This window comes from Pseudomonas sp. L7, from assembly GCF_046605565.1.
Taxonomy (GTDB): Bacteria; Pseudomonadota; Gammaproteobacteria; order Pseudomonadales; family Pseudomonadaceae; genus Aquipseudomonas; species Aquipseudomonas wayambapalatensis.
The window spans coordinates 169,050-224,460 of the sequence record NZ_CP176784.1 but is presented as its reverse complement, the minus strand read 5'-3'; the positions used below and the strand labels follow the sequence as shown (position 1 = coordinate 224,460).

The 55,411-nt window shown below is 64.0% G+C and carries 54 protein-coding genes (2 of these 54 only partly in view); 30 read left to right on the top strand and 24 right to left on the bottom strand.

Annotated elements, in window-relative coordinates; all coding sequences use genetic code 11:
• The 5 genes from ACK3BK_RS01095 to ACK3BK_RS01075 form a co-directional block, all read right to left on the bottom strand.
• On the bottom strand, nt 1–506 hold the start of the coding sequence (locus tag ACK3BK_RS01095; protein ID WP_186667381.1) for a heme biosynthesis protein HemY. The gene continues 736 nt to the left of window position 1, outside the view; 506 of the gene's 1,242 nt are visible here — the first part of the coding sequence; its start codon is at nt 504–506; its stop codon lies off the left edge, out of view.
• The gene (locus tag ACK3BK_RS01090; RefSeq protein ID WP_186667380.1) at nt 503–1,603 is read right to left on the bottom strand and encodes a uroporphyrinogen-III C-methyltransferase; all 1,101 of its coding nucleotides are present in this window, start codon (nt 1,601–1,603) and stop codon (nt 503–505) included. Before ACK3BK_RS01090 ends, ACK3BK_RS01095 begins: the two co-directional genes overlap by 4 nt.
• Nucleotides 1,604–1,649: 46 nt before the next feature.
• The gene (locus tag ACK3BK_RS01085; RefSeq protein ID WP_186711065.1) at nt 1,650–2,417 is read right to left on the bottom strand and encodes a uroporphyrinogen-III synthase; all 768 of its coding nucleotides are present in this window, start codon (nt 2,415–2,417) and stop codon (nt 1,650–1,652) included.
• Nucleotides 2,414–3,355: a hydroxymethylbilane synthase gene (hemC, locus tag ACK3BK_RS01080; protein ID WP_288375910.1), complete on the bottom strand. Its 942-nt coding sequence runs from the start codon at nt 3,353–3,355 to the stop codon at nt 2,414–2,416. Before hemC ends, ACK3BK_RS01085 begins: the two co-directional genes overlap by 4 nt.
• A 116-nt stretch (nt 3,356–3,471) precedes the next feature.
• On the bottom strand, nt 3,472–4,212 hold the full coding sequence (locus tag ACK3BK_RS01075; RefSeq protein WP_186667377.1) for a LytR/AlgR family response regulator transcription factor: 741 nt from the start codon (nt 4,210–4,212) through the stop codon (nt 3,472–3,474).
• A gap of 311 nt (nt 4,213–4,523) precedes the next feature.
• Between ACK3BK_RS01075 and argH the strand changes: the two genes are divergently transcribed.
• Entirely contained in the window at nt 4,524–5,918 is a 1,395-nt protein-coding gene (gene argH, locus ACK3BK_RS01070) for an argininosuccinate lyase (protein ID WP_186667376.1), read from the top strand.
• An 85-nt stretch (nt 5,919–6,003) separates the two neighbouring features.
• Here the strand turns inward: argH and ACK3BK_RS01065 are convergent, their stop codons facing one another.
• Nucleotides 6,004–6,663, bottom strand: coding sequence for a glutathione S-transferase family protein (locus ACK3BK_RS01065; protein WP_186667375.1), 660 nt, complete (start codon nt 6,661–6,663; stop codon nt 6,004–6,006).
• Between the two features lie 146 nt (nt 6,664–6,809).
• Between ACK3BK_RS01065 and ACK3BK_RS01060 the strand changes: the two genes are divergently transcribed.
• The 3 genes from ACK3BK_RS01060 to ACK3BK_RS01050 all read left to right on the top strand — a co-directional run bounded on the left by ACK3BK_RS01060 (nt 6,810) and on the right by ACK3BK_RS01050 (nt 10,475).
• Nucleotides 6,810–7,115 carry a hypothetical protein gene (locus ACK3BK_RS01060; protein WP_054891610.1) on the top strand — a complete coding sequence of 102 codons (306 nt, stop codon included), beginning with the start codon at nt 6,810–6,812 and terminating at the stop codon, nt 7,113–7,115.
• Nucleotides 7,116–7,160: 45 nt separating this feature from the next.
• A complete protein-coding gene (locus ACK3BK_RS01055) occupies nt 7,161–7,406 on the top strand; it encodes a TIGR02647 family protein (RefSeq protein ID WP_186667374.1) in 246 nt (81 codons plus the stop codon).
• Between the two features lie 210 nt (nt 7,407–7,616).
• On the top strand, nt 7,617–10,475 hold the full coding sequence (locus ACK3BK_RS01050; RefSeq protein WP_411383583.1) for a class I adenylate cyclase: 2,859 nt from the start codon (nt 7,617–7,619) through the stop codon (nt 10,473–10,475).
• A gap of 10 nt (nt 10,476–10,485) precedes the next feature.
• On the opposite strand, the gene rnk is transcribed toward ACK3BK_RS01050, so the two are convergent.
• From rnk to cyaY, 3 genes are all read right to left on the bottom strand, one after another.
• Nucleotides 10,486–10,896 carry a nucleoside diphosphate kinase regulator gene (gene rnk / locus ACK3BK_RS01045; RefSeq protein ID WP_186667372.1) on the bottom strand — a complete coding sequence of 137 codons (411 nt, stop codon included), beginning with the start codon at nt 10,894–10,896 and terminating at the stop codon, nt 10,486–10,488.
• 131 nt (nt 10,897–11,027) lie between these two features.
• Nucleotides 11,028–11,249, bottom strand: coding sequence for a DUF1289 domain-containing protein (locus tag ACK3BK_RS01040; protein WP_054891606.1), 222 nt, complete (start codon nt 11,247–11,249; stop codon nt 11,028–11,030).
• Between the two features lies 1 nt (nt 11,250).
• Nucleotides 11,251–11,583: an iron donor protein CyaY gene (gene cyaY / locus ACK3BK_RS01035; RefSeq protein ID WP_054891605.1), complete on the bottom strand. Its 333-nt coding sequence runs from the start codon at nt 11,581–11,583 to the stop codon at nt 11,251–11,253.
• Between the two features lie 211 nt (nt 11,584–11,794).
• Between cyaY and lptM the strand changes: the two genes are divergently transcribed.
• From lptM to ACK3BK_RS01005, 6 genes are read left to right on the top strand one after another with little or no spacing between them, the layout of a single operon-like run.
• On the top strand, nt 11,795–11,998 hold the full coding sequence (gene lptM / locus ACK3BK_RS01030) for an LPS translocon maturation chaperone LptM (RefSeq protein ID WP_186667371.1): 204 nt from the start codon (nt 11,795–11,797) through the stop codon (nt 11,996–11,998).
• Nucleotides 11,999–12,007: 9 nt separating this feature from the next.
• Nucleotides 12,008–13,255, top strand: coding sequence for a diaminopimelate decarboxylase (lysA, locus tag ACK3BK_RS01025; protein WP_186710920.1), 1,248 nt, complete (start codon nt 12,008–12,010; stop codon nt 13,253–13,255).
• Between the two features lie 4 nt (nt 13,256–13,259).
• Entirely contained in the window at nt 13,260–14,090 is an 831-nt protein-coding gene (gene dapF / locus ACK3BK_RS01020) for a diaminopimelate epimerase (RefSeq protein ID WP_186720265.1), read from the top strand.
• A 13-nt stretch (nt 14,091–14,103) separates the two neighbouring features.
• Entirely contained in the window at nt 14,104–14,814 is a 711-nt protein-coding gene (locus ACK3BK_RS01015; protein ID WP_186667370.1) for a DUF484 family protein, read from the top strand.
• The gene (gene xerC / locus ACK3BK_RS01010) at nt 14,814–15,713 is read left to right on the top strand and encodes a tyrosine recombinase XerC (protein WP_186667369.1); all 900 of its coding nucleotides are present in this window, start codon (nt 14,814–14,816) and stop codon (nt 15,711–15,713) included. The genes ACK3BK_RS01015 and xerC overlap by 1 nt, the downstream gene beginning before the upstream one ends.
• Entirely contained in the window at nt 15,710–16,405 is a 696-nt protein-coding gene (locus ACK3BK_RS01005) for an HAD family hydrolase (protein WP_186710914.1), read from the top strand. Before xerC ends, ACK3BK_RS01005 begins: the two co-directional genes overlap by 4 nt.
• 78 nt (nt 16,406–16,483) lie before the next feature.
• On the opposite strand, the gene sutA is transcribed toward ACK3BK_RS01005, so the two are convergent.
• The 3 genes from sutA to glnK form a co-directional block, all read right to left on the bottom strand.
• Complete coding sequence (gene sutA, locus ACK3BK_RS01000) at nt 16,484–16,813, bottom strand: transcriptional regulator SutA (protein ID WP_186667367.1); 330 nt, start codon at nt 16,811–16,813, stop codon at nt 16,484–16,486.
• A gap of 438 nt (nt 16,814–17,251) precedes the next feature.
• The gene (locus ACK3BK_RS00995) at nt 17,252–18,586 is read right to left on the bottom strand and encodes an ammonium transporter (protein ID WP_054891597.1); all 1,335 of its coding nucleotides are present in this window, start codon (nt 18,584–18,586) and stop codon (nt 17,252–17,254) included.
• Between the two features lie 47 nt (nt 18,587–18,633).
• Nucleotides 18,634–18,972 carry a P-II family nitrogen regulator gene (glnK, locus tag ACK3BK_RS00990; RefSeq protein WP_002555808.1) on the bottom strand — a complete coding sequence of 113 codons (339 nt, stop codon included), beginning with the start codon at nt 18,970–18,972 and terminating at the stop codon, nt 18,634–18,636.
• 411 nt (nt 18,973–19,383) lie between these two features.
• Between glnK and ACK3BK_RS00985 the strand changes: the two genes are divergently transcribed.
• The 12 genes from ACK3BK_RS00985 (at nt 19,384) to ACK3BK_RS00930 (ending at nt 31,721) form a co-directional block, all read left to right on the top strand.
• The gene (locus tag ACK3BK_RS00985; protein ID WP_186667366.1) at nt 19,384–19,647 is read left to right on the top strand and encodes an accessory factor UbiK family protein; all 264 of its coding nucleotides are present in this window, start codon (nt 19,384–19,386) and stop codon (nt 19,645–19,647) included.
• A 900-nt stretch (nt 19,648–20,547) separates the two neighbouring features.
• Nucleotides 20,548–23,262, top strand: a complete 2,715-nt coding sequence (gene mgtA, locus ACK3BK_RS00980) for a magnesium-translocating P-type ATPase (protein WP_411383582.1) — start codon at nt 20,548–20,550, stop codon at nt 23,260–23,262.
• 20 nt (nt 23,263–23,282) lie between these two features.
• Nucleotides 23,283–23,669, top strand: coding sequence for a DUF2493 domain-containing protein (locus ACK3BK_RS00975; protein ID WP_063542109.1), 387 nt, complete (start codon nt 23,283–23,285; stop codon nt 23,667–23,669).
• Nucleotides 23,659–23,829, top strand: a complete 171-nt coding sequence (locus ACK3BK_RS00970) for a hypothetical protein (RefSeq protein WP_186667362.1) — start codon at nt 23,659–23,661, stop codon at nt 23,827–23,829. Before ACK3BK_RS00975 ends, ACK3BK_RS00970 begins: the two co-directional genes overlap by 11 nt.
• 1,018 nt (nt 23,830–24,847) lie before the next feature.
• Nucleotides 24,848–25,096 carry a hypothetical protein gene (locus tag ACK3BK_RS00965; protein ID WP_411383581.1) on the top strand — a complete coding sequence of 83 codons (249 nt, stop codon included), beginning with the start codon at nt 24,848–24,850 and terminating at the stop codon, nt 25,094–25,096.
• 27 nt (nt 25,097–25,123) lie between these two features.
• Nucleotides 25,124–25,375: a DUF3077 domain-containing protein gene (locus ACK3BK_RS00960; protein ID WP_153772506.1), complete on the top strand. Its 252-nt coding sequence runs from the start codon at nt 25,124–25,126 to the stop codon at nt 25,373–25,375.
• 313 nt (nt 25,376–25,688) lie between these two features.
• A complete protein-coding gene (locus tag ACK3BK_RS00955; protein WP_054893667.1) occupies nt 25,689–26,153 on the top strand; it encodes a hypothetical protein in 465 nt (154 codons plus the stop codon).
• 93 nt (nt 26,154–26,246) lie between these two features.
• A complete protein-coding gene (locus tag ACK3BK_RS00950; RefSeq protein WP_411383580.1) occupies nt 26,247–27,017 on the top strand; it encodes a hypothetical protein in 771 nt (256 codons plus the stop codon).
• Nucleotides 27,018–27,089: 72 nt separating this feature from the next.
• Nucleotides 27,090–27,791 (top strand): ABC transporter ATP-binding protein, encoded by a 702-nt coding sequence (locus tag ACK3BK_RS00945; RefSeq protein WP_186667357.1) that lies wholly within the window; start codon nt 27,090–27,092, stop codon nt 27,789–27,791.
• Nucleotides 27,784–28,998 (top strand): ABC transporter permease, encoded by a 1,215-nt coding sequence (locus tag ACK3BK_RS00940; protein WP_186710904.1) that lies wholly within the window; start codon nt 27,784–27,786, stop codon nt 28,996–28,998. Before ACK3BK_RS00945 ends, ACK3BK_RS00940 begins: the two co-directional genes overlap by 8 nt.
• Nucleotides 28,999–29,026: 28 nt before the next feature.
• Nucleotides 29,027–30,469, top strand: a complete 1,443-nt coding sequence (locus ACK3BK_RS00935; RefSeq protein WP_411384433.1) for a TolC family protein — start codon at nt 29,027–29,029, stop codon at nt 30,467–30,469.
• Entirely contained in the window at nt 30,462–31,721 is a 1,260-nt protein-coding gene (locus ACK3BK_RS00930; protein ID WP_411383579.1) for an efflux RND transporter periplasmic adaptor subunit, read from the top strand. The genes ACK3BK_RS00935 and ACK3BK_RS00930 overlap by 8 nt, the downstream gene beginning before the upstream one ends.
• A 177-nt stretch (nt 31,722–31,898) precedes the next feature.
• On the opposite strand, the gene leuA is transcribed toward ACK3BK_RS00930, so the two are convergent.
• Nucleotides 31,899–33,596 (bottom strand): 2-isopropylmalate synthase, encoded by a 1,698-nt coding sequence (leuA, locus tag ACK3BK_RS00925; protein ID WP_186667353.1) that lies wholly within the window; start codon nt 33,594–33,596, stop codon nt 31,899–31,901.
• Nucleotides 33,597–33,961: 365 nt separating this feature from the next.
• Between leuA and ACK3BK_RS00920 the strand changes: the two genes are divergently transcribed.
• From ACK3BK_RS00920 to ACK3BK_RS00905, 4 genes are all read left to right on the top strand, one after another.
• The gene (locus ACK3BK_RS00920; protein ID WP_186667352.1) at nt 33,962–35,449 is read left to right on the top strand and encodes a YifB family Mg chelatase-like AAA ATPase; all 1,488 of its coding nucleotides are present in this window, start codon (nt 33,962–33,964) and stop codon (nt 35,447–35,449) included.
• Between the two features lie 142 nt (nt 35,450–35,591).
• The gene (locus tag ACK3BK_RS00915) at nt 35,592–35,846 is read left to right on the top strand and encodes a DUF2790 domain-containing protein (RefSeq protein ID WP_411383578.1); all 255 of its coding nucleotides are present in this window, start codon (nt 35,592–35,594) and stop codon (nt 35,844–35,846) included.
• 33 nt (nt 35,847–35,879) lie between these two features.
• A complete protein-coding gene (locus ACK3BK_RS00910) occupies nt 35,880–36,896 on the top strand; it encodes an alpha/beta hydrolase (RefSeq protein ID WP_186667350.1) in 1,017 nt (338 codons plus the stop codon).
• 221 nt (nt 36,897–37,117) lie between these two features.
• Nucleotides 37,118–38,905 carry a monovalent cation:proton antiporter-2 (CPA2) family protein gene (locus ACK3BK_RS00905; protein WP_411383577.1) on the top strand — a complete coding sequence of 596 codons (1,788 nt, stop codon included), beginning with the start codon at nt 37,118–37,120 and terminating at the stop codon, nt 38,903–38,905.
• A gap of 90 nt (nt 38,906–38,995) precedes the next feature.
• Here the strand turns inward: ACK3BK_RS00905 and ACK3BK_RS00900 are convergent, their stop codons facing one another.
• The 3 genes from ACK3BK_RS00900 to ycaC (ACK3BK_RS00890) form a co-directional block, all read right to left on the bottom strand.
• Entirely contained in the window at nt 38,996–39,280 is a 285-nt protein-coding gene (locus ACK3BK_RS00900) for a HigA family addiction module antitoxin (protein WP_081255182.1), read from the bottom strand.
• A 268-nt stretch (nt 39,281–39,548) separates the two neighbouring features.
• Nucleotides 39,549–40,367 (bottom strand): alpha/beta fold hydrolase, encoded by an 819-nt coding sequence (locus tag ACK3BK_RS00895; protein WP_411383576.1) that lies wholly within the window; start codon nt 40,365–40,367, stop codon nt 39,549–39,551.
• A 114-nt stretch (nt 40,368–40,481) separates the two neighbouring features.
• Entirely contained in the window at nt 40,482–41,111 is a 630-nt protein-coding gene (ycaC, locus tag ACK3BK_RS00890; protein ID WP_054893711.1) for an isochorismate family cysteine hydrolase YcaC, read from the bottom strand.
• Nucleotides 41,112–41,245: 134 nt separating this feature from the next.
• Here ycaC (ACK3BK_RS00890) and ACK3BK_RS00885 point away from each other — a divergent pair, with 134 nt between their 5' ends.
• The gene (locus tag ACK3BK_RS00885) at nt 41,246–42,157 is read left to right on the top strand and encodes a LysR substrate-binding domain-containing protein (RefSeq protein WP_186711876.1); all 912 of its coding nucleotides are present in this window, start codon (nt 41,246–41,248) and stop codon (nt 42,155–42,157) included.
• 3 nt (nt 42,158–42,160) lie between these two features.
• Here the strand turns inward: ACK3BK_RS00885 and ACK3BK_RS00880 are convergent, their stop codons facing one another.
• From ACK3BK_RS00880 to ycaC (ACK3BK_RS00870), 3 genes are all read right to left on the bottom strand, one after another.
• Nucleotides 42,161–43,999: an amidohydrolase gene (locus ACK3BK_RS00880; protein ID WP_186670025.1), complete on the bottom strand. Its 1,839-nt coding sequence runs from the start codon at nt 43,997–43,999 to the stop codon at nt 42,161–42,163.
• Nucleotides 44,000–44,199: 200 nt separating this feature from the next.
• Nucleotides 44,200–44,751: an antibiotic biosynthesis monooxygenase gene (locus ACK3BK_RS00875; RefSeq protein ID WP_186669860.1), complete on the bottom strand. Its 552-nt coding sequence runs from the start codon at nt 44,749–44,751 to the stop codon at nt 44,200–44,202.
• Between the two features lie 58 nt (nt 44,752–44,809).
• Complete coding sequence (ycaC, locus tag ACK3BK_RS00870) at nt 44,810–45,439, bottom strand: isochorismate family cysteine hydrolase YcaC (protein WP_054893711.1); 630 nt, start codon at nt 45,437–45,439, stop codon at nt 44,810–44,812.
• Between the two features lie 234 nt (nt 45,440–45,673).
• On the opposite strand from ycaC (ACK3BK_RS00870), the gene ACK3BK_RS00865 reads away from it, so the two are divergent.
• On the top strand, nt 45,674–47,101 hold the full coding sequence (locus ACK3BK_RS00865; protein WP_411383575.1) for a mechanosensitive ion channel domain-containing protein: 1,428 nt from the start codon (nt 45,674–45,676) through the stop codon (nt 47,099–47,101).
• Between the two features lie 42 nt (nt 47,102–47,143).
• Here ACK3BK_RS00865 and ACK3BK_RS00860 read toward each other — a convergent pair whose 3' ends face one another.
• Together ACK3BK_RS00860 and ACK3BK_RS00855 are read right to left on the bottom strand one after the other, a co-directional pair.
• Nucleotides 47,144–48,430: an NAD(P)/FAD-dependent oxidoreductase gene (locus ACK3BK_RS00860; protein ID WP_411383574.1), complete on the bottom strand. Its 1,287-nt coding sequence runs from the start codon at nt 48,428–48,430 to the stop codon at nt 47,144–47,146.
• Between the two features lie 124 nt (nt 48,431–48,554).
• Nucleotides 48,555–50,045: an aldehyde dehydrogenase family protein gene (locus ACK3BK_RS00855; protein WP_288377586.1), complete on the bottom strand. Its 1,491-nt coding sequence runs from the start codon at nt 50,043–50,045 to the stop codon at nt 48,555–48,557.
• A gap of 137 nt (nt 50,046–50,182) precedes the next feature.
• Here ACK3BK_RS00855 and ACK3BK_RS00850 point away from each other — a divergent pair, with 137 nt between their 5' ends.
• Both ACK3BK_RS00850 and ACK3BK_RS00845 read left to right on the top strand, forming a co-directional pair.
• Entirely contained in the window at nt 50,183–51,073 is an 891-nt protein-coding gene (locus ACK3BK_RS00850; protein ID WP_186669864.1) for a LysR substrate-binding domain-containing protein, read from the top strand.
• A 121-nt stretch (nt 51,074–51,194) separates the two neighbouring features.
• Entirely contained in the window at nt 51,195–52,580 is a 1,386-nt protein-coding gene (locus ACK3BK_RS00845; RefSeq protein WP_186669865.1) for a VOC family protein, read from the top strand.
• A 39-nt stretch (nt 52,581–52,619) separates the two neighbouring features.
• Here the strand turns inward: ACK3BK_RS00845 and gcvH are convergent, their stop codons facing one another.
• The 3 genes from gcvH to ACK3BK_RS00830 form a co-directional block, all read right to left on the bottom strand.
• Nucleotides 52,620–53,003, bottom strand: coding sequence for a glycine cleavage system protein GcvH (gene gcvH / locus ACK3BK_RS00840; protein WP_411383573.1), 384 nt, complete (start codon nt 53,001–53,003; stop codon nt 52,620–52,622).
• Between the two features lie 50 nt (nt 53,004–53,053).
• Nucleotides 53,054–54,136 (bottom strand): glycine cleavage system aminomethyltransferase GcvT, encoded by a 1,083-nt coding sequence (gene gcvT, locus ACK3BK_RS00835; protein ID WP_411383572.1) that lies wholly within the window; start codon nt 54,134–54,136, stop codon nt 53,054–53,056.
• Between the two features lie 124 nt (nt 54,137–54,260).
• Nucleotides 54,261–55,411, bottom strand: the 3' portion of a protein-coding gene (locus ACK3BK_RS00830; RefSeq protein ID WP_411383571.1) for an ABC transporter permease. Its footprint extends 472 nt past the window's final position; the window shows 1,151 of its 1,623 coding nt (coding positions 473–1,623); its start codon lies off the right edge, out of view; the stop codon is at nt 54,261–54,263.

Here is a 55,411-nt window from a genome sequence, read left to right as displayed (position 1 = left end):
TCGCCGCGGTCCATCTGCAACTGCGCATGGGTCAGGGCGATGCCCAGCTCCGCCTGGGGCTGACGCTCCAGGGCACGTTCGAGCAGGTTGTCGCTGTCTTCGGTGCGCCCCTGCTCGTTGGCCGCACGGGCAGCGCCGAGGTAGTAGAGCAAGGGTTGGCGCTCGGCTTCGGCGGCGCGGTGCAGGTGGCGTTGGGCACTGGCCCAGCGACCCTCGGCGAGGTCCAGTTGGCCCTGCTCGATGGCGACACGCACCCGCCGGCTGCGATTGCGCCGTGACCAAGGGTTGACCACCCCGCTGGACGCCAGCACCAGGCCAACCACGTAACGCAGCAACAGCAGCGCCAGCACCAGCACCACCAGTGCCGCGAACGCCGCCCACAGCCCTGATTGGTAACGGAAGCCACCATAGGCGATCAGCACGTAGCCACTGTGCTTGGCGATGGCCACACCCAAGGCCGCGGCGATGACGATCGCCAACACTGCCAGCAGGTAGACACGCTTCATGGCTTGCCCCCTTCGCCTTCGGCCGGCAGATGGCGCCGCTGGATATAGGCCTGCACGGCGGCGAGGCTTTCGCTCAGGTCAGGCACCACCACCGAGACGGGCTGCTCGGCCAGTGCGTTGAGGCTGTCGAGCATGGCCTTGCTCTGCGGGTTGTCCGGGTTGAAGTTGGCCAGCAGCACGCTGCGCGCATCGTCCAGCGCCTGGCTGTAGACCTTGGCCTGGCCATTGAGCGCCGCCCACTGGGCCTGCTCGATGGTGAGGCTCAGCGCGAGGCGCAGCTGGTTGAGCGATTGCCCGGCCAGCAGCGGACGCACGTTCTGGTCGGCGTCGAAATCGATCTGGAAATACTTGGAAATCTCTGCCCACCACCGGGACAGGCGGCTCGCACCATCGCCGTCGGCGGTCAGCGCACCAAGGGCGTCGGCATCGCTGTTGAACTCCGGTGACTGGGCACTCAGTTGCTGTACCTGCTCGCGCTGGGCGGCGAGCTTGAGGAACAACCCGGTACGGTCGGGTTGCTGGGTGCTGTTGAGCGTCGCCAGGCTGCGCGCCAGTTGCTCGCGCGCCGCGAAGGCACCTGGGTCGCTCTGCTCGCGCAGGATCTCGTCGGCACCTTCGACCAGCGCCTTGGCGCTGGCGATGTCCTGCAGTGCCGACAGGCGCAGGGTAGCCAGGCGCAACAGATGCTCGGCCTCAGCCAGACGCCACTCCTTGCGGCTTTCGCCAAGCACGGTTTCCAGGCGCTGGCTGAGCCTTTGCTGGTCACTCTGCAACTGTGCAACCAGCCGACGGCGGTCTTCGAGTTCGCTGGCTGCGGGCAGGGTCGCCAGTTGCGAGCCGAACTGCTGCTGGCGTTGCTGCAGCGCTTCGGCGCGCTGGTTCAGCGCCTCGATATGCTCACCCTGGCCCTGCTCGCTGCCTTGCAGCTGGTGCACCTGCCATGCGCCCCAACCACCGACGGCCACACCGGCTGCGCCGATCAACAGCGCCAGCAGGGCCAGGCCATTGCCGGCGCGCTTGGCCGGCTGCTCGACGGGAGTCTGCGGCGCATCGAGCGCCGAAGGTTGTTCGTTGTTGGACAAGACAGTCTCGCTCACGTATCCATCCTTTGCATGGGGGCGTCGTCGCAATCCGCTCGACGCCTTAGGAGGCAGGTGCAGCGCTGCGCTGCACGGCTGCCAGCAAGGCCGCGGCGCTCGCGCCACGGCAATCCACAACCTGTTGGGCGCCTGCCGCCCTGGCCTGTTCGGCCACGCGCGGGCTTGGCACGAACAGCGCAAGCCCCGCCAGACGCGGCCAATCCGCACCGGCCAGCTGGAGCAGGTGTTCGAAGCCCTGCCCACTGCTGACCACCAGCCCGTTCAAGCGTTCCGCTTGGATCCGGCGCATCAGGCTGCCTGGGGGATAATCCGGCAGGCGACGTTCATACAGTTCCAGATAATCGACACTAGCACCTTGCTCACCAAGACGCTCGGCCAGCCATTCACGACCACCAACACCACGGGCAATCAGGACGCGTGCTGTAGGAAGCGCGATAGCCTCTCGCAGGACAGACAGGCCGAGCAAGGCCTCGCTATCATCACCCTCTGTAGGGAAAGTCACCTGCAGATGGGCGGCCTGGAGAATGCGCGCCGTCGCCTCCCCCACGGTGAACCAGCCCTGGGGCGGCGGCTTGATGCCCTTGTCGGCGAGCCGCTCAAGCAGCAGACGCGCCGCTGGCTTGCTCACGACGATGATCGCCTGGTACTGATCGATGCCACCCAGTCTCGCCTGGGCCGTTCGATCCAGGGCCAGCGGGTCGATCGCCAGCAAGGGCAAGCGGCTGCTGGCGATTCCAGCAGCCGCCAGGCTCTGCGCCAAAGCCGCGCACTCCTCTTCGGGGCGGGTCAGCAGCAGGCGCCAGTCGCTCACGGATGGCCCGCCTCGCCGTAGACATCCTTGAGGATCGCCTCGGCGCCCTGCCCCAGCAGGTCCTCGGCCACCTGCACGCCCAGGGTTTCGGCGTCGGCACGCGAGGCGCGGGCATCCGCCATCAGTAACGTCCCGCCGCTGGGCTGGCCGACCAGGCCACGCAGCCACAACTGATCGCCTTCGAGCACGGCATAGCAGGCGATCGGCACTTGGCAGCCGCCGTTGAGGTGCTTGTTCATCGCCCGCTCGGCCTTCACGCGGTCAGCGGTATCGGGATGGTTGAGCGGCGCCAGCAGGGCGTGGATCTCGTGGTCAGCGCTGCGACACTCGATGCCGACAGCGCCCTGGCCGCCGGCCGGCAGGCTGTCATCGACACTGATGCTGGAGGTGATGCGGTCTTCGAAGCCCAGGCGGATCAGGCCCGCTGCAGCGAGGATGATGGCGTCGTACTCCCCCGCATCGAGCTTGGCCAGGCGCGTGTTGACGTTGCCGCGCAGGAACTGGATCTTCAGATCAGGGCGACGCGCCAGCAACTGGGCCTGGCGGCGCAGGCTGGAGGTGCCGACGACGCTGCCGGCCGGCAGCGCCTCGAGGCTGTCGAAGGTGTTGGAAACGAAAGCGTCGCGCGGGTCTTCACGCTCGCAGATGCAATACAGGCCCAGACCTTCGGGGAAGTCCATGGGCACGTCCTTCATCGAATGCACGGCGATATCGGCTTCGTTGTCGAGCAGGGCGGTTTCCAGCTCCTTGACGAACAGCCCCTTGCCGCCGATTTTCGCCAGGGGCGAGTCGAGCAGCTTGTCGCCGCGGCTGACCATTGGCACCAGGGTCACGACCAGGCCCGGATGGGCCTGCTCAAGGCGAGCTTTGACATAGTCGGCCTGCCACAGGGCCAGGGCACTTTTACGGGTGGCAATGCGGATTTCGCGAGTGGACATTTAACGCCCCGAAGCAGAGAAATGCCGCCGATGATAACAGTTCCCCCAGCCTCGCTAGCAGATCCAGGTCATCACCTGGCCCGGCCATCCCTGGCAGCAGCCGTCATTCGCCTCGGTCAGAGCGTCTGCATCATCTTGCGTACGCCGGCCACATGTCGACGGCTGACGGTCAGGGCATCACCGTCAAGGCCTTTGAGAAACAGCTGGAAATGCCCCAACGGCGTGCGCTGCAGGCGCTCGATACGTTCACGGGCCACCAGGGCGTTGCGATGGATACGCACGAAACGCTCGCCGAATTCGTCTTCCAGCGATTTCAGCGGCTCGTCCAGCAGCACTTCGCCTGACTCGTGACGCAGGGTCACGTACTTGTGGTCGGCAATGAAGTAGATCACCTGGGGCAGGGGAATCAGCTCGATACCCTTGCGCGTTCGCGCACTGATATGGCTGCGCGGGCCGCCTCCGCCTTCGTTGGCCGGACGGGTCAGGGCGGCGAGCTGGGTGCGGTTGGGCTTTTCCGCCTTGCGCAGGGCATCGCGCAGGGCCTGGGGCTGGGTCGTGCGGCCGACATGGCTGAGGGCACTGTGGCTGAACGCCTCCTGCTCGTCGTCATCGAGGCAGAACACCAGCGCCGGTGGCGCCTCGCGTTCGCACAGGCGTGCTGCCACCTGCAAGCCATCGAGGCCCGGCATGCGGGTGTCCAGCAGGACGACATCGGGTTTGAGGCTGTCGATCAGCGCCAGGGCCTCCTCGCCATTGGTGGCGCTGGGCTCAAGCACCGTATAGCCCTCGAGTTCACCGAGCAGTCGGCTCAGGCGCTCGCGGGCCTGGGGTTCATCATCAACGATCAGGACATTCATAATTGCGCTGGATTCCTGAGTGAGTCTCGCAGTGGGTACAAGCGTAGACAGGAGTCGGTGACCGTTGTAACGGTCACGCTACAGACCCATGCGAAGGCCAAAGATTCACTGGTCTGGCAGAATCGCTGCCAGTCCTCTGTCCAACTGTAGACGGTCCGTGGAACACTGCCGTTCAATCGTTGAATATCCTGTGGCGCCCGCCCACCCTGCGTACACTGGCAATTTTCTCGCGACCGGCGCCCTGCTTAGCGAAGCCCAACCCTGCTATGATCGGCGCCACTTTTTCATTCACGCCTTCTATGAGTGGATCCATGAGCACCGACAAGACCAACCAGTCCTGGGGCGGCCGCTTCAGTGAGCCCGTCGACGCCTTCGTCGCCCGTTTCACCGCCTCGGTCGATTTCGACAAGCGCCTGTACCGTCACGACATCATGGGTTCGATCGCCCACGCCACCATGCTGGCGCAGGTCGGCGTACTCTCCGACGCCGAGCGCGACACCATCATCGATGGCCTGAAGACCATCCAGGGTGAAATCGAAGCGGGCCAGTTCGACTGGCGTGTCGACCTCGAAGACGTGCACATGAACATCGAGGCCCGCCTGACCGACCGCATCGGCATCACTGGCAAGAAGCTGCACACCGGCCGCAGCCGCAACGACCAGGTCGCCACCGACATCCGCCTGTGGCTGCGTGACGAAATCGACCTGATCCTGGGCGAGATCACCCGCCTGCAGCAGGGTCTGCTGGAACAGGCCGAGCGCGAAGCCGAAACCGTCATGCCCGGCTTCACCCACCTGCAGACCGCCCAGCCGGTGACCTTCGGCCACCATCTGCTGGCCTGGTTCGAAATGCTCAGCCGCGACTACGAGCGCCTGGTCGACTGCCGCAAGCGCGCCAACCGCATGCCACTGGGCAGCGCGGCGCTGGCCGGCACCACCTACCCGATCGACCGTGAGCTGACCTGCAAGCTGCTGGGCTTCGAAGCCGTGGCCGGCAACTCGCTGGACGGCGTCTCGGACCGTGACTTCGCCATCGAATTCTGTGCGGCCGCCAGCGTGGCGATGATGCACCTGTCGCGCTTCTCCGAAGAGCTGGTGCTGTGGACGAGCGCGCAGTTCCAGTTCATCGACCTGCCTGATCGTTTCTGCACCGGCAGTTCGATCATGCCGCAGAAGAAGAACCCGGATGTCCCGGAGCTGGTGCGTGGCAAGACCGGCCGCGTGTTCGGCGCCCTGACCGGCCTGCTCACGCTGATGAAAGGCCAGCCGCTGGCCTACAACAAGGATAACCAGGAAGACAAGGAACCGCTGTTCGACGCCGCCGACACCCTGCGCGACTCGCTGCGTGCCTTTGCCGACATGATCCCGGCGATCAAGCCCAAGCACGCCATCATGCGTGAAGCGGCGCTGCGTGGTTTCTCCACCGCCACCGACCTTGCCGACTACCTGGTGCGCCGTGGCCTGCCCTTCCGTGACTGCCACGAGATTGTCGGTCACGCCGTGAAGTATGGCGTCGACACCGGCAAGGATCTGGCCGAGATGAGCCTGGAGGAACTGCGTCAGTTCAGCGACCAGATCGAACAGGACGTGTTTGCCGTACTCACCCTGGAAGGCTCGGTGAACGCGCGCAACCACATCGGCGGCACCGCGCCGGCGCAGGTGCGTGCAGCGGTGGCACGCGGCAAGGCGCTGCTGGCTTCGCGCTAAGCACAAGGCCGCTCCCACAGGACACCTCGCCCCCTGTGGGAGCGGCCTTGCGCCGCGATGGGCCGCGCAGCGGCCCCTCTTCCAATCACCGCTTGTTCCGCACCATCTCCATGAACTTCGGCATCGCCGCCTCCTTGTCCGCCACGATCCGCGCCATGTGCGGATGCTCGCGCAGCTTCCCCAACAGCGCCGCTGCCTGGGGGAAGTCCGCCAGGAAATCGATCCCCAGCACCTTCTTGCCTACCGCACACGCCAGGTCGACCGAGAAGCAGAACATCAGGTCAGCCAGGGTCAGCTTTTCGCCAGCGACATAAGGCGCGAACTTGCCGTTGCGCTTGAGCGTGGCAAAACCTGCCAGCAGCTCGCTGCGCGCTCGCTCCTTGACCAGCGGCTCCACCGCCGTACCGAAGAACGCTTCGGCGTAGCAGGTACGTGCCGGCAGTTCGATGTACAGCTCGATCTCTTTGAGCAGCTCACGCACCTTGGCCTGCCCGAATGCATCACTGGGCAGCAGCGGATGCTCGGGGTGGGTCTGCTCGATGTAATCGAGGATCACGTTTGTCTCGCTGAGAAAGCCGTGTTCGGTTCCCAGCACCGGAACCTTGCCACGCGGGCTGACAGCCAGCACCTCGGGCGTCTGCCCGGAAACGAACGGCACCTCCTCGAAGGGCACGCCTTTTTCCAGCAGGGCCAGCTTGACCATGTTGTAGTAGTTGCTGACCGCGAATCCGTAGAGCTTGAGCATGAACGACAGCCTCCAGGCCGTAAGGGGTTGGCCTGGCTGTTATAGCCGCCTGGCCATCCCCTGACCAGCATCATGGCGCGCGTCGATGACCGGGCATTGCCGACACAGGCATGGCACACTGTCGCTTTCATCACAGGAGTAGCGCCATGAGCGAACCAACCGACATCGAAAACGACGACGAAGAATTCGCCGAGGCGACGCTGACCCAGGCCATCGAGAACCAGATCGAGAGCGGCAATCCGCCTGCCGCCAAGGCTACCTTCAACAAGCTGACCCTGGTCGGCTACGAGCGCGAGGACATCCTCAACCTCATGGCCCACGTGCTGGCCATCGAGATCGACGCGTTGCTCACCGAGGATCGCGCATTCGATACCGAGTGGTACGAAAATGCCCTGCGCGCCCTGCCGGAATTGCCACCTGAGGCAAATCAAGGCGACGACGACGAAGCCTGACTACACTCCTGACTTCCGTCCTTGTCTGGAAGTCAGGAGTCGCTCATGTCCTTCACCCCCGAATTGATCGCCGAACTGGAAGTCCTTGCGCTGTTCAACCTCGACAGCAGCCAGGAAGGGATCAAGATTCACGCCAATGCCTCGCCAGCGCTGGTCGCCGCGGCCAAACGCCTGCATGCCAAGCAACTGACCGACCAGCCAGACGGTGGTTACCTGACCAGCCTGGGCCACGATGCGGTGGAGAGCGTGCAGTTGCTGTTGAATGTTCTGAAAAGCCCACAGCCTGCGTAACTGTAACGGCCTCATCGCGGGACAAGTCGGAGCGCCGTACCCTGTGGGAGCGGCGGTTCGGCGCTCCGACTTGTCCCGCGATGAGGCCCATAAAGACACCACACCCCTAAGGCGCTGGAAAAATGGCGTCAAAATGCCACTCACCCTCTTATCCGACCTCGCCACTCAGGCTAAACTCGCCGATGCTCCCCCGGCCTGCCTGAGTGCGTCATGAACCACCCCCATGAAATCCGCCCCGATCTGCACGAAGGTATCGACCGCAAGGTGCTGTCGACCCTGCGTGGGCGCTTTCTACAGCTGAACGAGGGCCGTCTCGCGCGGGCCAAGGAAGGGCTCTCCAGCCGCCAGCAGCAGGTACTGACGCTGCTGCCGCTGTTCTTCCACGTCAATCATCCGCTGCTGCCGGGCTATGTGTCAGGCAGCACGCCTGCGGGCGTCTCGGGCTTCGAGCCGGACGCCGAGCTGCTGGCCGAAGCCCAGCGTCTGACCCGGTCGTTCACCTACAAGGCCCGCCACGGCAACCCGCCACGGCCGATTCATGGCCTGTTCCTCATGGGCAGCCTCGGCACCCTGGCCCAGGCCGAGCAAAGCGACATGGACCTGTGGGTCTGTCATGCACCGGGCATTGGCGAAGGCGCCCTGGCCGAGCTGCGGCGCAAATGCCAGTTGCTCGAAGCCTGGGCCGCCACCCAGGGCGCCGAGGCGCATTTCTTCCTGATCGAGCCCCAGGGCTTTGTCCAGGGCGAACGCGACAGCCAGCTCAGCTCCGACGACTGCGGCACCACCCAGCATTACCTGCTGCTCGACGAGTTCTATCGCACGGCGATCTGGCTGGCCGGACGCACGCCGCTGTGGTGGCTGGTGCCGGTCTACGAAGAGCACAACTACCACGCCTACACCCAGACGCTGCTGTCCAAGCGCTTCATTCGCGCCCAGGACGACCTTGACCTCGGCCACCTCGCACACATCCCGCCCGGGGAGTTCGTCGGCGCAGGGCTGTGGCAACTGTTCAAGGGCATCGACTCGCCCTACAAGTCGCTGCTCAAGCTGCTGCTGACCGAGGTCTACGCCAGCGAACACCCCGAGGTACGCTGCCTGAGCCTGGACTACAAGCGCGCGGTGTTCGCCAACCGCCTGGACCTCGACGAGCTGGACCCATATGTCATGGTCTACCGCCGCATCGAGCAGTACCTGCAGCGCCGTGGCGAACATGCACGCCTGGAGCTGGTGCGGCGCAGCCTCTACCTGAAGGTCAACAAGAAGCTCAGCGCCCTGCCCCGCACGCGCAGCACCGGCTGGCAGCGCCAGCTCCTGGAGCGCCTGACCGACGAGTGGGGCTGGGACGAGCGCCAACTGGCGCTGCTCGACAGCCGCAGCCAGTGGAAGGTCCGCCAGGTGGCGGTCGAGCGTCGCGAGCTGGTGGCCGAGCTGAACTACAGCTACCGCTTCCTCAGCCAGTTCGCACGCGACCAGAGCGCCAGTAGCCGCGCCGATCAACGCGACCTCAACGTGCTGGGTCGGCGCCTGTACGCGGCCTTCGAGCGCCGCGCCGGCAAGATCGAGGTGATCAACCCGGGCATCGCCCCGGACATCGCCGAAGATACCCTCACCCTCGTCCAGTCGCCCAACCGCAAGGAGCCGGGCACCCACCACTGGGGCCTGTACAACGGCAACCTGGGCGTGCACGAGTGGGAGCATTTCAGCCCGATCAAACGCTGCCGCGAGCTGCTCGAACTGCTGACCTGGGCACACCGCAACGGCGTGATCGACAGCAGCACACGTCTGGCCCTGCACCCCGGTGTCAGCGACCTGAGCGAGTTCGAGCTGTTCAACCTGCTCGGCAGCCTGCAGCAGACCATCGCGCTACCGCTGGAAACCGTCAGCGAAATCCGCCTGCTGCAACCCAGCGTGGCCGACGAGATCCTGCTGCTGGTCAACGTTGGCATCGACCCGCTGCGTCATCACCGCGACCTGAACATCCTGATGACCACCGAGCGCACCGACTCGCTGAGCTATGCCGGGGTGCGCGAAAACCTGGTGCTGACCTTCGACCAGATCACCCTGAACAGCTGGAACGAAGTGCTGGTGCAGCGCTACGACGGCGAGCACGCGCTGATGCGCTGCCTGCGTGACTTCCTCAACAGCCAGGGACCGCGCACGCAGCGTCCACGGCTACGGGTGCGCTGTTTCTGCCACAACCGTGCGCAAGCGATCGCCCAGCGCGTCGAGGACATCTTCGAGACCGTGCAGTTGCTGCTGGATCAGGGCCTGAACCACCGCTACCTGCTGCAAGTGGCGCAGCACACCCATGTGCTGGACCTGGTGCCTGGCCAGGTCAGCCTGACCACCCTGGACGATCAGGATGCCGTGCTCGCCCACCTCGGCGAGGAGCGCAGCCAGTACAGCCCGCTGTACCTGGACGCCAATGCCCTGCAGGACCACGACCTGCCACTGGTGCTGGAACAGGGTCAAGCGGGCTGCATCCAGGTGTTCTATCGCCTGCACGAAGGCTGGGCCGAGCTCTACGTACTCGACGAATACAACGCACTCTGGCAGCAGCGGCTGCCACTGCAGGACGAAAGCCACCTGCTGCTGCCCCTGCAACGCTTCCTGCAGTCGGTGGTGGTGCGCCGCGATGCCCAGTTGCCGCTCGACAGCCTGCAACAGGCCGCGCTGGACATCCTCTACTACCAGCTACTGCCCAACGGCCCAGGCAAATGCCGTGCCCTGGAGCCTCGGCCCGCGCCACAGGTCGCGAGCGGCCAGCCGTACTACGAAGTGCAGGCGATTCTCCAGGCAGGCGCGGGGGATGACGTGCATGTCACGCTGTATTGCGACCAGCAGGAGTTTTCCCAGCTCGATCACGGCGACCAGCTGTATGCCGTGGTCGCCCGGCAGATTCTCCGCCAGCGCCGCAGCGCCGGGAACTACCGCTGCTACATCACCGACCTGGACCTGTCCGAGCTGCTCGAGGACGAACAGGGCTCGACGGTGCTGTTCCTGCGCTACAAGCGCGAACTGGAGCAGTCGCTCAATGATGGGCTGGAGCAGCTACAGGCTTGTTTGTAGCTGATGCCGTTCAGAGATCGAAATCACCTGCCGCTTCAGGCTGGTATTCCACGGCGAGCAGCTTGAGCTTGAGCGTCTTGCCGCCTGGCGCCGGCCAGTCGATCTGGTCGCCCACCGACAGGCCGAGCAGCGCGCAACCGATCGGTGCGAGGATCGAGACGTTGCCTTCCCCGCCTGCATCCTTCGGGTAGACCAAGGTCAGGTGATAATCCTTGCCGGTGGCTTCCTCGCGGCAGTGCACGCGCGAGTTCATGGTCACCACGCCCGCCGGGACCTCCTCGTGGCCGACCACCTGTTCGGCGCGGTCCAGCTCGTCCTGCAGGGCGAGCACACCCGGCGTGCTTTCGTCGAGGCTGTCGAGCAGACGCTCAAGACGCTGCACGTCCAGTCGGGTGAGGATGAGGGAAGGCTTGGTGCTCATGGTCCAGTCAGACTCCTTTCAACGAAGTATTTCAAGCTGTAGATAAAGCAAAACCCCGCCCAAGGGCGGGGTTTGAGAATGCTTCTGGCGCGGCCAGTACCGGACTGACACTACCACAGCCGGGCAAATACTCAAGCCTGTGGCGTCGAAGCCCTCAGTGCGTCGGCCTCGCGGCAGATCTGCCGCCGCCGCTCGTCATCGGCCGAACGCCATTCGCGGATATGCTCCACATGACGCATGCATCCAGTGCAGACACGGCGCTCGTCGAGACGGCAGACGCTGATGCACGGCGAAGGCACGGCCGGGCTGACATTGCTGTAGAGCGGCTTGGGCGGCCGCGGTTGCTCGCTCATCTCAGATCTCGTCGAAGTCCAGCTTCTCGCCGACCCGCTCCCAGACGATGCGCTCGAGCATCTCGCCGAGCAGTTCTTCGCTCTTCTCGCAGACCCACTTGCCGCTCTCTTCGTCATAGTCGAAGTGGAAACCGCCCGAGCGATCGGCCAGCCACAGCTGACGCAGCGGCTCCTGGCGGCTGAAGATCAGTTGGCTGCCGTTGTCGAACTTGATCGTCAGGACACCGGCGGAGTTTTCCATGTCCAGGTCCAGGTCGGTCTCGTCGAACAGATCCTCCAGGGCCTGTTGGGTCGCGTCGACCAGGTCGTGGAAACGCGCTTCGCTCAAACTCATTGCAGGAACCTCGAAAATGGCTGCACACACGCAAGCCGGGCACGATACGACCGCTGGGCGCTGATTGCAAAGACTAGCGACCGGCAGCACCTAGCCCAACCCTCGTAACCAGCAAGCCTGGCCCGCCCGACGGACCGGCCCTTGCATAGGCAATCCGGCGGTCGCTCGGTATACTCGGGCGCAATACTGCTTATTTCAAAGGATTTCACCCATGAAGCGCCTGATTTCCTCCATTGCGGCGCTGGTCGCTGTAGCCTGCCTCGTTTCGGCCTGCGGTCAGAAAGGCCCCCTGTACCTGCCTGAAGACGGCAAGGACGGCAAGAGCGCACGCAAGTCGTCGCACCAGCACGCGCAGCCGGCCAAGGCCGCCCCGCAAGACGAAGAATCGCTGCCCGAGCAGTCGCCAGCGCAGTAAGGAAATCCAATGGACGCATTCAACTACCGCGACGGTGAACTGTTCGCGGAAGGCGTGGCCCTGTCGGCCATTGCCGAACGTTTCGGCACCCCCACCTACGTCTACTCGCGCGCCCACATCGAGGGCCAGTTCCGTAGCTACACCGACGCCCTGCAAGGGGTCGAGCACCTGGTGTGCTTCGCGGTCAAGGCCAACTCCAACCTCGGCGTGCTGAACCTGCTAGCTCGTCTGGGCGCAGGCTTCGACATCGTTTCCGGTGGCGAACTGGAGCGTGTGCTGGCCGCTGGCGGCCGTGCCGACCGCGTGGTGTTCTCCGGCGTCGGCAAGACCCGTGAAGACATGCGCCGCGCCCTGGAAGTCGGCGTGCACTGCTTCAACGTCGAATCCACCGACGAACTCGAGCGCCTGCAAGTGGTGGCCGCCGAGATGGGCAAGGTCGCCCCGGTCTCGCTGCGGGTCAACCCGGACGTCGATGCTGGCACCCACCCGTACATTTCCACCGGCCTCAAAGAGAACAAGTTCGGTATCGCCATCGCCGATGCCGAAGCCATCTACGTGCGCGCCGCGCAGTTGCCCAACCTGGACGTGGTCGGTGTCGACTGCCACATCGGTTCGCAGCTGACCACCGTCGACCCGTTCCTTGACGCCCTCGACCGCCTGCTCGACCTGGTCGACCGCCTTGCCGACTGCGGTATCCACCTGCGTCACCTCGACCTGGGCGGCGGCGTCGGCGTGCGCTATCGCGACGAACAGCCACCGCTGGTCGCCGACTACATCAAGGCCATCCGCGAGCGCGTCGGCGCACGCGACCTGGCCCTGGTGTTCGAGCCCGGCCGCTACATCGTCGCCAACGGCGGCGTGCTGCTGACCCGCGTCGAATACCTCAAGCACACCGAGCACAAGGACTTCGCCATCATCGATGCGGCGATGAACGACCTGATCCGTCCGGCGCTGTACCAGGCCTGGATGGACGTCAGCGCGGTCAAGCCACGCGAAGGCGAAGGCCGTGCCTACGACCTGGTCGGGCCGATCTGCGAAACCGGTGACTTCCTCGCCAAGGACCGCCAGCTGAACCTCGCCGAAGGCGACCTGCTGGCCGTGCAGTCTGCGGGCGCCTATGGTTTCGTCATGAGCTCGAACTACAACACCCGTGGCCGTTGCGCCGAAATCCTGGTCGATGGCGACCAGGCCTTCGAAGTCCGCCGCCGCGAGACCATTGCCGAACTGTTCGCCGGCGAAAGCCTGCTGCCGGAGTGAACCCATGCTGCTGCGTTTCACCAAGATGCACGGGCTGGGCAACGACTTCATGGTCCTGGACCTGGTCAGCCAGCACGCGCACATCCAGCCCAAGCATGCCAAGCAGTGGGGTGACCGCCATACCGGCATCGGCTTCGACCAGTTGCTGATCGTCGAGGCGCCGAGCAATCCGGAAGTGGACTTCCGCTACCGGATCTTCAATGCCGACGGCTCCGAAGTCGAACAGTGCGGCAACGGCGCGCGCTGCTTCGCCCGTTTCGTGCTGGACAAGCGCCTGACCGCGAAGAAGCGCATCCGCGTCGAAACCAAAGGCGGTGTCATCGAGCTGGATGTGCAGAACGATGGCCAGGTCTGTGTCGACATGGGCCCGCCGCGCTTCATCCCGGCCGATATCCCCTTCGTCGCCGACCGGCAGGCGCTGAGTTATCCACTGGAGGTCGATGGCCAGGTCCACTCGATCGCCGCGGTGTCCATGGGCAACCCGCATTCGGTGCTGCGCGTCGATGACGTGCGCAGCGCCCCCGTGCACGAGCTGGGGCCGAAGATCGAGCACCATCCGCGCTTCCCGCAGCGGGTCAACGCCGGCTTCATCCAGGTCGTCGACCGTCACCGTGCCAACCTGCGGGTATGGGAGCGCGGTGCAGGTGAAACCCAGGCCTGCGGCACCGGCGCCTGCGCCGCCGCCGTAGCAGCCATCGCCCAGGGCTGGATGGATTCTCCCGTGTCCATCGACCTGCCGGGCGGGCGTCTGAGCATCGAATGGGCCGGCCCCGGCAAACCGGTGCTGATGACCGGCCCGGCCGTACGCGTCTACGAAGGACAGGTTCGTCTCTAAGCGAGTATCCGCCATGACCGATCAGCCACAGGTTGTACCCGAGCAAGCCGCCGACCTCGACGCCGAGGCGGTGGTCGCCTACCTGCGTGCCCACCCAACCTTCTTCGCCGAGCATGACGAACTGCTCATCGAGCAGCGCATCCCCCACCAGCGCGGCGACAGCGTGTCGCTGGTGGAGCGCCAGCTCAAGCTGCTGCGCGACCGCAACATCGAGATGCGCCATCGCCTGTCGCAATTGATGGATGTGGCCCGCGACAACGACCGGCTGTTCGACAAGACCCGCCGCCTGATCCTCGACCTGCTCGACGCCAGCAGCCTGGAAGAGGTGGTGATGGCGGTCGAAGACAGCCTGCGCCAGGAGTTCCAGGTGCCCTTCGTCAGCCTGATCCTGTTCGGTGAGAACGCCGCGCCGGTCGGGCGCTGGGTCAGCGGTGCCGAGGCGCAACAGGCCATCGGTGGCCTGCTGGGCAGCGGCAAGACGGTCAGCGGCAATCTGCGCGAGCATGAGCTGGCCTTCCTGTTCGGCGAAGACCAGCGCAAGGATGTCGGTTCCAGTGCCGTCGCCTCGCTGGAGCACCAGGGCCTGCACGGCGTGCTGGCCATTGGCAGCCGCGACCCGCAGCACTACAAGAGCAGCGTCGGCACCCTGTTCCTCACCTACATCGCCGAAGTCCTCGGTCGCGTGGTTCCGCGCTTCACCCAGACGCTGCGCTCGGTGCGCTGATGGAACGCCAGCTGGAAGCTTATTGCGCGCACCTGCGCAACGAGCGCCAGGTGTCCGAGCACACCCAGCTGGCCTACCGCCGCGACCTGGAGAAGGTGGTCGAATTCTGCAACACCCAGGGCATCGCCAGTTGGCAGGCCCTGCAGATCCAGCAATTGCGCCAGCTGGTGGCGCGCCTGCACCACCACGGCCAATCATCGCGCAGCCTGGCGCGCCTGCTTTCGGCGGTGCGCGGCCTGTATCGCTACCTCAACCGTGAGGGGCTTTGCCAGCATGACCCGGCCAACGGCCTGACCCCGCCCAAGGGTGAGCGTCGCCTGCCCAAGACCCTCGACACCGACCGCGCCCTGCAACTGCTCGACGGCGGCGTCGACGACGACTTCATCGCCCGTCGTGACCAGGCCATTCTCGAACTGTTCTATTCCTCGGGCCTGCGCCTGTCGGAACTGACCAACCTCGACCTCGAACAACTGGACCTGGCGGGCGGGCTGGTCCAGGTGCAGGGCAAGGGTGGCAAGGCCCGCGTCCTGCCGGTCGGGCGCAAGGCGCGCGAGGCGCTGCAGGCGTGGCTGAAACTGCGCGGGATCAGCGCGCCACGCGACGGGGCGATGTTCGTCACCCGCCAAGGCAAGCGCCTGGGGCCACGGGCCATCCAGTTGCGGGTCAAGGTCGCCGGCGAACGCGAACTGGGCCAGCACCTGCACCCGCACATGCTCCGCCACTCCTTCGCCAGCCACCTGCTCGAATCGTCCCAGGACCTGCGCGCGGTACAGGAGATGCTCGGCCACGCCGACATCAGCACCACGCAGATCTACACCCACCTGGACTTCCAGCACCTGGCCGCCGTCTACGACAGCGCCCATCCACGGGCCAAACGCAGCAAAGGCAGCGACTCATGAGTATCAAGCTGATCACCTTCGACCTGGACGACACCCTGTGGGACACCGCACCGGTGATCGCCAGTGCCGAGACCGTACTGCGCGACTGGCTTGCCGCCAATGCCCCAACCCTGGGCGGTGTGCCGGTCGAGCACCTGTATGCCATCCGCGAACGCCTGGTGCAGGCCGAACCGGGCCTCAAGCACCGCATCAGCGCCCTGCGCCGGCGCGTGCTGTTCCACGCACTGTCCGACGTCGGCTACAGCGAGCAACACGCCCAGGAGCTTGCCAATGAAGCCTTCGAGGTGTTCCTGCATGCCCGGCATCAGGTCGAGGTGTTTCCCGAAGTGCAGCCGGTACTGGAGATCCTGCGCCATCACTATGTGCTGGGCGTCGTGACCAACGGCAATGCCGATGTGCGGCGGTTGGGGATCTCGGACTACTTCCGCTTCGCCCTGTGCGCCGAGGACCTGGGGATCGGCAAGCCGGACCCGGCGCCGTTCCGCGAAGCGCTCAAGCGCGGCGAGGTCGAAGCCAGTGCGGCGGTACACATCGGCGATCACCCGGGAGACGACATCGCAGGGGCCCAACGCGCCGGCCTACGCGCGATCTGGTTCAACCCCCAGGGTAAGGCCTGGGCCGGCGAGCAGGCGCCGGATGCCGAGATCCAGCGCCTGTCGCAACTGCCCGACGTGCTCGCACGCTGGCGCTGACGGCCCTATCGCGGGGCACGTCGGATTCCACCCACAAAAAAGCCCGCAGCGACGGCGGGCTTTCTTGTATCCAGCCACTCAGATAGGGCGGCTGCCGTACTTGTTGTCCGGCTTCTTGGGCGGATCGGCAACCACGTTGGCCTCGACTTCCTGGACCTTGCCACCGCGTGCCAGGAACTCTTCCATGGCGCGCGCCAGCGCGTCGCGCTCCTTCTGCTTGGCTTCCATGCTCGGCATCTCGTCTACCGAGACTGCCGCCTTGGACTTGCCTTTGGCGGCAGGTGCAGGGCTGCTGTCGTCGTCGCCGGCGTCTTCCGCGCCGTCGTCGGATGCCGCGTCAAGGGCCTCATCACCCTCGTCTTCGTCGCCTACTTCGAGGTCATCATTTTCCAGATCGTCGTCGCTCATGTTCTACCTCATGACTTGCGAAAAGCAGGTTAGTTATAGACCAGTGATGCCGTAGACCGGCAGCCACCAGTGAAAATTCAACTGGCCGTGGGTTGGCCACTGCCTTGGATGTACGGCCCCTGGTGAGGGCGTTTCACCCAGCAGATCCCAGCTCCTGGCGGGATCTGACGAAATCCTTGAGCCACCGCTGCTGGCCTTGCGCTATTGGCAAGCCTAGCAAAGCGTGGCGAAGTGTGTGGAAGGCACTGCAAACACCCTTCCGGCGCGCATTCTAGCGCGCCGGGAGAAAAAACAAAGCTCCATCAGTACCCGCTTTTCTGTAAGTTTTCTGCCTGCGTCACGAACGTGCCGGATAAACCGTTTGCCTATCGGCGAAACGGTAAAAATCAGGCAAAAAAATGCCCGGACAAGCCGGGCAAGTTTTTTACTGCAGGGCGGTTACAGGTTGTAGCCGCGCTCGTTGTGCTGAGCCAGGTCGAGGCCGACCGACTCTTCTTCTTCGTTGACCCGCAGGCCCATTACCACGTCCAGCACCTTGAGGATCACGTAGGTGACGATGGCGGTGTAGGCCACGGTGAAGATCACGCCCTTGGCCTGGACCCAGACCTGCGCACCGATATCGGTGACCGCGCCGAAGCCGCCCAGGGCCGGTGCTGCGAACACACCGGTGAGAATCGCGCCGACGATACCGCCAATACCATGCACACCGAAGGCATCCAGCGAGTCGTCGTAGCCCAGCTTGCGCTTGAGGCTGGTGGCGCAGAAGTAGCAGATCACACCCGACGCCAGGCCGATTACCAGGGCGCCCATAGGGCCGACGGTGCCGGCAGCCGGAGTGATGGCGACCAGGCCGGCGACCACACCCGAAGCGATGCCCAGGGCGCTGGGTTTGCCGTGGCCGATCCACTCGGCGAACATCCAGCCCAGCGCGGCGGCGGCGGTGGCGATCTGGGTCACCAGCATGGCCATGCCGGCAGTGCCGTTGGCCGCTGCAGCGGAACCTGCGTTGAAGCCGAACCAGCCGATCCACAGCATGGCCGCGCCGACCAGGGTGTAGCCGAGGTTGTGCGGAGCCATCGGCGTGGTCGGGTAGCCTTTGCGCTTGCCCAGTACCAGGCACGCCACCAGACCTGCGATACCGGCGTTGATGTGCACCACGGTGCCGCCCGCGAAGTCCAGTACGCCCCAGTCCCACATCAGTGCGCCGTCACCGCTCCAGACCATGTGCGCGATCGGCGCATAGACCAGGGTGAACCACACGCCCATGAACACCAGCATGGCGGAGAACTTCATGCGTTCGGCGAAGGCACCGACGATCAGTGCAGGAGTGATGATGGCGAAGGTCATCTGGAAGGTGATGAACACCGCCTCAGGGAACAGCGCGGTGGCCGAGGTCAGGCCAGACGGCGTCACACCGGCGAGGAAGGCTTTGGAGAAGCCGCCGATGAACGAGTTGAAATTGAGCACGCCCTTTTCCATGCCGGTGGTATCGAAGGCGATGCTGTAGCCGTAGATGACCCACAGGATGCTGATCAGACCGGTGATGGCGAAGCACTGCATCATCACCGACAGCAGGTTCTTGGAGCGCACCATGCCACCGTAGAACAGGGCCAGGCCCGGGATGGTCATGAACAGTACCAGCGCCGTGGCCGTGAGCATCCAGGCGGTGTCGCCGGAGTTCAGTACCGGGGCGGCTGCTTCCTCTGCCAGGGCAAGGCCAGGCATTACGAGGGACAATAGGGCTCCTAGCCCTGCGATCTTGCGCAGAGTCATTTGTTTTCTCCTGGGGCGTTTGGGTTTGGTGAGGCTTGTTGTGTCGCTTAGATCGCGTCGGTATCGGTTTCGCCGGTACGGATGCGGATCGCCTGCTCCAGATTCACCACGAAGATCTTGCCGTCGCCGATCTTGCCGGTGTTGGCCGCCTTGGTGATGGCTTCGATCACCCGGTCCAGGTCCTTATCATCGATGGCGACATCGATCTTGACCTTGGGCAGGAAATCGACCACGTATTCGGCGCCACGGTACAGCTCGGTATGGCCTTTCTGCCGGCCGAAGCCTTTGACTTCGGTCACGGTGATGCCTTGCACGCCGATTTCCGACAGCGACTCGCGCACGTCGTCCAGCTTGAACGGCTTGATGATGGCAGTGACTAGCTTCATGAAACTCTTCTCCCGATTTGGTGGACTTGCCCCAGGAAAACAAACCCGTCTCAAGTCTAAGCGCAGCGCCTGGCTTTGTAACGCGTCGTCGGCTCCATTCCCCCACCGACGCACGTTTTCGGCGGGTGACGAGGGACCCTTGCGGCTCCGCCTGCACACTGCCCGATCACAAGGGACTGCATCAGTGCATGGCGCACAGAGGCCTTTGCAGAAACCTTGCCAGATCCGGCAAAAGGCCAGAAAACAAGTATTTGCGAGCAATGCTCGGGATTAGCCCATGGCCAGTACGGCGAAAGCTGCACGATTCTGGTGCATAGAGTCATAGCGAGCTGCTCAAAAAGTGTGCATCCAGTCCCCGGAATACGCCGTGCTACACTGCCCACCTTTCACACGCACGGAACAACCCGACCCATGCTCGCGCCCAAAGCCCTTCTCGACGCCCTGAGCGACCAGGCCTCGCGCCTGTTCAGCGGCGACACCGCGCAGCCGCGCGCCGAACTCGAAAGCCAGTTCAAGATCCTGATGCAGAGCGCGTTCAGCAAGCTGGACCTGGTCAGCCGTGAAGAATTCGACAGCCAGATGGTGGTCCTGGCGCGCACCCGCGCGCGCCTCGAAGCCCTGGAGAAGCAAGTGGCCGAGCTTCAGGCGCGCATGGCGCCACCGGCCCAGGACTAGCCACCCTTAGGGATATCCGGCCGGCCTCCGCGCAGAGGCCGGCCGGAAACATCAAACGCTTCCTACAAACAATAGGGAGCATTCAAACAAGATGAAACTTATTTAAAGTTCACCTCCCCGGTTGACTTCGATACTACCCTTGAATAAAGTTCGCTCGCCCTGAGAAAAGGGGCCTTTTTTCCATTCACTGAAGAATTCAATGGACACAGTATCTAGTCGCTGCCTGACCGCCGCCGCACGGCCCGGTCAGGCACTTGAACCGGAACACCGGTCCCGACACCCTGGTCGGGCAAGCCGCGCCAGAGCCTGATGCTCCGCCGTGACTTGCCCCAGCCGGTGTCCGCCGGTTGGAGGCAAGCTCATGAACCTCACGTCATTCGTTTCACATCGCCTGCACGCCTGCCTGGCGCGTTTGCAGGCCCGCGCCTGGCCGCCTCGTGGCCCGTGCGCTCCAGCCCAACCCTCCGCCGCCGTGTGCGGCCCGCAGTTGCGTGCCGTATGGCAGGCACACCCCTGCCACGGAAAACTTCAGTTGCGCCTGCACTGGCACCACGACGACAGCCAGGACCCTCCAGGTAGACGGGGGCTGCTGGCACGCCTCTGCGCTCGCCTGAGCCCCCAGACGCTCCACTGAACAACTGATATAGAACAGTAACTTCTGATCGAACTTTCAATCTTGAAAGTTCGCAGGACGGTTATTGCCCATTGTTTATCAACGAGGAATACAAACATGGAATGCGCGAGTAGAAAGTTCGCTGCCGAAACAACTTCCGACTCTCGGCAGCGGACAGACAACTGTCGGAAAAACCAAGCATTTTTCTGCGACCCGACATGCCTTCGTTCACCCCCTGAGTGAAACGTCTGTGTGTCGTGCCGCCGCAGCGGCAGGAGCACAGCAACATGACCGTCAAACACCGCAACACCTCACCGGCCAAGGCCGAACGCGAAACCCGCCTGTCCACCCGCGCCGCCCGTGAAGCGCGCAATGGCCTGTCGGTCACCCTCGCCAACCTCGATGCCAGCGAACTGGGGCTGACCGAACACGAAGCCGCCAAGCGCCTGCAGCGCGACGGCGCCAACCAGGTCGCCCACGACCAGCAACCCCACGCCCTGGTGCAGCTGCTCAAGGCCCTGCACAACCCGTTCATCTACGTCCTGCTGACCCTGGCCGGGATCAGCTTCGTCACCGACTACTGGATGCCGATCAGCGCAGGTGAAGCGGATGACGCCGACCTGACCAAGGTCATCATCATCATGACCATGGTCAGCCTCAGCAGCCTGCTGCGCTTCTGGCAGGAGTACCGCTCGAACAAGGCCGCCGACGCCCTCAAGGCGATGGTACGCACCACGGCCACCGTGCTGCGCCGCGAACAGTTCGGCGAGCCGCCGCGCCTGCGCGAAGTGCCCATGGACGAACTGGTGGCCGGCGACATCGTGCAGCTTTCGGCGGGCGACATGATTCCCGCTGACATCCGCCTGCTCGAATCACGCGACCTGTTCATCAGCCAGGCGGTGCTCACCGGCGAAGCGCTGCCGGTCGAGAAGTACGACACCCTGGGCAATGTCGCGCAGAAGTCCGCCACGACTGACAGCGCTGACCAGGACAACCTGCTCGAACTGCCGAACATCTGTTTCATGGGCACCAACGTGGTCAGCGGCCGCGCCCGCGCCGTGGTGGTCGCCACCGGTCGACGCACCTACTTCGGCTCCCTGGCCAAGGCCATCGCCGGCTCGCGCAGCCAGACCGCCTTCGACCGCGGCGTGAACAGCGTCAGCAGCCTGCTGATCCGCTTCATGCTGGTGATGGTACCGGTGGTGTTCATGATCAATGGCCTGGTCAAGGGCGACTGGGGCGATGCCTTCCTCTTCGCCCTCGCCGTGGCCGTGGGCCTGACCCCGGAAATGCTGCCGATGATCGTCAGCGCCAACCTGGCCAAGGGCGCCGTGGCCATGGCCCGGCGCAAGGTGGTGGTCAAGCGCCTGAACGCCATCCAGAACCTGGGCTCGATGGATGTGCTGTGCACCGACAAGACCGGCACCCTCACCCAGGACCGGATCATCCTCGAGCACCATGTGCGCATCGACGGTGAGCGCGACAAGCGCATCCTCGAGCTGGCCTGGCTCAACAGCCACCACCAGAGCGGCGTGCGCAACCTGATGGACCAGGCCGTACTCCACTTCGCGGCCCAGGACCGCGCGTTCCAGGCGCCCTACGCCTACGCCAAGGTCGACGAGCTGCCGTTCGACTTCATTCGCCGTCGCCTGTCGGTGGTGGTGAAGAACGCCCTGGGCGATCACCTGATGGTGAGCAAAGGCGCGGTCGAGGAAATGCTCGCCATCGCCACCCATGTGCAGGAAGGCGAAAGCGTCGTGGCCCTCGATGAGCGTCGGCGCCAGCGCCTGCTGGCCAGCGCCGATGCCTTCAACCGCGACGGCTTCCGCGTGCTGGTGGTCGCCACCCGCGACATTCCGGCAAGCGAAGGCAAGGCGCAGTACCACACCGACGACGAGCGCGACCTGGTGATCCAGGGCTTCCTGACCTTCCTCGACCCGCCCAAGGAAACCGCCGGCCCGGCCATCGCCGCCCTGCGCGACATGGGCGTGCGGGTCAAGGTACTGACTGGCGATAACCCGGTGGTCACCTGCAAGGTGTGCCGCGAAGTCGGCCTGGAGCCCGGCCTGCCGCTGCTTGGCCAGGACATCGAGCGCATGGACGACACTACCCTGAAGATTCAGGTCGAAGAACGCACCGTCTTCGCCAAGCTCACCCCACTGCAGAAATCCCGCGTGCTCAAGGCGCTGCAGGCCAACGGTCACACCGTGGGCTTCCTCGGCGACGGCATCAACGACGCTGCCGCCCTGCGTGACGCCGACGTCGGTATCTCGGTGGACAGCGGCACCGATATCGCCAAGGAATCGGCAGACATCATCCTGCTGGAAAAAAGCCTGATGGTGCTCGAGGAGGGTGTGCTCAAGGGTCGCGAAACCTTCGGCAACATCATGAAGTACCTGTGCATGACCGCCAGTTCCAACTTCGGCAACGTGTTCTCGGTGCTGGTGGCCAGTGCGTTCATCCCCTTCCTGCCGATGCTGGCGATCCACCTGCTGCTGCAGAACCTGATGTACGACTTCTCCCAGCTGTCGCTGCCGTGGGACCGCATGGACAAGGAGTTCCTCAGCGAACCGCGCAAGTGGGACGCTCGCAATATCGGCCGCTTCATGCTGTGGATCGGCCCGACCTCGTCGATCTTCGACATCACCACCTTTGCCCTGATGTGGTACGTGTTCGCCGCCAACAGTGTCGAGATGCAGGCGCTGTTCCAGTCCGGCTGGTTCATCGAAGGGCTGCTGTCGCAGACCCTGGTGGTGCACATGCTGCGCACCCGCAAGGTGCCGTTCTTCCAGAGCACTGCGGCGCTGCCGGTGATCCTGGCCACGGGCCTGGTGATGGCGCTGGGCATCTACATCCCGTTCTCGCCAGTTGGCGCGATGGTCGGTCTGGTGCCGCTGCCGTGGGAATACTTCCCTTGGCTGGTCGCCACCCTGCTGGGCTACTGCGTGGTCGCTCAGACCATGAAAACCCTCTACATCCGCCGCTTCGGACAGTGGTTCTGAGCCAGCAGGGAGAGCAGACCATGCGCGTACTGATCTGTGCGGGACGCAACTACGCCGACACCCGGCGCTGCCGCCAGGCCCTGGACGATGTCCAGCGCCAGCGGCCGATCCGGGTGTTGATTCACGGCGGCAGCCAGTTCCTCGGTGGCGAGATCGAAAGCTGGGCACGCGAGCACGGCGCCGACCTGGTGCGCTACCCGCCCAACTGGCAGTTGCACGGCAAGCAGGCCGAACGCCTGCGCAACCTGTTCATGTTCACCGACAGCCGCCCCGAGTTGTTGCTCGCCCTGCCCGGGGGCGACGACACCGAGGAGCTGCTGGCCAGGGCTCGCGGCGCTGGTGTGCAGGTGATCTGCGGCAGGCAACCACGACAACCCGAGCGAGAGGAGCATTGCCATGACGCCTGAAAAGCCTGATGAACGAGCCCGTTTCTCGCTCACCCACGACCTGCCACCCGCCCAGGCCCGGGCGGCGCGGCGCAATGTGCTGTTTGTGATCGTGACCTTGGTGTTGAGTGGGGTGTTGGTGGTGTTGTTTGGGGTTGAGGCGCGGTTGTCTGGAGGCTGAGAAAAACTGCGCCTAACCGGCTAGCGTCCCGCATTTTTGCGCTTGCTCCGCCCACTGATTTAACATGGCACCTGACTACGGCGACAGCAGAAAATTTGTCGGCGGAGCTGCGTAGGCCTGGCATGCCAAGGTCATATGAAGGGAAATCGCAAGCATCTGGGTTGTTCTGCTTCAGTGCAGGAGACTCGCTTTCGAGGCCGTCCTTCCGCGTAGTCACCTGATATTCCGAATCTTGGCCCCGGTCGCGTGATACGCGGTGACCGGGGCCAAGTACCTTTTGGCGCCGTCAACGCCTGAAAAGCGTGATGAGCGAGCCCTTTCTCGCTCACCCACGACCTGCCACCCGCCCAGGCCGGCGCAGCGCAGCGCAATGTGCAGTTTGTGATCGTGACCTTTGTGTTGAGTGTGGTGTTGGTGGTGTTGTTTGGGGTCGAGGCCAGCAACGCCTGCTTAGTAGGGCGGACTCTTCGAGGCGCCGCGAACAACAGCGCAGCAGGTGCCATTCACAGCGGTGCCTGCTTCGCGGGCAAGCCCGCTCCCACAAGTACTGCACCGGTTCCGATGGATCTACAGAACCCCTGTGGGAGCGGGCTCGTCCCGCGATCGGGCGCGCAGCGGCCGCCAACCAGACAACGCAGATAGCCCTGAAACAGCACGAAAACCGCCTGACCGGTGTTACAAGCCGAGCCATGGGGCAACCGACGTATGAAAGATCTGAAATTGCACCCGGAGCCTTCAGCCCATAATCCCTGGGAAGTATCCTACGCGCTTTGCGGAAGCCTCTTAATTGTCGGGGAAATGCCTCAGGGATAACTTCGCTGGGTCGCCCACATTGGCGACTGGGTGTGAGAAGCCCAAGTGTTTCAGGAATGGCTTCCCGTCATGGTAGCCGTGCGCGAGCAGGTTTCGACCTGGCCGTGTCCCTGGACCACGGACTTCTCACCTCGTGCACGGCTGCCACCCTAATCCGTGAGAAGGGTTCTGGTGGCAGCTCCAGATGTCGTCCAGGAGTTGAACCATGAAGAAACTCGTCCCCGACCCACCCCGCCTCAAGCTCATCAACAACCCCTACTTCTCCATCCACACCGACATGACCCCTCCCGACGCCCTGGCCCACGCCAGCGAGCTGTTGCGCGGTGTCGCCGAAACCATCGACGAACACTGTCGCGCCTATGCCGGTGTACCCGGCCTGCACATGCTGTCGAACGCCGCACACTCTGCCGAAACGGCGCGCGCGCTGATCGAGCATGCGCTGAACCGGATATGACCCTGAGCCCGTCAAGGAGTGATGAACATGAGCGGTAACCAATCCGGTCGCACCACCGCAGGTGTTGCCACCTTTCTCGAGATGTTTCGCGTACAGCCCGGTGTCCCCTATGAGCGCGCCATCGAAGAAATCTCAGTGCTGGTGGGCTGTACACGTGATCTGAGCGATCAGTTCACAGGGGAGGCGAACCCTGCGGCAATCACCGCCCTGCACTACCTCAGCGCCCTGGCCAAGGCGTTGTTGAATGATCTTGAGGTCAGCCGTAACGCTGGTGACTGAAACCTCACGATCACGCCTCGATACCGCCTCGGCATCGAGGCCCAGGCAAATGCTGCACAAGCACACCTCAACGAACTGAAGTCTCAGGCCGCTCAAGAATCCGACACTAAAGTATTCCCTCCCTGTGCCGTTAACTGCCTCAACTGGAAGGATTTATTTAGCTGGACTTTGCGCAAGTCGAGCTAACCCATGGAAGGCACCGATGCAAAGTGACCGGAAAGGACATGCAGCTGCCGTAACGCTGCAGACCGGGCAAGGCGGACTGTCGTCCGTCGTGCGACATACGAAAATGTCAACACATGGAAAATACGCTATGCAATTCAAGAAACGGATCTTCGCGGCCCTGGCCGTTACCTCCCTGTTCGCTGCCGGTGCAGCGCATGCAGGCCCTCCCGTGCAGATCACCGTCAAGAACCTGGGCACTGCCGAAGCCAAGTACTCGATGATCGGCAACAACGAAGCCCTGACCAACGCCAGCGCAACGCCCAAGCCCAAAGATTCGATCCTGCCGAACCAGGCCTTCACCTTTGTCGTGACCGGCCCCCTGAGCCCAGACATCACCACCGCCTTCGTGCGCTACGCCATCGGCGGCAAGTCCTGCGTGTTCCGTACCTCGTTCGTCAACACGATTGCCCCGGGCGGGCTGGGTGGCACCATCACCAAGATCCCGAAATGGACCAAGGATGCCGATGCCAGCGGCGGCGCTCGCTGCACCGCAACCATCACCTCGACCAGCCTGTCGAACTATTCGTGGAACGTCGAATTCACGATCAAGTAAGTCGCTGAACGTTCTGCCCCGGAGCGATCCGGGGCAGAACGGGTCCAAAGTAGACGCAGCATCCCCGCTGCCCAGAGAGATACGGAGACGATCATGGATGGTGTCAACAGCCTGCCGGCGTCACAGGTAAAAACCCTCAACGCAACTCAAGGCACTGGCAAGCCAGATGAAAAGCCTGACGCCACGGCCTCGGTCACGGCGCCCCAGAAAACGGGCAACTCGGATAACGCCAGCATCTCGCCACTGGCGCAGTTGCTCAGCGACGCAGCAGCGCGCGCGGCAAAGCGCGACGCCAGTACTGACCGTAGCGGCCTGAAAGCCATCGCTGAGCAGGTTACCCGCGCCATTCACAGCCCGGCGTTCGAGCAGTCCAAGGTCGAACGCGATGCCGAAACGCCCGCTTCGGACGACCCACAGCGCCTCGAGCAAGCACGTCAGGCAACCGCCTTCCTGAACAACAAAGGTTCCAACCCGTTCGCGGGCATGTCCATGGAACAACTCTCTCTAGTCGTGCATGACGACAGCGGTGCATTTACAGTCAACGAACGGCGCGCAGCGCTGGTGGAGACCGGTGCACAAGAAGAGGCTTGGTCCAGGGCGGTTTCGCAGAAGTTGATGGACGAGTACAACCGCGACGGGCACATGTCACCTAAAACCCTTCAAGGCATCCTGGATTATTACAAGGGCCTGCCGCCGATCATGGAAGCCCAGCTTCCCGACAACTACGAACATGATTTGAACAAACTCATCCAGTACGCCGAAAAAGAACAATCGCACAGCAAGGATCAACTCCAATCGCTGCTCGATCTGGTCTTGGCAAAACGCCTTGAATACACCGACAAGACAGCAACGCAAGACACCTGAATTTTTTCAACCAGGTGCCCATCGTATTGAGTGGGAATACCTGAACAGATTCCCAAGGATCGTGGGCAATGGATGCCTGAGTCACCCAACCAGACGCTGATTCGCCTGCAAGGCGTGACGCATGCGTACAGCTCCCATAGCGCCGCGCGGCCCGTGCTGCGTGATGTCTCGTTGTCGGTCAAGGCCGGCCAAAGTTGCGCCATCGTTGGCGCCTCGGGCTCGGGCAAAAGCACCTTGCTCAGCCTGATCGGTCTGCTCGACCAGCCCACCCAAGGACACCTCCACCTGGCAGGCCGCGACATGACCCTGGCAACCGATGGCGCCCGCGCAGTGATGCGCAACCAGCACATCGGCTTCGTTTTTCAGGGCTTCAACCTGCTGCCGCGTCTGGATGCCCTCGACAATGTCGCCTTGCCGCTGCTTTACCGTGGCGAGCCACGCAACTCGGCACGGGAGGCGGCGCGCCAGCAGTTGCGGCGGGTAGGCCTCGGCGAACGGCTGCACCACCGCCCGGCAGAGCTCTCCGGGGGCCAACGCCAGCGAGTGGCCATTGCCCGCGCCCTCGTCGGTGAGCCCCAACTGCTGCTCGCCGACGAGCCCACCGGCAACCTCGATGGCCAGACTGCACAAGACATCATCGAACTGCTGCTGGCTCTCAACCGTGAGCAGGGCGTCACCCTGATCATCGTCACCCATGACCTGGGGATTGCCCGTCGTCTGCAACGCTGCCTGCAGGTTGTCGAGGGCTGCATACGCGAGGTCGTGCATGGTTAGCACGCGAGCCTACGGCCCATCCCTCGCTCAGCGCCTTTCTGAACCATTCGATAGCCTCCAGCGCCTGGGACGCCGGGCCATTCTGGCGTTGCTCGGTATCGCAGTCGGCTGCGCAGCCGTGGTTGCGCTGCTGAACATTGGGCATAACGCCCAGCGCCAGGCGATGGCGGTGTTCAAGGGCATGGGCAGTAACCTGCTGGTCGCCGACGTGCAATGGCCTGCAGGCGCCCACTTGTCGGCACAGGCAACGCAGCCCTTCGACGCCCAAGCCGTGCGCGAAGCCGAGCCGGGACTGCGTGCAATCAGTCCGCTGAGCCTGTCGTCGGTACGCGTGAGTCTGCACGGACGAACACACGACGCGCTGCTAGCCGGGGTAGATCCGCAACTGGCCGAAGTACTCGACCTGAGATTGATAGAGGGGCGTTTCATCAGCCCTTACGACAGCCGCAGCACCCATGCGGTACTGGGCGAGCGCCTTGCCGCCGATCTGGCCGCACAGGGCATGCCGGTCATGCCTGGCGCACAGCTACAGATCGCAGGCTACGTGTTCCAGGTGATCGGCGTATTGCACGGCATCGGACAAAACCCACTGCTGCCGCTGTCGATCGACGACAGCTTGCTGATCCCGCTCGAAGGTATGCGACGGCTGGTCAGCGCATCTCAGGTGGGTACCGTTCTGGCGCGCACTGCCGACGGTGCCGACCCACTTGCCGTCGCCCCTCGCCTGCAGGCGCGGTTGCAGACCGCACTGCCCGGTCGCACGATCGATGTCCAGGCTCCCCAGCAGTTGCTCGCCGGTATCGCCCAGCAGTCGCGGCTGTTCTCCTGGCTGCTGGCAGGGCTGGGCGGCATTGCCCTGCTGGTGGGCGGTGTCGGGGTGATGAACGTGATGCTGATGAACGTCTCCGAACGCCGCCGCGAGATCGGCGTGCGCATGGCACTCGGCGCCCGCCCGCAAGATATCGCCTGGCTGTTTCTCCTCGAAGCGGTAGTACTGGCCGTGACCGGCGCAGCTTGCGGTGCAGTGCTGGGCGTGGGCGCGGGGTGGCTGTTTACTTTGCTGTCTGGCTGGGCCGACTTCAGCCTCGCCCCCCTGTCGTTGCCACTTGGCATCGGAGGCGCAGTCCTCACCGGGCTGTTCTTCGGCTTGAGCCCGGCGCTGTCTGCCGCCCGCCTGCAACCGGTACAGGCGTTGCGCGATGATTGAGCGCTGCCTGGCCTTGCTACTGCTGATCATGAGCACCGGGCCTGCCCTGGCCAGCCTGGCGCTCGCGCCTTCCCAGGCGACCCGGTCGAGCGCACCTTCGCCAGCCGTTTCCAGCCTCTCGCTGAAGGCACAGCGCATTGATTTGAGCCTAAGCGACGCGATCTACCTCGGTCTGCGCGACAACCGCGGGATCCGCAGCGCCTATCTGGATCGAATTGCTCAGAAGTTCGACCTGCGGGTGGCCGAGGATCGTTTCAGCCCCAAGCTGCTCATCCGCGGCAACTACCTGTCCAATCACAACCAGGCCGACCGCTATCGCCAAGGGGATATCACACCCACTACGACCCTGCTGACTCCTTACGGCACCCGCCTGAGCCTGGGCTGGACCTATCGTCACACCGAGGCCGAACTGGCCGGGCTGACCCGTAACGACGGCGCCAACATCACGGTCATCCAGCCGCTGCTGCGCGGTGCCGGCAGGGATGTCGCCACGGCACCGGTGCAACTGGCCCGCCTGGGCGAGCAGGTCAACCGGCTGGCGTTGAAAGACACCGTGGCGCAGACCATCACCCGAATCATCATCGGTTATCACACTCTGCTGCAGACCCAGGAGCAGTTGCAGATTGCCCGCGACGCCCTGCAGCGGGCCAATCAATTGCTCGAGGTGAACCAGGCAATGATTGCTGCCGGTCGCATGGCAGCCTTCGAGATAGTCCAGACCGAAGCCGAAGTCGCCACCCAGGAGCTCGGACTGGAAGACGCCCGCAATCAACAGCAAGCCGCGCGCCTGGCTCTGTTGCAGATGCTGGCGCTGGATCTCGATACCCCCATCGTCGCCAGCGACACGGTCCATGCAGACGCGATCGATATCGACACCTCCTTGGCCCTTCAACAGGCTCAGGCCCTGCAACCGACCTACCTCATCGAACTGATTGCCGGCGAGCAAGCAACGATCAACCTGACGGTGGCGCGTAACGAGCGCCTGTGGGACGTCTCTCTGGTCGGTGGTGGCGCCCAGGTACGTGAACGCAACAACCTCAACGGCAGCGCGCGCAGTTGGGAGAATTATGTGGGTGTTCAAGTGGAAATTCCGATCGGTGACCTGAGTACCCGTCAGGCTGAAGTACATGCGCGTGTCGGGGTGGAAACCCAGGAAGTCCGGTTGCAGGAAGCACGTCAGCAACTCCAGCGGGACGTGACCAATGCCGTGCGCGACATCGGCGTGCGCTGGCGCCAGTACCAGATTGCCCTGCGCGCGCAGGAATTGTCGCAACGCAAACTAGCGATCGAACGAGAAAAACTCACCGTCGGCCGATCAAGCAACTTCCAGGTTCTGAGTTTCGAGAACGACCTGCGCACGGCGCAGAATACGCGCCTGGGTGCGCTCATCAGCTACATGAACGCCCAGGCCGAACTGGACCAGACCCTGGGCACCACGCTGGACAGTTGGGACATTGCACTGAATGACTAGGTTTTGCTCGATCACTGGCGGCCGCGCGCTACTGGTGCTGGCCCTCGCCAATCTGCCGGGCTGCTACGGCGATGCGGATGAGCAGCCGGGCGCTTCCCCACAAGCGCAGTGGGTGCAGGTAGCACCGCGCCTGCTGGAAAATCGCCTGGGCCTGGTAGGCCACCTGCAGTCAATGGACCACATCACCCTCGCTGCACCTTTCGATGGGCTGATCGCCGACGTGCGCGTACAGGAGGGCCAGCACGTCGAGAAAGGCCAGGTGCTGGTGACGCTGGACCCTGCGCAGCTGCAAGTGCAATTGCGCCAGGCACAGGCTGAGCTGCTCAAGGCCCGTCGAGAGGCGCAACGCCTGGAACGTTGGAGCTCCAGCCCAGAAGTCGCCCGCGCACGGCGCGCAGTGGCGGCCGCGAACCAGAACCTATCCCGCAGCGAGAATAACCTGCGCGATACCCAGGCGCTGTTCGAGCGCGGCATCGTCGCGCGAATGGAGGTCGAAAGCCTGGCTCAGCAGGTGAACACCCAGCGCCAGGACCTGACCGCCGCCAACGAGGATCTGCTTACAACACTTGCGCACGGCCACGGCGAGGAGCTCAGCATCGCGGCAATGGAACTGGCCAACGCCCAAGCGCGCCATCAGGCCCTCGAGCAGTTGTATGCACGACGCGAACTGCTCGCTCCGCTGGCCGGGTATGTGGTTCGCCCGGCCCCTCAAGAGGGCGGAAAATCCGTTCCCCTGCAAACGGGTGTCGCCGTTACCCAGGGGGTACCGCTGCTCGGCGTGATAGGCCAGGAGCGCTTTCAGGCCTTGAGCCGGGTGGAAGAGACCGACCTGCGCCTACTGCACGAAGGCATGCCGGTGCAGATCAGTGGCGACGGCTTTTCCGGTGAACTGAGCGGTCGCCTGACCGCCATCGGTATCCAGAGCGAGACGGCTGATACGCAAGGCGCCGGAGCCCAGTACCCAGTGAAGGTGTCGATCGACCTGCCAGCACAGCCCTTGCAGCACCCCATGCGCGCGGGGATGAGCGCACGCCTGTCGATCATTCTGCAGCGTGACGAACAGGGTATCGCCATTCCCCCGCACGCATTGCGCGATGATGGCCAGGGGGGACGCTACGTGGTGTATCGAGCGACGCCACAGGCTGCGGTCGAGCAGATTCCGGTGACGACCGGTGCAGCGGTGCCCGAGGGCGTGATGGTGCGGGGGCTGGAGGCTGGGCTGGTGGAGGTGCAGGAGCGCACGCCTGACTGAAGAACTGCCAGGTTCGAAGACCAAAATCCGGAAACCAGGATGATCTGACAGTGTTCAATGCGTGAACTGAGCTGCAAGGTCCGCATGTATACATCGCCTTCCATGCGGACCTCGTGGCTGGCCACCACCGCACCATGCCCGCAGTCTGTTCCCAAGGCTTCCAATGCCGATATCGCCTCAGGCCGTGACGATGGTATTGCCCAAGGGCTCGAGCAGGCCCTGGCGAGTGGCCCTGCACACGGCACTGACCAAAGCCTGCAGCGAAGCCTGGAGAATGCTGCTGTCTTTACCAACACCGAAAAGCAGCTGGTTGTTGACGCGAATTTCCACATAGGCGATCGTCTCGGCCTGGGCGCCATCACGTACCGCATGCTCATGGTAGTCGGCGATGTCGAAATTCAGGCCAAGTGCGGCAAAGGCGTTGACCAGCGCGGCGAGCGGCCCGTTACCCTCCCCGGTCAATGGCAGGCGGCCACCGTCAACGAGCAATTGAGCACTGACGTAGGTGCTTGCTCGGTCACTGGTGAGCATGGGCTGGGTCAGGGTGTAGGGCCTGCCCTGCTGCAGATAGGTTTCAGTGAAGCAGGCCAGGATCATATCGCTGGTCACTTCCTGGCCTTCGGCATCGGCAACCCGCTGCACCACGCCGCTGAACTCCATTTGCAGACGCCGCGGCAGCACGATGCCCTGCTGCTCCAGCAGATACGCCACGCCTCCCTTGCCCGACTGGCTGTTGACCCGGATCACCGCCTCATAGCTGCGCCCCATGTCGGCAGGGTCGATCGGCAGGTAGGGGATTTCCCAATAACCGTGAGGGTTTGCGCGGCGGCGCGCAAAGCCTTTCTTGATCGCGTCCTGATGAGAGCCGGAGAACGCAGTGAACACCAACTCACCGGCATAGGGATGACGAGGATGGGTAGGTAACTGGTTGCAGTACTCGACCTCACGCTGAACGTGGGTGATGTCCGAGAAGTCCAGTTCAGGGCTGATGCCGCTGGTATACAGATTCATGGCCAAGGTCAGGATATCGACGTTGCCGGTGCGCTCGCCATTGCCGAACAGCGTCCCCTCGACCCGTTCGGCACCCGCCAGGCACGCCTGCTCGGCAGTTGACACCCCGGTGCCGCGGTCATTGTGTGGGTGCACGCTGATGATCACGCTGTCTCGCTGGCTCACATGCCTGCAGAACCATTCGATCTGGTCGGCGAACACGTTGGCCGTCGACACCTCGACGGTTGTGGGCAGATTGAGAATCATCTTGTTGGACGGCGTTGGCTGGAACTCGGCGATGACCGCGTCGCAGATTTCCAGGCCGAAGTCCAACTCGGTGAAGCAGAACGTTTCCGGCGAATACTGGTAGGTCCACTGGGTTTGCGGATTGGCCTGCATCAACGCCTTGATCTCACGGGTGGCCTGGGTGGCAATATCGATACAGCCAGCGCGGTCGACACCGAACACGACTTCGCGGAACACAGGGGCCGTGGCGTTGTAGACATGCACAATGGCCCGCGGCACGCCCTTGAGCGCCTCGAAGGTGCGCTCGATCAGGTGAGTACGCGCCTGAGTCATGACCTGGATGGTGACATCGTCAGGGATTGCGCCGCTTTCGATAAGCTCACGGACGTAATCGAAATCAGTCTGCGAAGCCGCCGGAAAACCTACCTCGATCTCCTTGAACCCGACCTTGACCAGCAGATCGAAGAAGCGGCGCTTGCGCTCGGCGTTCATCGGTTCTATCAGGGCTTGGTTGCCGTCGCGCATATCAACGCTGCACCAGACCGGTGCAGCTTTCTGTACCTGGCCAGGCCAGGTGCGGTCCGGCAGATCAACCACGTTGAAATGGCGGTATTTAGTGGAAGGGTTCTTCAACATCATGGTGGCGTTCTCCTTGGCCTGTAAGCGATCGTGCTGGCGCTGGGTGAGGTGAGCGTATATCTGATATTGGATCCAATTTATGCTGAAAGCGCTTAGTCTGGATTGCGTTCTATTTACCCAGAAACAGGGTTATGTTTTTTAAAATTGCTGAGAAATCAATTTTCTTAGTGAATACTTGCCATATGACATAAAAAGTATCTTCACGCTGCTGCGCCACGGTGGGCCTGACGGACTGTGTCCACTCAACAAAAAAACGCCATGCCTTGGCAAAATCTCGTCGCACTCTTCACCCGCCACTGCCCACGCCCCTGGCTATCCTTGCCCCTGCCGCAGGACGCGGCATCCCCAGTGACCAAGGAGTGTCCATGTCTCTCGCCCTCGTCCACAGCCGCGCCCAGGTCGGGGTGCTGGCGCCCGCTGTCAGCGTCGAAACCCACTTGGCCAACGGTCTGCCCAACCTCACCCTGGTCGGCCTGCCCGAGGCCACGGTCAAGGAAAGCAAGGACCGGGTACGCAGTGCCATCGTCAATTCCGGCCTCGAATACCCGGCCCGACGCATCACCCAGAGTCTCGCCCCCGCCGACCTGCCCAAGGATGGCGGGCGCTACGACCTTGCCATCGCCCTGGGCATCCTCGCCGCCAACGGCCAGGTGCCGGTGGCGACCTTGGTCGATTTCGAATGCCTGGGCGAGTTGGCGCTATCCGGGGCATTGCGCCCGGTACAGGGCGTGCTGCCGGCGGCGCTGGCGGCGCGGGAGGCCGGGCGGGCACTGGTGGTGCCACGGGAGAATGCCGAGGAAGCGAGTCTGGCCAGTGGGCTGGTGGTGTATGCGGTCGGGCATCTGCAGGAGCTGGTAGCGCACCTCAATGGCCAGGCACCGCTGCCAGCCTATGCCGCCAATGGCTTGATGCTACGCGCGCGCCCCTATCCGGACCTGAGCGAAGTACAGGGGCAGATCGCGGCCAAGCGCGCCCTGCTGGTCGCGGCGGCGGGGGCGCACAACCTGCTGTTCACCGGGCCACCCGGCACTGGCAAGACCTTGCTCGCCAGCCGCCTGCCGGGCTTGCTGCCACCGCTGGACGAGCACGAGGCGCTGGAGGTTGCGGCCATCCAGTCGGTCAGCGGCAAGGCACCGATCGACTGCTGGCCGCAGCGGCCGTTTCGCCACCCTCATCACAGCGCGTCGGGCCCGGCACTGGTCGGTGGCGGCAGTCGGCCACAGCCTGGGGAAATCACGCTGGCCCATCATGGGGTGCTGTTTCTCGACGAACTGCCCGAGTTCGAGCGGCGTGTGCTGGAGGTGCTGCGCGAGCCGCTGGAGTCTGGCGAGATCGTGATTTCACGGGCCAGGGACCGGGTGCGCTTTCCTGCGCGCTTCCAGCTTGTAGCGGCGATGAACCCCTGCCCCTGCGGCTACCTGGGCGACCCGGCAGCCCGCTGCCGGTGCAGCCCTGAGCAGATCCAGCGCTACCGCAACAAGCTCTCGGGCCCGCTGCTCGACCGCATCGACCTGCACCTGACCGTCGCACGGGAAAGCACCACTCTCAGCCACCAGCCCAGTGGCGAGACCAGCGCCAGCGTCGCTGCCCAGGTCGCCCAGACCCGCGAGCGGCAACAGCGTCGCCAGGGTTGTGCCAACGCGTTTCTCGATATGCCAGGCCTGCGCAAACATTGCGACCTGAAAGCCGCCGACCAGTCATGGCTGGAAGGCGCGTGCGAGCGACTCAACCTTTCGTTGCGCGCCGCCCACCGTCTGCTCAAGGTCGCCCGCACCCTGGCTGACCTTGAACAGGCCGAGCGCATCGCCCGCTCCCATCTGGCCGAGGCCCTGCAATATCGCCCTGGCAGTTGACTCGACGCCCGCACCACCACCGATAACCCCACTCAATCTTCTCCATAGCGGAAATATATTTTGCGCGCTAAATATTTGCGCGCAATATTCGACTCAAGCAGCAAGCAGTCGCTGATCCCTTACCGAACCTTGGAGAACGATCATGACCACCCTTCGCAAAGTCTTCGCCATCGCCACCCTGACCCTCGGCACAACTGCAGGCGCCTTCGCCCAGTCCATCGAGGCCACGCCTTACCACTACGGCATGAACCTGGACATCGCCCAGGTCATCGCGGTCGATGCCCCGAACAGCACTCGCAGCCATGCCTCCGCCGCAACGCTCACCTACCGCAACAGCAGTGGCCAGGTGCAGAAGGTCAGCTACATCCACCCAACCACCGCCGCCAACCAGAACTGAACCCCACGGCCCGACCCCAGAGGAGCTTGAACCATGAAACTGTCCCGCACCCTGACCGCCGGCCTGCTCGCCCTCGCCGTCAACAGCGCCTTCGCCGCCGGTAGCGCCGGCGTCGAGCACACCACCCAAGGCTTCCTCGATGCCCTGGCCGCCGGTGGCGGCAAGCCGCTGGAAACCTTGGCGCCCAAAGATGCACGGGCCGTGCTCAGCGGTGCGCAAGCCAGCGTCAAGGTCGATCTTTCGGGTATCCAGGTCGAGCGTCGCACACTGCAGATCGACGGCAAGCCGCTGGACATCCGCGTGGTGCGCCCGCAAGGCGCGAAAGGTGAGCTGCCAGTGTTCATGTTCTTCCACGGCGGTGGCTGGGTGCTGGGCGACTACCCGACCCACGAGCGCCTGATCCATGATCTGGTGGTCGGCTCCGGCGCGGCGGCAGTCTATGTCGACTACACGCCATCGCCAGAAGCGAAGTTCCCCACCGCGATCAACCAGGCCTACGCCGCGACCCGCTGGGTGGCCGAGCACGGCAAGGAAATCGGTGTGGATGGCAGCCGACTGGCCGTGGCCGGTAACAGCGTCGGCGGCAACATGGCGGCGGTGGTGGCGATCAAGGCCAAGGAAGCGGGTACACCCAAGCTGCGGTTCCAGGCGCTGTTGTGGCCGGTGACCGACGCCAACTTCAACAATGCATCGTACAACCAGTTTGCCGAAGGGCACTTCCTGACGCGCAACATGATGCAGTGGTTCTGGGACAGCTACACCACCGACCCGCGCCAGCGTGATGACATCCATGCCTCGCCACTGCGGGCTAGCCTGGATCAACTCAAAGGCCTGCCGCCAGCACTGGTGCAGACCGCCGAAATGGATGTGCTGCGTGACGAAGGCGAAGCCTACGCCCGCAAGCTCGATGCTGCCGGTGTGCCGGTGACTGCCGTGCGCTACAACGGCATGATCCATGACTTCGGATTGCTGAACGTGCTGGGGCAGGTGCCCGGAACTCGTAGCGCGATGAATCAGGCGGCGCAGGCGCTGAAGGAACATCTGCAATAACGATAGTCGCCTCACGGGCCTCTTCGCGGGCAAGCCCGCTCCCACATGTGTAGGAGCGGGCTTGCCCGCGAAGAGGCCCTTGAGGGCTGCAAAGGCTCCAAATCCTGAACGCTGCTTCCCACCCCCGACGGTTGCCCCCTCCCCCCGCCGAGACGAAAATGCCTACCGTCCCCGGCGCCTGCTCACACAGCGCTTCATCCAAGCCTCCTGGAGTTCTACCCATGCCACATGAAGGCAGCATCCTGCAGACTGCAGTGATATTCCTGCTTGCCGCCGTCGTCGCCGTGCCTCTGGCCAAGCGCCTGCAACTGGGTGCTGTCATCGGCTACCTGCTGGCTGGCGTGGCCATCGGTCCACAAGCGTTGGGCCTGATTCGCGACACCGAGAGCGTGGCGCACATTTCCGAACTGGGCGTAGTCCTGCTGCTGTTCATCATCGGCCTCGAACTTTCCCCACGACGTCTGTGGCTGATGCGCAAGGCGGTGTTCGGCGTGGGCCTGGCACAAGTGGTGCTGACCGGCGCGATCATCGGTGCCATCGCCCTGTTCGGCTTTGCCCAGTCCCTGCCAGCGGCGGTGGTGCTCGGTCTGGGCCTGGCGTTGTCATCCACCGCACTGGGCCTGCAGAGCCTGGCCGAAAGCAAGCAACTGAACGCCCCCCACGGGCGCCTGGCCTTTGCCATCCTGTTGTTCCAGGACATTGCCGCGATCCCGCTGATCGCGCTGGTGCCCCTGCTGGCGGCCAGCGGCCCGGACACCAGCCACGGCGACAGCATCGAACATGGCCTGCGGGTGTTCGGCAGCATCGCCATCGTCATCGTCGGCGGCCGCTACCTGCTGCGCCCGCTGTTTCGCATCGTCGCCCGTACCGGCCTGCCGGAAGTGTCCACGGCCACCGCACTGCTGGTGGTGATCGGCACCGCCTGGCTGATGGAGGAAGCCGGCATTTCCATGGCGCTGGGCGCGTTCCTCGCGGGCCTGCTGCTGGCCGACTCCGAATACCGGCATGAGTTGGAGTCGCAAATCGAACCGTTCAAGGGCCTGCTGCTGGGGCTGTTCTTCATCAGCGTCGGCATGGGCGCCAACCTTGGCCTGCTGCTGGAAGCACCTGCGCTGCTGCTGGGCCTGACCTTGCTGCTGGTAGCGGTGAAACTGCCACTGCTGATGCTGGTCGGGCGTGCGGTGGGCGGGCTGAACAACCTGAGCGCACTGCGCCTGGGGCTGGTGCTGGCGGCGGGAGGTGAGTTCGCCTTCGTGGTGTTCAAGCTGGGCAAGGACCAAGGCTTGTTTGACACCTACACCTACGACCTGCTGCTGATGACCATCACCCTGTCGATGGCCCTGACGCCGATGTTGCTGCTGGCCAGTTCGCGCCTGATCAAGCGCCCGGCGCCAGCGCGCGAAGTGCCGGAGCAATACCGCACGATCCAGGCCGACGCCCCGCGCGTGGTGATCATCGGCATGGGCCGCATGGGGCAGATCGTGGCGCGTATCCTGCGGGCACAGAAAGTCTCCTTCATCGCCCTGGATACCTCGGTCGATGCCATCGAGATGACCCGCACCTTCGAACAGGCCCCGGTGTTCTACGGCGACCCGATGCGCCCCGAGGTGCTGCATGCGGCCAAGGTCGGCGAGGCCGAGTACTTCGTCATCACCACCGATGATCCGGAAGCGACCATCCGCATCGCCGAGCGGGTCAAGCATGAGTACCCGCACCTGAAAGTGATCGCCCGGGCGCGTAACCGCCAGCACGTGCACAAGTTGCTCGACGTCGGCGCCGAGCCGATTCGCGAGACCTTCTACTCAAGCCTGGAGATGACCCGCCTGACCCTGATCGGCCTCGGCCTGAGCGAGACCCAGGCGGCAGACCGCATCCAGCGCTTCACCGAGCACGACCAGCAGGTGCTGGAGGCACAGGGGCGGGTTCGCGATGACCGGGCGAAGGTGATGCAGACGGCCAAGGAGGCCAGGGTGGAGCTGGAGCGGTTGTTCGAATCGGATAACGACTGAGTTGTATGCCGCAGGGGCCTTCATGCAGCCCCTGCGGCGACACGACACCTGCTCGACGACGAGCCACGAAGGGTGAAAATCAACTTCGGTTCAAGCAAATCCCAGCCGCGCGATAGGCGGGTGCTCACGATGAGCAGCCTGCCACAGATCATACGCCGCCTGCTCTGCCAGATATTGGCGGGCACTGCCCAATCCAGCCAACTCAAGCCGGTACGCAAGATCGGCGGAGATAGCTGCGCGCCCGTTCATCACAGTGGACAGTTGACCTCGGGAATAACCGAGATGACGAGCAAGCGCAGAGACACTCAGGCCAATCGCCGGCAGGACATCCTCGCGCAACGCTTCACCCGGATGGGGGGGGTTATGCATGGGCATGACAATGCCTCCTAGTGATAGTCCAGATAGTCCACAAGCTCTGCATCCGTGCCGACAAAGCGAAACACCAGCCGCTCTACACAGAACGCACAATTCTGGAGGGAAGGTGTTCCGGAAGGGAGTTTCAGCTTTCCGTCAAAGGCGTGAGAGCCTTCCTATCCAATGGCATGACCTGATACCTGCGAAAACCCGCCACACAAACAGCAAAAAGGGCGACTGTCTCCAGTCGCCCTCGATGCCGCAGTCGCGCAGGCCCGGCCTCAGCCGGTCACTTCGCCAGAAATGCCAGCAAGTCGTCGTTCAGTTGCTGCGCATGGGTCACGGCAAAGCCGTGTGGTGCACCGGGATATACCTTCAACTGCGCGCCCTTGATCATCTCGGCGGCTTTCTTGCCGGTTGTCTCGAACGGCACGATCTGGTCGTCATCGCCGTGGATCACCAGGGTCGGCACATCGATTTTGGCCATGTCCGGGCGGAAATCCGTTTCAGAGAACGCTGTCACGCAGTCGATGGTGCCTTTGAGCGAGGCCAGCAGGGCAATGTTCAGTGTCTGGGCCTGCACGCCCTGCGAGACTTTCTGCCCATGGTTGATGCCATAGAACGGCGCGGCGAAGTCGGAAATAAACTGCGCACGGTCGGCACGCAGGCCGTCGCGAATACCGTCGAATACCGACTTGTCGACACCCTCGGGGTTGTCGGCGGTCTTGATGAACAGTGGCGTTACCGCCCCCAGCAGCACCAGCCCGGCCACGCGCTCGCTACCATGCTTGGCGATGTAGCGGGTGACATCGCCGCCGCCCATGGAGAAGCCGACCAGGGTGACGTCACGCAGGTCCAGATGCTCGATCAGCTGGGCGATGTCATCGGCGAAGGTGTCGTAGTCGTAACCGTTCCACGGCTGGCTGGAACGCCCGAAGCCGCGGCGGTCGAAGGCGATGGTGCGATAGCCGCGGCTGGCCAGGAATTCCATCTGGCCATCCCACATGTCGGCGTCCAGCGGCCAGCCGTGGCTGAACAGCACGGGCTTGCCGCTGCCCCAGTCCTTGTAATAGATCGCGGTGCCATCGCGGGTAACTAGTGTGCTCATGTCGGAATCTCCTGAAAGTCGGGTAGGTCTGGATCTTGAGTACGGGGCGCGAGGAACATTCCATCGCACAGCTGGCCGGTCGGCCACGAGGCGTGCCGACCGGCCATGGGTGGGTCACTTGCCAGCGGTGAGAGCGTTGTAGCTGGTGATCAGGTTGCGATAGTCCGGGATGTGGTTGGAGCACAGCGCGGCCAGCCCTTCGACATCGTTGCGCCAGTCGCGGTGCAGCTCGCAGGCCACGCCGAACCAGGTCATCAGTTGTGCACCGGCAGCTTCCATGCGGCGCCAGGCGGCATCGCGGGTCATCTCGTTGAAGGTGCCGGAGGCATCGGCCACCACGAATACTTCGAAGTCCTCGGCCAGGGCCGACAGCGCCGGGAAGGCCACGCACACTTCAGTTACCACACCGGCGATGATCAGCTGTTTCTTGCCAGTGGCCTTCACTGCCTTGACGAAGTCTTCGTTGTCCCAGGCGTTGATCTGGCCAGGGCGGGCGATGTAGGGAGCGTCCGGGAACAGCGCCTTGAGCTCTGGCACCAGCGGGCCGTTGGGGCCTTGCTCGAAGCTGGTGGTGAGGATGGTCGGCAGGTTGAAGAACTTGGCCAGGTCGGCCAGCGCCAGCACGTTGTTCTTGAACTTGTCCGGCTCGATGTCACGGACCAGCGACAGCAGGCCTGCCTGATGGTCGACCAACAGTACGGCGGCGTCGTCTTTGTTCAGGCGGTTGTAGGTGAATTGGCTCATGGTCTGTACTCCCAAATGTGTCTTCGATGTGCGGTAGGTGGGGTAGTGCGCGTTGATGAGTACAGATTAAAAACATCACCTTTGATGCGGTAGACTGCAAAAATTGTCTGTAGCGTTCTATCTGGAGAACGATCTTGGAAGACCTGAATTCCCTCTATTTCTTCACCCAGGTCGTCGAGCATGGCGGCTTCGCCCCGGCGGGCCGGGCGCTGGACATGCCCAAGTCGAAACTCAGCCGGCGCATCGCCGACCTGGAAGACCGTCTTGGCGTTCGCCTGCTGCACCGTACCAGCCGCCACTGCTCGCTGACCGAGATCGGCCAGGCCTACTACAACCGTTGCCTGGCCATGCGTGTGGAAGCCGAGGGCGCGGCAGAGATCATCGAACGCAACCGCAGCGAACCACGTGGCCTGGTGCGTATCAGTTGCCCCACTACCCTGCTCAACTCGTGGGTCGGGCCGATGCTCACGCGCTACATGCTCAAGTACCCACAGGTGGAGCTGTTCATCGAAAGCACCAACCGTCGCGTCGACCTGTTGCATGAAGGCTTCGATGTGGCGCTACGGGTGCGCTTCCCGCCGCTGGAGAACACCGACATGGTGATGAAGGTGCTGAGCAACAGCACCCAATGCCTGGTGGGCCATCCATCGTTTCTCGCCCAGTTGCCCGAGGGTTTCGAACCGCAGATGTTGAGCACGCTGCCGAGCCTGCACTGGGGCGCGGCGCAGCAGAAGTATCAATGGGAGCTGTTTCAGGGGGAGGACATGGCGCGCAAGCTGGTGATCGCGCACACGCCGCGCATGGTCACCGATGATCTGTTCGCGCTGCGGCATTTCGTGGTGGCGGGGGTGGGCATCGCGCACTTGCCGCGGGTGGCGGTGCGCGAGGACCTGGCCCAGGGGCGCCTGGTGGAGATGTTGCCGGCGTGGCAGCCGCGCTGCGGGATCGTCCATGCGATCTTCCCTTCGCGGCGCGGGCTGCTGCCTTCGGTGCGCTCGCTGATCGACCATCTGGCCGAGGAGTTTGCGGTCAGTGATATGGCTTGAGCGTCAGAACGCGAAGCAGGAGCAGCCCAGCGCTCCCCAGAAGCCCTGATAGTCGCTCACCGGCACGCTCGAATGCCGAGCCTTCTCATGGCTGTGCGCATGCACCCCGCACGGCCCGACGCACTGGTGTACCGCCGCAGCCAGCGGCGCACCGGCCCGCCAGTGGCCCGGCACCTTGGCCACCGGCGACCACTCGGGCACCACCGGAATCTGCGCCGGGCCGAGCTTGTCGAACTCCGCCGCGCCGTACACCACCTTGCCATCCACCACCGTCAGCACCGACTCGATGCTCTTGATCGCCTCTTCCTCGACGCTGAAGAAGTCCAGCGACAGCGCCGCCAGGTCAGCCAACTGCCCGACCTTGATCTGCCCCTTCTTGCCCTGCTCGCTGGAGAACCAGGCACTGCCATGGGTGAACAGCTCGAGCGCCGTGGCGCGACTCAGGCCTTCCGGGTACAGCTCCAGGCCGCCGACGGTCTTGCCGCTGACCATCCAGTACAGCGAGGTCCAGGGGTTGTAGCTCGACACCCGGGTGGCATCGGTGCCAGCACCCACTGGCACGCCCTCGGCGAGCATGCGCTGGATCGGCGGGGTTTTCTCTGCAGCCTTGGCGCCGTAGCGGTCGACGAAATACTCACCCTGGAAGGCCATGCGGTCCTGGATGGCAATCCCGCCATTCAGCGCCCGCACCCGCTCGATGTTCTTCGGCGAGATGGTTTCGGCGTGGTCGAAGAACCACGGCAGGTTGTTGAACGGGATATCGCGGTTGACCTTCTCGAACACATCGAGCATGCGCGAGATGGACTCGTCGTAGGTGGCATGCAGACGGAACGGCCAGCGCTGCTCGACCAGGTGACGGATCACCGGTTCGAGTTCCTCTTCCATGGTCTGCGGCAGGTCCGGACGCGGCTCGAGGAAGTCCTCGAAGTCGGCGGCGGAGAACACCAGCATCTCGCCAGCGCCGTTATGGCGCAGGAAGTCGGTGCCGCTGTGGACCTTGACGCTTGAAGTCCACTTCTTGAAGTCGTCCAGTTCTTCCTTGGGTTTCTGGGTGAACAGGTTGTAGGCGATGCGCACGGTCAGTTGGTCGTTGTCGGCCAGCTGCTGGATCACCGAATAGTCATCCGGGAAATTCTGGTAGCCGCCACCGGCATCAATGGCGCTGGTCAGCCCGAGGCGGTTGAGCTCACGCATGAACTGGCGGGTCGAGTTGACCTGGTACTCCAGCGGCAACTTCGGCCCCTTGGCCAGGGTGGCGTAGAGGATGGTCGCGTTGGGGCGGGCGATGAGCATGCCGGTCGGGTTGCCGAACTTGTCACGCTGGATTTCGCCACCGGGCGGGTTGGGCGTGTCCTTGGTGTAGCCGACGGCACGCAATGCGGCGCGGTTGAGCAGGGCACGGTCATACAGGTGGAGGATGAACACCGGCGTGTCAGGCGCTGCCTGGTTGATTTCTTCGAGGGTGGGCATGCGCTTTTCGGCGAACTGGAATTCGTTCCAGCCACCCACCACCCGTACCCATTGCGGCGTGGGTGTGCGCAAGGCCTGCTCCTTGAGCATGCGCAGGGCGTCGGCCAACGATGGCACGCCTTCCCAGCGCAGTTCGAGGTTGTAGTTCAGGCCGCCGCGGATCAGGTGCAGGTGCGAGTCGTTCAGGCCGGGGATCACCGTGCGCTGCTTCAAGTCGATGATCTGCGTGCTGTTGCCCTTGTGGGCCATGGCCTCGGCATCGCTGCCCACGGCGACGAAGCGCCCGTCCTTGATGGCCACGGCGGTAGCTGTGGGGTTTTCACGGTCGACGGTGTGCAGCTTGCCGTTGAACAGAATGAGGTCTGCGGTCATGGGATCTCCTGAAATGTCGGCATGGGCGGAATCGGTGAAGGGCAGTGCGGACCAGAGCGCGCCGGCCGCACCGAGCAGGGTGCTGTTGGCGAGGAAACGGCGGCGGCTCTTGTCGGTGGGATCCTGGTTCATGGTGCTCTCCGTCCGGTGGGGTGATCGGCAGGCGATTGAACGCTAGCAGTGGATCGTCAGGCGTGCGCTCAACGGCGCAGCCATCCGGCGCAGCGGCGCGTCACCCACGGCATGATGAAGAACACCACCGGGAGGATGACGCACAGGTTGACCAGCAAGTTGCTGGCCAACGGCCCGCCCAGCGGCGGCACCTTTGCGAACAGCGGCGCCAGCAACTGGGGCACCAGCAGGGTCATCGGGCAGATCACCAGATAAGTGAGCACCGCCTGCTTCCAGCGCGCAGGCTGTGTGGCTGGCGTGCTGGACGGGGTGAACCAGAACTCCGGATCGTCGTGGATACGGGTCTGGTCACCCTCTTCCAGCAGCGGCAGCACTTCGGCGACCAGGCGCTGGCGCTCCGGTGAATCGACCCAGGCACGCAGTTGCCCTGCATCGGCAAAACGCACCACGGTGGTGAACTGGCCGCCATTGTCATCCGGACGAATCACGTTCACGTCCAGATGACCAGGCTGGCGGCGGGCAACACCGACGGTACGACGCAACCAGGTCTCGTAGTGCGCCAGGGCATCGGCCCGGACTTTGTGCTGGATCACCAGGGTGACCACGCTGCTGTTGTTCATCGCTGAATACCTGAGCAAAGTTTGACCAGGCGCCGTGGGTGGCGCCTGGCGGGGTGGGTCACTTGCCAGCGGTGAGGGCGTTGTAGCTGGTGATCAGGTTGCGGTAGTCCGGGATATGGTTGGAGCACAGCGCGGCCAGCCCTTCGACGTCGTTGCGCCAGTCGCGGTGCAGCTCGCAGGCCACGCCGAACCAGGTCATCAGTTGTGCACCGGCAGCTTCCATCCGGCGCCAGGCGGCATCGCGGGTCATCTCGTTGAAGGTGCCGGAGGCATCGGCCACCACGAATACTTCGAAGTCCTCGGCCAGGGCCGACAGCGCCGGGAAGGCCACGCACACTTCAGTTACCACACCGGCGATGATCAGCTGTTTCTTGCCAGTGGCCTTCACTGCCTTGACGAAGTCTTCGTTGTCCCAGGCGTTGATCTGGCCAGGGCGGGCGATGTAAGGCGCGTCCGGGAACAGTGCCTTGAGCTCTGGCACCAGCGGGCCGTTGGGGCCTTGCTCGAAGCTGGTGGTGAGGATGGTCGGCAGGTTGAAGAACTTGGCCAGGTCGGCCAGGGCCAGCACGTTGTTCTTGAACTTGTCCGGCTCGATGTCGCGGACCAGCGACAGCAGGCCTGCCTGGTGGTCCACCAGCAATACGGCGGCGTCGTCTTTGTTCAGGCGGTTGTAGGTGAATTGGCTCATGGTCGTGCTCCTTCGGGTGGGGTGGGTTGTTGTCTCGACTGCATGGGCACAGATTAAAAACATCGCGTTTCTGTCGGTAGATAGTGAAAAACGGCCTTAGCGTTCTTTTTTTGGAACGATGAAACGGATGTCGCCCTTTTCACAGGTAAACCCACACCCACAGATGCCCCATTGCCTGGGCAACCAACCTGCTCTTTACTACCCCTCAGCCCTCCCCTAGCCCCCGAGACCACCATGCTGGCCTTCATCCAGTCCTACCCCCTGCTGCTGGGAACCTGCCTGATCTTCCTCGACCTGCTGCTCTGGCAACTGATCCCGCTGGAGCGCCGCGCCTGGCGTATCGTCACGCGCCTGGGCATCTTCGTGATCTTCAGCGCCGTCCTACTGGCCGCCGGCATGAGCCCGCTGCAACCGCCGCCATGGGCGGACGATGTCGCGCGCAACCTGATCGCCACGGTGCTGACCATCGGCTGGTGGCTGTTCGGAGCGCGCACGGTGACGGTGGTGTTCGGCCTGCTGATGATCGCCCGCGGCAGTCACGGCGGGCGCCTGCTGCAGGATGTCGTGGGCGCGCTGATCTTTCTTGCCGCAGCCGTGGCGGCGGCGGCCTATGTCCTGCAACTGCCGGTCAAAGGGCTGCTGGCGACCTCCGGAGTGATGGCCATCGTCATCGGCCTGGCGCTGCAGAGCACCCTGGCCGACGTGTTCTCCGGCATCGTGCTCAACACCACGCGGCCCTACCAGATCGGCGACTCGATCTCCATCGACGGCACCGAGGGCAAGGTGGTGGATATCGACTGGCGCGCCACGCGGCTGATCACCGGCAGCGGCAGCCTGGCGGTGATTCCCAACTCGGTGGCGGCCAAGGCGCGCCTGCTCAACCACAGCCGGCCAGCCGACCGCCACGGGGTTTCGATCAGTGTGGTGGTACCCGCCAGAATCCGCCCCAAGCGGGTGTTCGACGCGCTGGAGAAAGCCCTGCAAGGCACCAGCGCCCTGCTGCCGTCACCCGCAGCGAAGGTGTCGGTGAAAGCCTCGACGCTGGAGTCAGTGGAATACGAGGCCAGCGGTTTCATCGCCGACGCGGCGCAAAAGACCGACGTACGCAACCTGCTGTTCGACCTCGCCCACCGCCATCTCGAGGCCAGCGGTGTGATGTGGAGCCTCGACCTGGCCGTCGCCCCACGTAGCCGACAGCGTGAGCTGCTCGACGAAGTGCGGGTGTTCCGCTCGCTGAGCAGCGAGGAACGCGATGCCCTCAGCCAGCGCATGATGGCGGTGGAGTATCTGGCCGACCAGGTGATCCTGGATGTCGGCCAACAGTCCGATCACTTGCTGGTGATCGGCAGCGGCGTGGTCCAGGCCTCGATCCGCAATGGCGACAAGCGCGTGGAGGCCGGGCGCATGGGGCCGGGGGAAGTGCTGGGGATCGAGGGCATCATGGACGAGGACAGTTCGTTCGCCGAGTTCCGCACCCTGACTGGCTGCCTGCTGTACCGGATCGACAAGGAGCAGGTGCGCAGTTGCCTGGCCGAGCGCGGCGACGTGGTGCAGGCGTTGAACAAGCTGCAGCGGTTCAGGCTGCTGAGCCGGGAGTCGCTGCTGATGCAGAAGCCGGCAGCGGTGAAGAAGGGCGGCTTTCTGAGTTGGCTGCACAAATAAGCGGGCCCCTTCGCGGGTTTATCCGCGAAGGGGCCAGTGCAATCACAGCACCACGCGCAGGCACTGCCCTGCGTGATACAGCGAGAAGCCCGACTCGTAGAATGCCGTGCGCAACGAAGGCGCACTCACCGGCTTCATCGGTGAGAACGGGATCGGCAGGCGGTCCGGATCATCCTTGAGCAGAAACTGCGCAAGAGCCCGGCCAATCACGGTGCCCGTGGTATTGCCACGGCCGTTGTAGCCTGTCACCGCTACCACTCCCGACGCCGGTTCGAACAGACGCATCAGGTGGTCGGGGGTAAAGTCGATGCAGCCGGTCCAGTGCATTTCCCACTCGACCTTGCCCAGCTCAGGGAAGTAATGGCTCTGGATGCGATCGGCCCAACTGCGCACGAACCACGCCGGCTTGTTGTCGACCCGGCCCAGGCTGCCGAGCAGCAGGCGACCCTGATCATCACGGCGGATACTGCTGAGCACGGTGCGGGTATCCCACGAGCCCTGGCCATGGGGCAGGATCCTGTCGGCCACCGCACCCTGCAGCGGCTTGGAGGCGATCTGATAGTAGTAGCCGCGGAAGAAGTGCTTCTGCAGGTGGCTCCAGTCGCCTTCGGTGTAGGCGCCCGTGGAAATCACCACCTTGTTGGCGCGCACGCTGCCACGGTTGGTGGCGACTCGCCAGCCGTCGCCATCACGCGTCAGGCCTTCGACAGGCGACTGCTGGAACAGCTTGCCACCCAGACGCTGCACCGCTGCGGCCAGGCCTTGGGTGTAACCCATGGGGTTGATGGTGCCGGCGCGGCGGTCGAGCAGCGCGGCGGAAATCTTGTCGGTACCGCAGTATTCCTGGCATTCGGCACCCCGCAGCAGCTCCACGTCGGCACCCCGGCGTCGCCATTGTTCATGGCGTGCCTCGAGGTCGGCGAGGCCCGTGGCGTTGTGCGCCATGTGCAGGTTGCCTTTGTGCTGGGCCTGGCAGTCGATGCCCAGGCGTTCGATCATGGCGAAGACTTCACCGGGCGCCTCGCCAAGCACCTTGTTCAGGCGCCCGCCCTGCTCCAGCCCCAGGGTCGCCTCGACATCGTCGGGACGGATCCAGGTCCCGGCGTTGACCAACCCGACATTGCGCCCGGAGCCGCCATGTCCAACCTTCCAGGCCTCCAGCAGGATGACCGACTTGCCCTGTTCGAGCAGGTGGATCGCCGCCGACAGCCCGGTGATTCCTGCGCCGATCACACAGACATCGGCCGTGTGCTCGCCGGCCAGCGCCTGTGAAGCGACGGTCGGTCGGGTGATCGATTCCCACAGACATTCTTGACGCAGTTCGGACATGGCCCGGCTCCAGCAATATTGTTCTTGTTGCGGTTGGGGCGGCATGCCGCCCAATCGCGGGACAAGCCCGCTCCTACAGGGATCCCCATCGCCTGCGCGATCCCTGTAGGAGCGGCCATTCACCTCAGTCGAACACGATGCCCTGCGCGAGCGGCAGCTCACGCGAGTAGTTCACGGTATTGGTCTGACGGCGCATGTAGCCTTTCCACGCATCCGAACCGGACTCACGGCCACCACCCGTCTCTTTCTCGCCACCGAACGCGCCGCCGATTTCCGCGCCGCTGGTGCCGATGTTGACGTTGGCGATACCGCAATCACTGCCCGAGGCGCTCTGGAAGCGCTCGGCCTCGCGGATGTCGGTGGTGAAGATGCACGACGACAGGCCCTGTGGCACTTCGTTGTTCAGGCGCAGGGCCTCTTCGAAGTCATCGTAGGCCAGCACGTAGAGAATCGGCGCGAAGGTTTCGTGGCGCACCACCTCGCTCTGTGCCGGCATCTCGGCGATGGCGGGCGATACGTAGTAGGCATTGGGGTACTGGTCGGCCAATTGGCGCTCGCCACCGAAGACCTGCCCACCCTCGTCGCGCGCCTTGGCCAGCGCGCCCTGCATGGCGTCGAACGACAGCTTGTCGATCAGCGGGCCGACCAGGTTGTCTTTGCGCGGGTCGCCGATGCGCACCTTGCCGTAGGCGGCTTTGACACGGGCGACCACTTCGTCCTTGATCGAGCGGTGGACGATCAGCCGGCGCAGCGTGGTGCAGCGTTGGCCAGCGGTGCCCACGGCCGAGAACAGGATGCCGCGCACGGCCAGGTCGAGGTCGGCGCTCGGGGCGAGGATCATGGCGTTGTTGCCGCCCAGTTCGAGGATGCTGCGACCGAAGCGCGCCGCAACCCGCGGGCCCACTTCACGGCCCATGCGGGTGCTGCCGGTAGCGCTGACCAGCGGTACACGCGGGTCATCGACCAGGGCTTCACCGGCTTCACGCCCGCCGATCACCAGCTGGCTCAGCCCCTGCGGCGCCTCACCAAAGGCTTTCAGGGCCTTCTCGAACAGCGCCTGGCAGGCCAGTGCGGTCAGCGGGGTCTTTTCCGAAGGTTTCCACACCACCGAGTTGCCGGCTACCAGCGCCAGCGTGGTGTTCCATGCCCATACCGCAACCGGGAAGTTGAAGGCACTGATCACCCCGACCACGCCCAGCGGATGCCAGGATTCACGCATGTGGTGGCCCGGACGTTCGGAGGCGATGGTCAGGCCGTAGAGTTGACGCGACAGGCCGACGGCGAAGTCGCAGATGTCGATCATCTCCTGCACTTCGCCCAGGCCTTCCTGGGTGATCTTGCCGGCTTCGATGGACACCAGCTCGCCAAGGTCAGCCTTGTGCGCACGCAGCACTTCACCAAACAGACGCACCAGCTCGCCGCGACGCGGGGCCGGCACGTTGCGCCAGGCTTCGAAGGCTGCTTGCGCCTGGTCGATGCGCGCGATGGTCTCGGCCTTGCCGAGCAATTTCACCGAGGCGATCTGGCTGCCGTCGATCGGCGTGTGAACAGGGTAGTCGCCCTGGGTGTGATCCGCGGCGGCGACGCCGAGGCGCTCGAGCAATGCAGCAACCATTGTGCTTCTCCTACATCGGGTGAAGGGTTGAAAAGGTGATGGGGATCAGTATTAATCCGATTACATTGCTGCAACAAACGACCTTTATTCCTCTTATCATTCCCCTGCGGAATGGTATCGCAGCCCTAGAGAGTGCCATGTCCAAACGCCTGGTTCCGTCGATGACAGCCTTGCAGTGCTTCGAGGCCGCCGCCCGTCACCTGAACTTCACCCGCGCCGCCGAAGAGCTGCACCTGACCCAGAGCGCCGTCAGCAAGCAGGTGGCACAGCTCGAAGAGATGCTGCGTCACCACCTGTTCCTGCGCATCCGCCGGCGCCTGCAGCTCACGCCGGCGGGTGCGCTGTACCTGGCCGAGGTCAACAAGATCCTCACCCAGGTGGATATGTCCAGCCGCTATGTCCTCACCTATGGCGAACAGACCGAAGTATTGAAAGTAGCCACTCAACCGAGTTTTGGCGTGCGATGGTTGATTCCTCGGCTCAAGGGCTTTGGCAAACGCCACCCCAACATCCACCTGGACATCCGCAACGAGATGGAGCCCTTCGCCCTGCTGCAGGGCTCGGCCGACGTGGTGTTCTTCTTCGGCCAGGGCACCTGGCCGGGTGCGACCTGCGTGGAACTGTTCGGCGAAGAGGTGGTGCCGGTGTGCGCCCCGGAGCTGCTGGGCGGACAAGAGCTGGACGGCCCCGGTGCGGTGGCCAGGCAGGTGCTGCTGCAAAGCACCTCGCGGCCGGAGGCCTGGCATGAATGGTTCCTGGAACAGGGGCTGCACACCGACAACAGCTACCATGGCCCGCGCTTCGATACCTTCTACATGGCGCTCAGCGCCGCACAGTCCGGCTGCGGCGTGGCCCTGGTGCCGCGCTATCTGGCGGCCAAGGAATTGGCCGAAGGCAGCCTGGTAGTGGCCTGGAACCATGCGATGCCGAGCAATGGCAAGCACTACCTGGCGTTCGCCGAACATGCGGCGGAGGTGCCGAAGGTGCGGGCGTTGGTGGAATGGATTCGCGCGCAGTTGCCGGGGTGATGCGATAGGGCCGGCAAATTCAATAGCAAAAGGAATGACCCTCACACTTTTTTTCGCTTGTGGACAAAGTCCATTCCCCGCTTTCATGTAAGGGTATCTACTGACCTTCAGGAAGCTAGCGATGCCCGCCCACGATTTCGTCAGCCCCGACAGCATCCGCGCGCAGTTCTCTGCCGCCATGTCGCTCATGTACAAACAGGAAGTGCCGCTCTACGGCACGCTGCTGGAGCTGGTGAGCGAAATCAACCAGCAGGTCATGGCCCAGCAGCCTGAAGTGGCCCAGGCCCTGCGCTGGACCGGTGAAGTCGAACGCCTGGATCAGGAGCGCCATGGCGCGATCCGTGTCGGCACCGCCGAAGAGCTGGCGACCATCGCCCGCCTGTTCGCCGTCATGGGCATGGAGCCGGTTGGCTACTACGACCTGAGCTCGGCTGGGGTTCCGGTGCACTCCACCGCCTTTCGCGCGGTGCACGAACAGGCGCTGCACATCAGCCCGTTCCGCGTGTTCACCTCGCTGCTGCGCCTGGAGCTGATCGATAACCCGCCACTGCGCGCATTGGCCCAGGACATCCTGGCCAAGCGCCAGATCTTCACCCCGCGCGTGCTCGAGCTGATCGCTCAGTGCGAACGCGACGGCGGCCTGAGCGCGGCCGATGCCGAAACCTTCGTACAGGAGGCGCTGCACACCTTCCGCTGGCACCAGCAGGCCACGGTCACCGCCGAACAGTACCAGCAACTGCACGACCAGCACCGCCTGATCGCCGATGTGGTGGCCTTCAAGGGCCCGCATATCAATCACCTGACCCCACGCACCCTGGACATCGATGCAATCCAGGTCGGCATGCCGGCCAAGGGCATTCCGCCCAAAGCCGTGGTCGAAGGCCCACCCACCCGGCGCCACCCGATACTGCTGCGTCAGACCAGCTTCAAGGCATTGCAGGAAAAGGTCGCGTTCAGCGATGCCCAGGGCAGCCACACCGCGCGCTTCGGCGAAATCGAGCAACGGGGTGCGGCGCTGACCCCCAAAGGCCGTGCGCTCTACGACCGCCTGCTCGACGCTACCCGGGCCGCCCTCAACGGGGTGCCGGCCGAAACCAATGCCGAGCACTACAAGACGCTGCTGGCGCAGCACTTTGCCGAATTCCCGGATGATCTGACGCAGATGCGCGAGCAGGGGCTGGCCTACTTCCGTTACTTCGCCACCGAAAAAGGCCTGGCCGAGCGAGATCGCCAGGATCGACCGTCCACGCTACAAGGCCTGATCGACGCTGGCCATGTGCATTTCGAGGCGCTGGTGTACGAGGACTTCCTGCCGGTCAGTGCCGCAGGGATCTTCCAGTCGAACCTTGGCGACGATGCCCAGGCTGACTATGGCAGCAATGCCAACCGCGATGCCTTCGAGGCAGCGCTGGGGCTCAAGGTGCAGGACGAACTGGCGCTGTACGCCCAGAGCGAACGACGTTCGCTGCAAGCCTGTGCACAGGCCTTGGGCGTTGCGTTGGACTAGGGTCATCGGGGCTGCCAGGCAGCCCCTTCCCGCATGCCATCACTCGCCGATGGCAGCCTTGTAGCCCGCCGCGTCCAGCAGTTTGTCCAGCTCGGCCTTGTCGCTTGGCTTGAGCTTGAAGATCCACGATTCGTAGGGCGCTTCATTGAGCAGCTCAGGGCTTTCGGCCAGCTCCTCGTTGACGGCGATGACTTCGCCGCCGACCGGGGCGTAGATGTCGGATGCGGCCTTGACCGACTCGACCACCCCCGCAGCGTTGCCCGCGGCGAACACCTTGCCGACTTCGGCCAGTTCGACGAACACCACATCACCCAGAGCTTCCTGGGCGTGATCGCTGATACCCACGGTCACGGTGCCGTCGGCTTCCAGGCGCGCCCATTCATGACTTTCGGCAAAACGCAGGTCGGCGGGGATATTGCTCATGTGTCGTATTCCTCGGTTGGCTCAGCGGTCTACCGCCGGTAATTGAGTGTTCAGATCAGGGTCTTGCCGTGGCGCACGAAGGTCGGTTTGACCACCCGCACCGGATACCACTTGCCGCGAATCTCTACTTCGGCGCGGTCGCCAGTGGCGATGGGCACGCGCGCCAAGGCAATGGACTTGCTTAGCGTAGGGGAGAAACTACCACTGGTGATCTCTCCTTCGCCAATACCGGCAACACGAACTGTCTGGTGGGCACGCAGAACGCCGCGCTCCTCCAGTACCAGGCCGACCAGTTTGTCCTGCACACCACGCTCGATTTCCGCCAGCAGGCCGCTGCGGCCGATGAAATCGCGCTCGGCTGGCTCCCAGGCGATGCTCCAACCCAGGTTGGAGGTCAGCGGTGTGTGGGCTTCGTCGATATCCTGGCCGTACAGGTTCATGCCGGCTTCCAGGCGCAGCGTGTCACGAGCGCCAAGGCCGCTGGGGGCAATGCCGGCGCCGACCAGATCGTAGAAGAACGTTGCGGCCTGATCGCCTGGCAAGATGATTTCCAACCCGTCTTCGCCAGTGTAGCCGGTGCGGGCAATGAACCAGTCGCCTTCGCCGACGCCCTCGAACGGGCGCAGCTCGCGAATCAGCGCGGCACGCGCAGCACTGAGCAGTGCGGCGACCTTCTCGCGGGCCTGGGGCCCTTGGATGGCGAGGATCGCAAGATCGGGGCGTACCTCGATACCGACGGCAAAGCCTTCGCTCTGCGCGTTCAACCAGGCCAGTACCTTGTCGCGGGTGGCAGCATTGGCCACCAGTCGATAGCCGTCTTCGGTGCGGTAGGCGATCAGGTCGTCGATGACCTTGCCCTGCTCATTGAGCAACGGGCTGTAGAGGGCTTTGCCGGGGCTTTCGAGGCGGGCCACGTCGTTGGCCAGCAGGCGCCGTAGCCAGGGGGTGGCGTCGGCACCGTCGATGTCGATGACTGTCATGTGGGAAACGTCGAAGACGCCGCAATCACTGCGGACCTGATGATGTTCTTCGACCTGAGAGCCGTAATGCAGGGGCATGTCCCAACCGCCGAAATCGACCGTCTTGGCGCCAAGCGCCAGGTGCAGGTCGTACAGGGGCGTGCGCTGTCCCATGGGTTTCTCCTTCCGGGCGTGGCGAAGCAGAGGCGGTCGGCGCTGTTGAATCAGCACCTGATCTTGTAGGACCCACCTCTACGAATGCCGCGCATTGTAGCCGCAAGGGCGGGGGCTGGCACCCTCAGTGAGGATGCCCAGGGCGATAGGCGGAGCGACGGATCAGGCCGATGACCGGCAAAAGCCCTACCAGCACCAGGGTCAGGGCCGGCAGCGAGGCGCGCGCCCATTCGCCCTCGCTGGTCATCTCGAACACCCGCACGGCCAGGGTGTCCCAGCCGAACGGCCGCATCAAAAGGGTGGCCGGCATCTCTTTCAGCACATCGACAAACACCAGTAACGCGGCACTGAGCGCCCCCGGGACCAGCAGCGGTAGATACACCTTGAAAAACAATCTCGGCCCGGCCACGCCGAGGCTGCGAGAAGCCTCCGGCAGCGACGGGCGGATCCGCTCCAGACTGCTTTCCAGCGGCCCGTAGGCCACCGCGATGAAGCGCACCAGATAAGCCAGTAACAGCGCAGCCACACTGCCCAGCAACAGCGGCTTGCCGGCCCCGCCCAGCCAGGTGGAAAGCGGGATCACCAGTTGATTGTCCAGATAGCTGAACGCCAGCATGATCGACACCGCGAGCACCGAACCAGGCAAGGCGTAGCCCAGGTTGGCCAAGCCGACGCCGGCACGAATCGATGGCGTGGGCGCCTGACGCCGGGCGAAGGCCAGCAACAGTGCCACGCTGACGGTGATCAACGCCGCCATCGCGCCCAGGTACAGGGTGTGCAGGATCAAAGCGCCATAGCGTTCGTCCAGGTCATGCCGGCCACGCTGCCAGAACCACGCCAGCAACTGCAGCAGCGGAATGACGAAGGCGCAGGCGAACACCAGCAGGCACCAGCCACTGGCCGCCAGCGCCTTGAGCCCGCGCAGATGATAGAGCGCCTGCCCGCGCGGGCGCTCGTTGCCGCTGCGGCTGGCGCCACGGGCGCGGCGTTCGCCATAGAGCACCAGCATCACGAACAGCAACAACAGGCTGGCCAGTTGCGCCGCACCGGACAGGCTGAAGAATCCATACCAGGTCTTGTAGATGGCAGTGGTGAAGGTGTCGAAGTTGAACACCGATACCGCACCGAAGTCCGCCAGCGTTTCCATCAACGCCAGGGCGATGCCCGCGCCGATGGCCGGCCGCGCCATCGGCAGCGCCACCCGCCAGAACGCCTGTAGCGGCGACAGCCCCAGCACCCTCGCGGCCTCCATCAAGCCCTTGCCCTGGGCCAGGA

Coding starts and splice junctions, on each gene's coding strand:
- ACK3BK_RS00875 (WP_186669860.1), bottom strand. CDS start 44,751: ATGAACAACAGCAGCGTGGTCACCCTGGTGATCCAGCACAAAGTCCGG.
- xerC (WP_186667369.1), top strand. CDS start 14,814: ATGGAACGCCAGCTGGAAGCTTATTGCGCGCACCTGCGCAACGAGCGC.
- ACK3BK_RS00905 (WP_411383577.1), top strand. CDS start 37,118: ATGCCACATGAAGGCAGCATCCTGCAGACTGCAGTGATATTCCTGCTT.
- ACK3BK_RS00865 (WP_411383575.1), top strand. CDS start 45,674: ATGCTGGCCTTCATCCAGTCCTACCCCCTGCTGCTGGGAACCTGCCTG.
- ACK3BK_RS00930 (WP_411383579.1), top strand. CDS start 30,462: ATGACTAGGTTTTGCTCGATCACTGGCGGCCGCGCGCTACTGGTGCTG.
- ycaC (WP_054893711.1), bottom strand. CDS start 41,111: ATGAGCCAATTCACCTACAACCGCCTGAACAAAGACGACGCCGCCGTA.
- mgtA (WP_411383582.1), top strand. CDS start 20,548: ATGACCGTCAAACACCGCAACACCTCACCGGCCAAGGCCGAACGCGAA.
- ACK3BK_RS00880 (WP_186670025.1), bottom strand. CDS start 43,999: ATGACCGCAGACCTCATTCTGTTCAACGGCAAGCTGCACACCGTCGAC.
- ACK3BK_RS00940 (WP_186710904.1), top strand. CDS start 27,784: ATGGTTAGCACGCGAGCCTACGGCCCATCCCTCGCTCAGCGCCTTTCT.
- ACK3BK_RS00895 (WP_411383576.1), bottom strand. CDS start 40,367: ATGAGCACACTAGTTACCCGCGATGGCACCGCGATCTATTACAAGGAC.
- rnk (WP_186667372.1), bottom strand. CDS start 10,896: ATGAGCACCAAGCCTTCCCTCATCCTCACCCGACTGGACGTGCAGCGT.
- dapF (WP_186720265.1), top strand. CDS start 13,260: ATGCTGCTGCGTTTCACCAAGATGCACGGGCTGGGCAACGACTTCATG.
- lysA (WP_186710920.1), top strand. CDS start 12,008: ATGGACGCATTCAACTACCGCGACGGTGAACTGTTCGCGGAAGGCGTG.
- ACK3BK_RS00995 (WP_054891597.1), bottom strand. CDS start 18,586: ATGACTCTGCGCAAGATCGCAGGGCTAGGAGCCCTATTGTCCCTCGTA.
- ACK3BK_RS00965 (WP_411383581.1), top strand. CDS start 24,848: ATGAAGAAACTCGTCCCCGACCCACCCCGCCTCAAGCTCATCAACAAC.
- ACK3BK_RS00975 (WP_063542109.1), top strand. CDS start 23,283: ATGCGCGTACTGATCTGTGCGGGACGCAACTACGCCGACACCCGGCGC.
- ACK3BK_RS00860 (WP_411383574.1), bottom strand. CDS start 48,430: ATGTCCGAACTGCGTCAAGAATGTCTGTGGGAATCGATCACCCGACCG.
- ACK3BK_RS01055 (WP_186667374.1), top strand. CDS start 7,161: ATGTCCTTCACCCCCGAATTGATCGCCGAACTGGAAGTCCTTGCGCTG.
- lptM (WP_186667371.1), top strand. CDS start 11,795: ATGAAGCGCCTGATTTCCTCCATTGCGGCGCTGGTCGCTGTAGCCTGC.
- ACK3BK_RS00920 (WP_186667352.1), top strand. CDS start 33,962: ATGTCTCTCGCCCTCGTCCACAGCCGCGCCCAGGTCGGGGTGCTGGCG.
- ACK3BK_RS00850 (WP_186669864.1), top strand. CDS start 50,183: ATGTCCAAACGCCTGGTTCCGTCGATGACAGCCTTGCAGTGCTTCGAG.
- ACK3BK_RS00845 (WP_186669865.1), top strand. CDS start 51,195: ATGCCCGCCCACGATTTCGTCAGCCCCGACAGCATCCGCGCGCAGTTC.
- argH (WP_186667376.1), top strand. CDS start 4,524: ATGAGCACCGACAAGACCAACCAGTCCTGGGGCGGCCGCTTCAGTGAG.
- ACK3BK_RS01040 (WP_054891606.1), bottom strand. CDS start 11,249: ATGAGCGAGCAACCGCGGCCGCCCAAGCCGCTCTACAGCAATGTCAGC.
- ACK3BK_RS00915 (WP_411383578.1), top strand. CDS start 35,592: ATGACCACCCTTCGCAAAGTCTTCGCCATCGCCACCCTGACCCTCGGC.
- ACK3BK_RS01065 (WP_186667375.1), bottom strand. CDS start 6,663: ATGCTCAAGCTCTACGGATTCGCGGTCAGCAACTACTACAACATGGTC.
- glnK (WP_002555808.1), bottom strand. CDS start 18,972: ATGAAGCTAGTCACTGCCATCATCAAGCCGTTCAAGCTGGACGACGTG.
- ACK3BK_RS01075 (WP_186667377.1), bottom strand. CDS start 4,212: ATGAATGTCCTGATCGTTGATGATGAACCCCAGGCCCGCGAGCGCCTG.
- ACK3BK_RS01015 (WP_186667370.1), top strand. CDS start 14,104: ATGACCGATCAGCCACAGGTTGTACCCGAGCAAGCCGCCGACCTCGAC.
- ACK3BK_RS00955 (WP_054893667.1), top strand. CDS start 25,689: ATGCAATTCAAGAAACGGATCTTCGCGGCCCTGGCCGTTACCTCCCTG.
- gcvT (WP_411383572.1), bottom strand. CDS start 54,136: ATGGGACAGCGCACGCCCCTGTACGACCTGCACCTGGCGCTTGGCGCC.
- ACK3BK_RS01060 (WP_054891610.1), top strand. CDS start 6,810: ATGAGCGAACCAACCGACATCGAAAACGACGACGAAGAATTCGCCGAG.
- ACK3BK_RS00970 (WP_186667362.1), top strand. CDS start 23,659: ATGACGCCTGAAAAGCCTGATGAACGAGCCCGTTTCTCGCTCACCCAC.
- ACK3BK_RS00985 (WP_186667366.1), top strand. CDS start 19,384: ATGCTCGCGCCCAAAGCCCTTCTCGACGCCCTGAGCGACCAGGCCTCG.
- ACK3BK_RS00935 (WP_411384433.1), top strand. CDS start 29,027: ATGAGCACCGGGCCTGCCCTGGCCAGCCTGGCGCTCGCGCCTTCCCAG.
- ACK3BK_RS00855 (WP_288377586.1), bottom strand. CDS start 50,045: ATGGTTGCTGCATTGCTCGAGCGCCTCGGCGTCGCCGCCGCGGATCAC.
- hemC (WP_288375910.1), bottom strand. CDS start 3,355: ATGTCCACTCGCGAAATCCGCATTGCCACCCGTAAAAGTGCCCTGGCC.
- ACK3BK_RS00945 (WP_186667357.1), top strand. CDS start 27,090: ATGCCTGAGTCACCCAACCAGACGCTGATTCGCCTGCAAGGCGTGACG.
- gcvH (WP_411383573.1), bottom strand. CDS start 53,003: ATGAGCAATATCCCCGCCGACCTGCGTTTTGCCGAAAGTCATGAATGG.
- ACK3BK_RS00910 (WP_186667350.1), top strand. CDS start 35,880: ATGAAACTGTCCCGCACCCTGACCGCCGGCCTGCTCGCCCTCGCCGTC.
- cyaY (WP_054891605.1), bottom strand. CDS start 11,583: ATGAGTTTGAGCGAAGCGCGTTTCCACGACCTGGTCGACGCGACCCAA.
- ACK3BK_RS00960 (WP_153772506.1), top strand. CDS start 25,124: ATGAGCGGTAACCAATCCGGTCGCACCACCGCAGGTGTTGCCACCTTT.
- ACK3BK_RS00950 (WP_411383580.1), top strand. CDS start 26,247: ATGGATGGTGTCAACAGCCTGCCGGCGTCACAGGTAAAAACCCTCAAC.
- ACK3BK_RS01050 (WP_411383583.1), top strand. CDS start 7,617: ATGAACCACCCCCATGAAATCCGCCCCGATCTGCACGAAGGTATCGAC.
- leuA (WP_186667353.1), bottom strand. CDS start 33,596: ATGATGTTGAAGAACCCTTCCACTAAATACCGCCATTTCAACGTGGTT.
- ycaC (WP_054893711.1), bottom strand. CDS start 45,439: ATGAGCCAATTCACCTACAACCGCCTGAACAAAGACGACGCCGCCGTA.
- sutA (WP_186667367.1), bottom strand. CDS start 16,813: ATGAGCGACGACGATCTGGAAAATGATGACCTCGAAGTAGGCGACGAA.
- ACK3BK_RS01005 (WP_186710914.1), top strand. CDS start 15,710: ATGAGTATCAAGCTGATCACCTTCGACCTGGACGACACCCTGTGGGAC.
- ACK3BK_RS00900 (WP_081255182.1), bottom strand. CDS start 39,280: ATGCCCATGCATAACCCCCCCCATCCGGGTGAAGCGTTGCGCGAGGAT.